This window comes from Photobacterium sp. S4TG1 (assembly GCF_036040035.1).
In the GTDB taxonomy this organism is placed as follows: Bacteria; Pseudomonadota; Gammaproteobacteria; order Enterobacterales; family Vibrionaceae; genus Photobacterium.
In genome coordinates, this window is the sequence record NZ_JAYXUH010000003.1 from 1 (window position 1) to 57671 (window position 57671).

Annotated in this window: 51 protein-coding genes and 1 tRNA gene; 30 read left to right on the plus strand and 22 right to left on the minus strand. The window is 40.3% G+C overall.

Going from position 1 to position 57671, the window contains the following annotated elements; genetic code table 11:
* Nucleotides 1–255: 255 nt before the first annotated feature.
* The 6 genes from truA (at nt 256) to purF (ending at nt 6507) form a co-directional block, all read left to right on the plus strand.
* Complete coding sequence (gene truA / locus VXS03_RS05665; RefSeq protein WP_327762491.1) at nt 256–1035, plus strand: tRNA pseudouridine(38-40) synthase TruA; 780 nt, start codon at nt 256–258, stop codon at nt 1033–1035.
* A gap of 225 nt (nt 1036–1260) precedes the next feature.
* On the plus strand, nt 1261–2184 hold the full coding sequence (accD, locus tag VXS03_RS05670) for an acetyl-CoA carboxylase, carboxyltransferase subunit beta (protein WP_327762493.1): 924 nt from the start codon (nt 1261–1263) through the stop codon (nt 2182–2184).
* 198 nt (nt 2185–2382) lie between these two features.
* Nucleotides 2383–3645 (plus strand): bifunctional tetrahydrofolate synthase/dihydrofolate synthase, encoded by a 1263-nt coding sequence (gene folC, locus VXS03_RS05675; RefSeq protein ID WP_327762494.1) that lies wholly within the window; start codon nt 2383–2385, stop codon nt 3643–3645.
* A gap of 63 nt (nt 3646–3708) precedes the next feature.
* The gene (gene dedD / locus VXS03_RS05680; RefSeq protein ID WP_327762495.1) at nt 3709–4347 is read left to right on the plus strand and encodes a cell division protein DedD; all 639 of its coding nucleotides are present in this window, start codon (nt 3709–3711) and stop codon (nt 4345–4347) included.
* Nucleotides 4348–4411: 64 nt separating this feature from the next.
* A complete protein-coding gene (gene cvpA, locus VXS03_RS05685) occupies nt 4412–4903 on the plus strand; it encodes a colicin V production protein (protein ID WP_327762496.1) in 492 nt (163 codons plus the stop codon).
* 86 nt (nt 4904–4989) lie between these two features.
* Entirely contained in the window at nt 4990–6507 is a 1518-nt protein-coding gene (gene purF, locus VXS03_RS05690; protein WP_327762497.1) for an amidophosphoribosyltransferase, read from the plus strand.
* Between the two features lie 300 nt (nt 6508–6807).
* Here purF and VXS03_RS05695 read toward each other — a convergent pair whose 3' ends face one another.
* Nucleotides 6808–7692 carry a LysR family transcriptional regulator gene (locus VXS03_RS05695; protein ID WP_045035700.1) on the minus strand — a complete coding sequence of 295 codons (885 nt, stop codon included), beginning with the start codon at nt 7690–7692 and terminating at the stop codon, nt 6808–6810.
* A 341-nt stretch (nt 7693–8033) separates the two neighbouring features.
* Here VXS03_RS05695 and VXS03_RS05700 point away from each other — a divergent pair, with 341 nt between their 5' ends.
* Nucleotides 8034–9101 carry a response regulator gene (locus VXS03_RS05700; protein WP_327762499.1) on the plus strand — a complete coding sequence of 356 codons (1068 nt, stop codon included), beginning with the start codon at nt 8034–8036 and terminating at the stop codon, nt 9099–9101.
* Nucleotides 9102–9174: 73 nt separating this feature from the next.
* Here the strand turns inward: VXS03_RS05700 and VXS03_RS05705 are convergent, their stop codons facing one another.
* Nucleotides 9175–10569, minus strand: coding sequence for a peptide MFS transporter (locus tag VXS03_RS05705; RefSeq protein ID WP_327762501.1), 1395 nt, complete (start codon nt 10567–10569; stop codon nt 9175–9177).
* Nucleotides 10570–11017: 448 nt separating this feature from the next.
* Between VXS03_RS05705 and rfaH the strand changes: the two genes are divergently transcribed.
* Entirely contained in the window at nt 11018–11521 is a 504-nt protein-coding gene (gene rfaH / locus VXS03_RS05710) for a transcription/translation regulatory transformer protein RfaH (protein ID WP_327762502.1), read from the plus strand.
* Between the two features lie 77 nt (nt 11522–11598).
* On the opposite strand, the gene folD is transcribed toward rfaH, so the two are convergent.
* Entirely contained in the window at nt 11599–12456 is an 858-nt protein-coding gene (gene folD / locus VXS03_RS05715; protein ID WP_327762503.1) for a bifunctional methylenetetrahydrofolate dehydrogenase/methenyltetrahydrofolate cyclohydrolase FolD, read from the minus strand.
* Between the two features lie 350 nt (nt 12457–12806).
* Here folD and VXS03_RS05720 point away from each other — a divergent pair.
* The 8 genes from VXS03_RS05720 (at nt 12807) to VXS03_RS05755 (ending at nt 22558) form a co-directional block, all read left to right on the plus strand.
* Nucleotides 12807–12883: transfer RNA gene (locus VXS03_RS05720), tRNA-Arg, on the plus strand.
* Nucleotides 12884–13324: 441 nt separating this feature from the next.
* On the plus strand, nt 13325–14623 hold the full coding sequence (gene tig, locus VXS03_RS05725) for a trigger factor (protein ID WP_327762504.1): 1299 nt from the start codon (nt 13325–13327) through the stop codon (nt 14621–14623).
* A 105-nt stretch (nt 14624–14728) separates the two neighbouring features.
* A complete protein-coding gene (clpP, locus tag VXS03_RS05730; RefSeq protein ID WP_080157990.1) occupies nt 14729–15352 on the plus strand; it encodes an ATP-dependent Clp endopeptidase proteolytic subunit ClpP in 624 nt (207 codons plus the stop codon).
* Nucleotides 15353–15462: 110 nt separating this feature from the next.
* Nucleotides 15463–16746 (plus strand): ATP-dependent protease ATP-binding subunit ClpX, encoded by a 1284-nt coding sequence (clpX, locus tag VXS03_RS05735; RefSeq protein ID WP_327762505.1) that lies wholly within the window; start codon nt 15463–15465, stop codon nt 16744–16746.
* 198 nt (nt 16747–16944) lie between these two features.
* Nucleotides 16945–19317: an endopeptidase La gene (gene lon / locus VXS03_RS05740; protein ID WP_327762506.1), complete on the plus strand. Its 2373-nt coding sequence runs from the start codon at nt 16945–16947 to the stop codon at nt 19315–19317.
* 216 nt (nt 19318–19533) lie between these two features.
* A complete protein-coding gene (hupB, locus tag VXS03_RS05745) occupies nt 19534–19806 on the plus strand; it encodes a nucleoid-associated protein HU-beta (RefSeq protein ID WP_297478300.1) in 273 nt (90 codons plus the stop codon).
* 427 nt (nt 19807–20233) lie between these two features.
* Nucleotides 20234–22126 carry a peptidylprolyl isomerase gene (ppiD, locus tag VXS03_RS05750; RefSeq protein WP_327762507.1) on the plus strand — a complete coding sequence of 631 codons (1893 nt, stop codon included), beginning with the start codon at nt 20234–20236 and terminating at the stop codon, nt 22124–22126.
* Nucleotides 22127–22255: 129 nt separating this feature from the next.
* Nucleotides 22256–22558: a ComEA family DNA-binding protein gene (locus VXS03_RS05755; protein ID WP_442957423.1), complete on the plus strand. Its 303-nt coding sequence runs from the start codon at nt 22256–22258 to the stop codon at nt 22556–22558.
* Nucleotides 22559–22622: 64 nt separating this feature from the next.
* Here the strand turns inward: VXS03_RS05755 and rrtA are convergent, their stop codons facing one another.
* Nucleotides 22623–23168, minus strand: a complete 546-nt coding sequence (gene rrtA / locus VXS03_RS05760; protein WP_327762510.1) for a rhombosortase — start codon at nt 23166–23168, stop codon at nt 22623–22625.
* Between the two features lie 10 nt (nt 23169–23178).
* On the opposite strand from rrtA, the gene VXS03_RS05765 reads away from it, so the two are divergent.
* On the plus strand, nt 23179–23787 hold the full coding sequence (locus tag VXS03_RS05765; RefSeq protein ID WP_327762511.1) for a tRNA-uridine aminocarboxypropyltransferase: 609 nt from the start codon (nt 23179–23181) through the stop codon (nt 23785–23787).
* A gap of 192 nt (nt 23788–23979) precedes the next feature.
* On the opposite strand, the gene VXS03_RS05770 is transcribed toward VXS03_RS05765, so the two are convergent.
* The 3 genes from VXS03_RS05770 to VXS03_RS05780 all read right to left on the minus strand — a co-directional run bounded on the left by VXS03_RS05770 (nt 23980) and on the right by VXS03_RS05780 (nt 27316).
* Nucleotides 23980–25347: an anti-phage deoxyguanosine triphosphatase gene (locus tag VXS03_RS05770; RefSeq protein WP_327762513.1), complete on the minus strand. Its 1368-nt coding sequence runs from the start codon at nt 25345–25347 to the stop codon at nt 23980–23982.
* Entirely contained in the window at nt 25347–25931 is a 585-nt protein-coding gene (gene yfbR / locus VXS03_RS05775; protein WP_327762514.1) for a 5'-deoxynucleotidase, read from the minus strand. The genes VXS03_RS05770 and yfbR overlap by 1 nt, the downstream gene beginning before the upstream one ends.
* A 170-nt stretch (nt 25932–26101) precedes the next feature.
* On the minus strand, nt 26102–27316 hold the full coding sequence (locus VXS03_RS05780; protein ID WP_327762515.1) for a pyridoxal phosphate-dependent aminotransferase: 1215 nt from the start codon (nt 27314–27316) through the stop codon (nt 26102–26104).
* 400 nt (nt 27317–27716) lie between these two features.
* On the opposite strand from VXS03_RS05780, the gene VXS03_RS05785 reads away from it, so the two are divergent.
* The 5 genes from VXS03_RS05785 (at nt 27717) to menE (ending at nt 34054) form a co-directional block, all read left to right on the plus strand.
* Entirely contained in the window at nt 27717–29051 is a 1335-nt protein-coding gene (locus VXS03_RS05785; protein ID WP_442957424.1) for an isochorismate synthase, read from the plus strand.
* The gene (gene menD, locus VXS03_RS05790) at nt 29048–30781 is read left to right on the plus strand and encodes a 2-succinyl-5-enolpyruvyl-6-hydroxy-3-cyclohexene-1-carboxylic-acid synthase (RefSeq protein ID WP_327762516.1); all 1734 of its coding nucleotides are present in this window, start codon (nt 29048–29050) and stop codon (nt 30779–30781) included. The genes VXS03_RS05785 and menD overlap by 4 nt, the downstream gene beginning before the upstream one ends.
* Complete coding sequence (menH, locus tag VXS03_RS05795; protein ID WP_327762517.1) at nt 30765–31577, plus strand: 2-succinyl-6-hydroxy-2,4-cyclohexadiene-1-carboxylate synthase; 813 nt, start codon at nt 30765–30767, stop codon at nt 31575–31577. The genes menD and menH overlap by 17 nt, the downstream gene beginning before the upstream one ends.
* A gap of 90 nt (nt 31578–31667) precedes the next feature.
* Nucleotides 31668–32642 carry an o-succinylbenzoate synthase gene (gene menC, locus VXS03_RS05800; RefSeq protein ID WP_327762518.1) on the plus strand — a complete coding sequence of 325 codons (975 nt, stop codon included), beginning with the start codon at nt 31668–31670 and terminating at the stop codon, nt 32640–32642.
* On the plus strand, nt 32630–34054 hold the full coding sequence (menE, locus tag VXS03_RS05805; protein WP_327762519.1) for an o-succinylbenzoate--CoA ligase: 1425 nt from the start codon (nt 32630–32632) through the stop codon (nt 34052–34054). Before menC ends, menE begins: the two co-directional genes overlap by 13 nt.
* A 52-nt stretch (nt 34055–34106) precedes the next feature.
* Here menE and VXS03_RS05810 read toward each other — a convergent pair whose 3' ends face one another.
* The 3 genes from VXS03_RS05810 to VXS03_RS05820 all read right to left on the minus strand — a co-directional run bounded on the left by VXS03_RS05810 (nt 34107) and on the right by VXS03_RS05820 (nt 37200).
* Nucleotides 34107–35981 carry an MFS transporter gene (locus VXS03_RS05810; protein ID WP_327762521.1) on the minus strand — a complete coding sequence of 625 codons (1875 nt, stop codon included), beginning with the start codon at nt 35979–35981 and terminating at the stop codon, nt 34107–34109.
* 18 nt (nt 35982–35999) lie between these two features.
* Nucleotides 36000–36596: a TetR/AcrR family transcriptional regulator gene (locus tag VXS03_RS05815; RefSeq protein ID WP_327762523.1), complete on the minus strand. Its 597-nt coding sequence runs from the start codon at nt 36594–36596 to the stop codon at nt 36000–36002.
* A 199-nt stretch (nt 36597–36795) separates the two neighbouring features.
* Complete coding sequence (locus VXS03_RS05820; RefSeq protein ID WP_327762525.1) at nt 36796–37200, minus strand: TM2 domain-containing protein; 405 nt, start codon at nt 37198–37200, stop codon at nt 36796–36798.
* Between the two features lie 409 nt (nt 37201–37609).
* Between VXS03_RS05820 and VXS03_RS05825 the strand changes: the two genes are divergently transcribed.
* Together VXS03_RS05825 and VXS03_RS05830 are read left to right on the plus strand one after the other, a co-directional pair.
* Entirely contained in the window at nt 37610–38485 is an 876-nt protein-coding gene (locus VXS03_RS05825; protein WP_327762527.1) for a Tim44 domain-containing protein, read from the plus strand.
* Between the two features lie 280 nt (nt 38486–38765).
* Nucleotides 38766–39011: a TIGR02647 family protein gene (locus tag VXS03_RS05830; RefSeq protein WP_327762528.1), complete on the plus strand. Its 246-nt coding sequence runs from the start codon at nt 38766–38768 to the stop codon at nt 39009–39011.
* Between the two features lie 30 nt (nt 39012–39041).
* On the opposite strand, the gene VXS03_RS05835 is transcribed toward VXS03_RS05830, so the two are convergent.
* Nucleotides 39042–39293, minus strand: a complete 252-nt coding sequence (locus VXS03_RS05835; RefSeq protein WP_327762794.1) for a YkgJ family cysteine cluster protein — start codon at nt 39291–39293, stop codon at nt 39042–39044.
* Nucleotides 39294–39584: 291 nt separating this feature from the next.
* Here VXS03_RS05835 and VXS03_RS05840 point away from each other — a divergent pair, with 291 nt between their 5' ends.
* Entirely contained in the window at nt 39585–40028 is a 444-nt protein-coding gene (locus VXS03_RS05840; protein WP_327762529.1) for a YcgN family cysteine cluster protein, read from the plus strand.
* A 124-nt stretch (nt 40029–40152) separates the two neighbouring features.
* On the opposite strand, the gene ypfJ is transcribed toward VXS03_RS05840, so the two are convergent.
* The 3 genes from ypfJ to VXS03_RS05855 form a co-directional block, all read right to left on the minus strand.
* The gene (gene ypfJ / locus VXS03_RS05845) at nt 40153–41013 is read right to left on the minus strand and encodes a KPN_02809 family neutral zinc metallopeptidase (protein WP_327762530.1); all 861 of its coding nucleotides are present in this window, start codon (nt 41011–41013) and stop codon (nt 40153–40155) included.
* Between the two features lie 47 nt (nt 41014–41060).
* Entirely contained in the window at nt 41061–42017 is a 957-nt protein-coding gene (dusC, locus tag VXS03_RS05850) for a tRNA dihydrouridine(16) synthase DusC (protein WP_327762532.1), read from the minus strand.
* Between the two features lie 78 nt (nt 42018–42095).
* Nucleotides 42096–42788, minus strand: coding sequence for an NAD(P)H-binding protein (locus tag VXS03_RS05855; protein WP_327762534.1), 693 nt, complete (start codon nt 42786–42788; stop codon nt 42096–42098).
* Between the two features lie 166 nt (nt 42789–42954).
* On the opposite strand from VXS03_RS05855, the gene VXS03_RS05860 reads away from it, so the two are divergent.
* Both VXS03_RS05860 and VXS03_RS05865 read left to right on the plus strand, forming a co-directional pair.
* The gene (locus VXS03_RS05860) at nt 42955–43608 is read left to right on the plus strand and encodes an SEC-C metal-binding domain-containing protein (protein WP_327762536.1); all 654 of its coding nucleotides are present in this window, start codon (nt 42955–42957) and stop codon (nt 43606–43608) included.
* Entirely contained in the window at nt 43608–44036 is a 429-nt protein-coding gene (locus tag VXS03_RS05865) for a (deoxy)nucleoside triphosphate pyrophosphohydrolase (protein WP_327762538.1), read from the plus strand. The genes VXS03_RS05860 and VXS03_RS05865 overlap by 1 nt, the downstream gene beginning before the upstream one ends.
* Before the next feature lie 75 nt (nt 44037–44111).
* Here VXS03_RS05865 and dsbB read toward each other — a convergent pair whose 3' ends face one another.
* Nucleotides 44112–44624 carry a disulfide bond formation protein DsbB gene (gene dsbB, locus VXS03_RS05870; protein WP_327762539.1) on the minus strand — a complete coding sequence of 171 codons (513 nt, stop codon included), beginning with the start codon at nt 44622–44624 and terminating at the stop codon, nt 44112–44114.
* A 141-nt stretch (nt 44625–44765) separates the two neighbouring features.
* Complete coding sequence (gene nhaB / locus VXS03_RS05875; RefSeq protein ID WP_327762540.1) at nt 44766–46355, minus strand: Na(+)/H(+) antiporter NhaB; 1590 nt, start codon at nt 46353–46355, stop codon at nt 44766–44768.
* A 520-nt stretch (nt 46356–46875) separates the two neighbouring features.
* Between nhaB and fadR the strand changes: the two genes are divergently transcribed.
* Nucleotides 46876–47727: a fatty acid metabolism transcriptional regulator FadR gene (fadR, locus tag VXS03_RS05880; protein WP_327762541.1), complete on the plus strand. Its 852-nt coding sequence runs from the start codon at nt 46876–46878 to the stop codon at nt 47725–47727.
* Between the two features lie 84 nt (nt 47728–47811).
* Here the strand turns inward: fadR and VXS03_RS05885 are convergent, their stop codons facing one another.
* The 3 genes from VXS03_RS05885 to VXS03_RS05895 all read right to left on the minus strand — a co-directional run bounded on the left by VXS03_RS05885 (nt 47812) and on the right by VXS03_RS05895 (nt 52680).
* Complete coding sequence (locus tag VXS03_RS05885) at nt 47812–49341, minus strand: SpoVR family protein (protein ID WP_327762542.1); 1530 nt, start codon at nt 49339–49341, stop codon at nt 47812–47814.
* Between the two features lie 107 nt (nt 49342–49448).
* Complete coding sequence (locus VXS03_RS05890) at nt 49449–50720, minus strand: YeaH/YhbH family protein (protein WP_327762544.1); 1272 nt, start codon at nt 50718–50720, stop codon at nt 49449–49451.
* A gap of 25 nt (nt 50721–50745) precedes the next feature.
* Entirely contained in the window at nt 50746–52680 is a 1935-nt protein-coding gene (locus VXS03_RS05895) for a PrkA family serine protein kinase (RefSeq protein WP_080173447.1), read from the minus strand.
* 553 nt (nt 52681–53233) lie between these two features.
* Between VXS03_RS05895 and VXS03_RS05900 the strand changes: the two genes are divergently transcribed.
* Entirely contained in the window at nt 53234–53614 is a 381-nt protein-coding gene (locus VXS03_RS05900; RefSeq protein WP_327762545.1) for a VOC family protein, read from the plus strand.
* Between the two features lie 48 nt (nt 53615–53662).
* On the opposite strand, the gene VXS03_RS05905 is transcribed toward VXS03_RS05900, so the two are convergent.
* On the minus strand, nt 53663–54538 hold the full coding sequence (locus VXS03_RS05905) for a D-hexose-6-phosphate mutarotase (RefSeq protein ID WP_327762547.1): 876 nt from the start codon (nt 54536–54538) through the stop codon (nt 53663–53665).
* A gap of 350 nt (nt 54539–54888) precedes the next feature.
* Nucleotides 54889–55884, minus strand: coding sequence for a type I glyceraldehyde-3-phosphate dehydrogenase (gap, locus tag VXS03_RS05910; RefSeq protein WP_327762549.1), 996 nt, complete (start codon nt 55882–55884; stop codon nt 54889–54891).
* A gap of 336 nt (nt 55885–56220) precedes the next feature.
* Here gap and msrB point away from each other — a divergent pair, with 336 nt between their 5' ends.
* Complete coding sequence (msrB, locus tag VXS03_RS05915; protein WP_327762551.1) at nt 56221–56610, plus strand: peptide-methionine (R)-S-oxide reductase MsrB; 390 nt, start codon at nt 56221–56223, stop codon at nt 56608–56610.
* Between the two features lie 62 nt (nt 56611–56672).
* Here the strand turns inward: msrB and VXS03_RS05920 are convergent, their stop codons facing one another.
* Complete coding sequence (locus VXS03_RS05920) at nt 56673–57527, minus strand: DUF2989 domain-containing protein (RefSeq protein WP_327762552.1); 855 nt, start codon at nt 57525–57527, stop codon at nt 56673–56675.
* Between the last annotated feature and the right edge of the window lie 144 nt (nt 57528–57671).

The window sequence follows — 57671 nt, forward strand, 5'->3', positions numbered from 1 at the left end:
GTTATTATTTTCACTGGTTTCTTTTAAGCTCAAGCACGTGGTGAGTAGATCCCGAATAGCTTCGCGCATCAACTTTCGGGATGACGTATATTGGGCTGTCTCGACACTAATAATCTCTAAACTCGATATCTTTAGCTCTTCCTCGTCCCTACTTTCCTCACCCTTCGAAATCCCCTATACTTCACCCTCTGTTTTGAACAGGCGCTTAAATAACATCGCCTGTGTGTTTATGTTGAATTAAGTCGAAGTGAGATTATGCGAATAGCGTTAGGTATAGAATACGATGGTGCTAAATATTGTGGTTGGCAGCGTCAAGTCGATGTGGATAGTGTTCAAGAGCGTTTAGAAAAAGCGTTGTCACACATTGCTAATCAGCCGATTGCTGTTTTTTGCGCTGGGCGTACCGATACTGGTGTTCATGGTACCGGACAAGTGGTTCACTTCGATGTTGATATTGAACGTAAAATGGCTGCCTGGACTATGGGCGTGAATGCATACCTTCCTAAAGATATTGCCGTGCGTTGGGCACATGAAGTTACTGAAGATTTCCATGCGCGTTTTTCAGCGACAGCGCGTCGTTATCGTTACGTTATCTATAATCATGCTGTGCGTCCGGCTATTTTTCAACATGGTGTTAGCCATTACCATGGCCATCTTGATGAAGCGAAAATGCATGAAGCTGCTCAATATTTAATTGGCGAACATGACTATACTTCATTTCGTGCAACCCAATGTCAATCACGCAGCCCGTGGCGTCGATTAGAGCATTTAACCGTGACGCGTCAAGGTGACTTTATCGTTATCGACATTAAAGCGAATGCGTTTGTGCATCATATGGTGCGTAACATTGCAGGTAGCTTAATTAAAGTGGGTAAAGGTGAGAAACAGCCTGATTGGATCAAGTGGGTACTTGAACAAAAAGATCGTCGAATTGCGGGACCAACAGCAAAATCTGCAGGTTTGTATTTAGTCGATGTTGATTATCCTGCAGAATATAATTTGCCGCGTTCGGCTCTGGGTCCATTATTTTTGTAAGTGATGGCGTTAATGCAGGCTAAATAGTTGATGTATAATTCACCATATTATGACTGTTTCTAACGCTTATTGATGTTTTTATTCCAAAATGTCATAGTGACTTATAAAGGTAATACCAGTTTTTTATCTACAGATTAATAAGATTATGTTTTAATCGTAGATAATATTTAATGAATTTGTCTCTTCGGTCACTCTAGGCGGAAGAATAAAAAAGAAAGGTCATTCATGAGCTGGCTTGAAAAGATTCTAACGAAAAGTAACATCGTATCTTCGCGTAAGGTATCAATCCCTGAAGGTGTCTGGACGAAATGTACGTCTTGTGATCAGGTACTGTATCACGCTGATCTCGAGCGCAATCTTGAAGTTTGCCCTAAATGTGACCATCACATGCGTATGAAAGCACGTCGTCGTCTTGAAACATTTCTTGATGCTGATACGCAAGTGGAAATCGCAGCAGAATTAGAGCCACAAGATAAGCTTAAATTCCGTGACTCTAAGAAATACAAAGATCGTTTATACGCTGCTCAAAAAGCAACTGGCGAGAAAGATGCTTTGGTTGCGATGAATGGTGAGTTACTTGGTTTACCTGTTGTTGCCTGTGCCTTTGAATTCTCTTTTATGGGCGGCTCAATGGGATCAGTTGTTGGTGCTAAATTTGTACGTGCAGTTGATTCAGCTATTGAAAAGAACTGTCCATTGGTGTGTTTCTCAGCCAGTGGCGGCGCACGTATGCAAGAAGCACTGATGTCATTAATGCAAATGGCAAAAACCAGTGCTGCTTTAGAGCGTTTATCTGCAAAAGGTTTACCGTTCTTCTCTGTATTAACGGATCCAACAATGGGCGGCGTTTCAGCTTCTCTTGCAATGCTTGGTGATATTAATATTGGTGAGCCAAAAGCACTGATTGGCTTTGCAGGCCAACGTGTTATTGAGCAAACGGTACGTGAAAAGCTACCTGAAGGTTTTCAACGTAGTGAATTTTTGCTTGAACATGGTGCGATCGACATGATTGTTGACCGCCGTGAAATGCGTCAACGTATCGCGGGCCTAATGGCTAAAATGACTAACCAAGCATCACCATTGGTTGTGTCTGTTGATAGTAAGCCTGAGCCACAACCTGTTGCCGATGATGCAGAAAAAGAAGACTAATATTCTCTTTAATCGAGTGTGGTTTACCATTGGTAACGACAACGATTAATGTTAATAAATGCCACTCTAATTGATTTTTATTAGTGTGGCATTTTTTTTCTAGGCTGAATCTGCAATTTATTACCCTTGATGATTAAGTTCTTTAGCGTTCGGTGGTAAATTAATGGTTCAGTTCGTTACTACAAGTGAATGATTTCAATGTCAGGATTGACTCCTCCTCAAGCGACAGCCGCGCTTTCAACATGGCTAAAATATCTTGAACAACTTCATACTAGCGCCATTGATTTGGGACTTGATCGTGTTCGCTTAGTCGCGCAACGTGCCGATCTTATCAAGCCTGCTCCGTGTGTTATCACCGTTGCTGGAACCAATGGTAAAGGCTCAACCTGCGCCATGCTTGAAGCCATTCTTTTAGCTGCGGGATACAAGGTTGGTGTTTATAGTTCGCCTCACTTAGTCCGTTATAACGAACGTGTACGAATCAACAACCAAGAACTTGATGATAGTGAGCATTGCCAAGCATTTGCCAGTGTGGAAGCGGCACGAGGTGAAACCAGTTTAAGCTTGTTTGAGTTTGGTACGTTATCTGCGCTGACATTATTTAAACAGCATCAAGTTGATGTTGTGGTATTAGAAGTCGGTTTAGGCGGCCGTTTAGACGCGACCAATATTGTGGATCATGACGTATGTGTGATCACCAGTTTAGCCATTGATCATGTTGATTGGCTCGGTGACAACATTGATGTTATTGGTTATGAAAAAGCGGGTATTTTCCGTAGTGGTAAACCTGCAATTTGTGGGCAGCCACATCCGCCAGCAACGGTGCCAGCACATGCTGATGATATTGGTGCTGAACTTTATCAGGTCGGTTATCAATTTGATTATCATGTTGAGGGTGATCGTTGGCAGTGGCAAGCTGGTGCTTTTTCTTTGACAGACTTACCCTTACCTCAACTACCTTTGCCTAATGCAGCGACTGCGTTAATGGCATTGTCAGTTACTGAACTTGATATTAGCGATCAGAATATTGTTGATGGGTTACATAATGCACGTTTACCTGGGCGAATGCAGCGGGTGAGTGAGCAGCCATTAATTATTATGGATGTGGCTCATAATCCACATTCTGCGCAATATTTTGCGACTCAGCTTGCCACTATCAAAGCGAAAGAAAGTAAAAACAAAGTCCATGCTGTGGTTGCAATGCTACATGATAAAGACATTGCCGCTACTGTTGCTGCGATGTGTGGCAGTGTTGATTATTGGTATCCTGCTTCATTGAAAGGGCCGCGTGCTGCTGTCGCGGATGAGATTTTGTTGCATTTACCAACAGGTTGTCGTGGATTTGAGTGCCCAGAATTAGCATTTGACCAAGCGCTAACACAAGCAGCACCTGACGATGTGGTAATCGTGTTTGGCTCGTTTTACACTGTCGGTCAAATAACTACTCATTTAAAGTTGTAGAACGTGAAGAGAGCGCATTGTGATTGTGCAGTGTTCTCGTTTTAGATACCAACAGGAGTCATTGTGGCGAGTCAATTTCAAAATCGACTAATTGGAACCATTATTTTAGTCGCGGTAGGCGTTATTTTTCTTCCCGATTTTTTCGATGGTAAGAAAGAACATTATAAAGAAGAATTTGCGAGTATTCCTTTACAACCCAAAATGGGAGGAGAAAGCGAAGCCAAAACTATTCCTGAGCCTGAAGATGCGAATGTGGTGTTGCCTCAAGAGCCTGTTGTTGCAACGACGGATACACAAACGTCAACCTCATCTGGTGATGAAACCTATACCATTGAATCTGATAATCAACCATCAGCAGAACCACAGCCTGTGGTTGAAAAAACAGTTACTGTTAAGCCTGTTGTAAAACCGGTAGAAAAGCCAAAACCTGTTGTAAAAAAACCGCCAACAACAAGTTCTGCATGGGTGATTAAAATGGGTACGTTTGGTAATTTTGATAATGCCAATGCCTTAATTGCAAAATTGCGTTTGAATGGTTATCAAGCACAATTAATTCCGCGTAATGCTAAACCTGGCCAATATGTAAAGGTCGTTGTTGGTCCTGATGTATCAAAAGCGAAGCTAGCTGGTCAAATTGCAGAATTGAAAAAAATTACGGGTCTAAATGGTAAATTGAACCGATTTGATGCAATAAATCCTTAGGTAAACGTTTGCGTAAGCGTTTTTTCTGTTAGAATACCCATCAACAAAACGAGCAATAACAAAAATGATCTGGATTGATTATGTAATACTGGGCGTGATCTGCTTCTCAGCAATGGTGAGCTTGGTCCGTGGTTTTGTTAAAGAAGCACTGTCATTAGTGATTTGGTTTACTGCGTTTTTTGTCGCAAGTAATTTTTATACTGAGTTGGCGGTTTATTTTACTAACTTTAGTGACAAGATGTTGCGTAATGGTAGTGCGATTGCCGTGCTGTTTGTTGCGACACTGATTGTCGGTGCGGTGGTGAACTATGTCATCGGTCAATTAGTACAAAAAACCGGTTTGTCTGGCACTGATCGTGTTTTAGGGGTTGTTTTTGGTGCGGTTCGTGGTGTGCTGATTGTCGCTGCGGTATTGTTCTTTATTGACACCTTTACCGGGTTATCTAGCTCAGAGTGGTGGAAGAAATCTGAGTTAATACCTCAATTTGGTGCAGTAATAGAATGGTTCTTTGAATACATCAAAGAAAGCTCTAGTTTTTTACATAGCATTAAATAGTGCAAGATTAACTGCAGTTGCTGACATTATTGTTATAAATAATAATGTTAGCAGCTGTTATTTTATGCAGAACGAGGATTAAGGGAATGTGTGGTATTGTTGGAATCGTGGGATCTACCCCGGTAAACCAGTCTATCTATGATGCACTTACAGTGTTACAGCATCGCGGCCAAGATGCTGCGGGTATTTGTACCTTAGAAAGCAATCGTTTCCGTCTGCGTAAAGCGAATGGTTTAGTTCGTGATGTCTTTGAAGCTAAACACATGCAGCGCTTACAAGGTAATGTGGGTATTGGACATGTACGTTACCCAACAGCAGGAAGTTCTAGTGTTTCAGAAGCACAGCCGTTTTATGTTAACTCTCCCTATGGTATTTCTTTAGCGCATAACGGTAATTTAACCAATGCTGCAGATATTCGAGAAACCTTATTTGAGCAAACAAAACGCCATGTTAATACAACCTCTGATTCGGAAATTTTACTGAATGTGCTAGCGAACCAATTAGCACAGAGCCAAAGTTATCCAATTAGTCCCAATGATGTCTTTAAAGCAGTCAGCGATGTTCATAACATTGTAAGAGGTGCTTATGCCGTTGTTGCTTTAGTGATTGGTCATGGCTTAATTGCTTTTCGTGATCCTAATGGTATTCGCCCATTGTGTTTAGGTAAGCGTGAAGAAAATGGCCAAATTGAATATATGGTTGCGTCAGAATCAGTAGCATTGGATGCGGTTGGCTTTGATTTTATGCGTGATGTTTCACCGGGTGAAGCGATCTATATTACCTTTAATGGTGAGCTTTACACACAGCAATGTGCACTTAACCCACAGCTTAATCCATGTGTGTTTGAGTTTGTCTATTTTGCTCGCCCCGATTCCTTTATCGATAAAGTGTCAGTGTATGGCGCACGTTTAGCTATGGGGACTAAACTGGGTGAAAAAATCAAGCGTGAGTGGGCTGACATTGATATTGATGTGGTGATCCCTATTCCTGAGACATCGTGTGATAGTGCGCTAGAAATCGCACGTACGTTGGATAAGCCTTATCGCCAAGGGTTTGTTAAAAATAGATATGTTGGTCGTACCTTTATCATGCCCGGCCAGCAGATGCGTCGTCAATCAGTGCGCCGTAAGTTAAATGCGATTCGTTCTGAATTTAAAGATAAAAACGTATTGCTGGTGGATGACTCGATTGTTCGTGGTACTACCTCTGAGCAGATCATTGAGATGGCTCGTGATGCGGGAGCGAATAAAGTCTATTTAGCATCAGCTGCGCCAGAAGTTCGCTTCCCTAATGTCTATGGTATTGATATGCCAAGTGCCAATGAGTTAATTGCCCATGGTCGTGAAGTCGATGAAATTGGTAAATTGATTGGTGCTGATGGTCTGATTTTTCAAGATTTAACTGATTTGGTTGCCGCTGTCGCTGAAGGAAATCCTGATATTACGCTGTTTGAAACATCAGTATTTAATGGTAGTTATGTCACTGGTGATGTTGATCAACAATACCTTGATTACCTTGATGCATTACGTAACGAAGACTCAAAATTACAGTCTGAATTACAACAAGATTTAGCGAACCTCGAACTGCATAACGAAGGAATGTAATGTTATTCACTCAATGACAGTAAGGTAGCACGATAAAGCGATGGATTAATACCCATCGCTTTTTTATTGGAGTGTTTGTCGTTAATGTATGTTTTGGTGATACAAGTTGTGCTGGTTAAATCTGTTGTGTGTTGGGAAAGTGAGACGAATACAATATGATGAAAACAACAGTAGTAGGGTGATGATAACGAAATGCAAAGCACAGCGATCATGGGTAGAGCAGTAATGAATAACAACAAATGAAAATGCCGCTCCTAATTATTTGGCGGCATTTTTCTCTGTTTTTTGTACTAATGCTATTTAGTGTTTTTCAAGGTCAAAGTAATGGCTTGCAAAATCAATAAATAGACGTAGTTTTTCTGGTTGGTAATCACGGTGGTTATAAATCAAATATACGTCACGTGGGTTCGCTGACCAGTTTTTAAGGACTTGTACCACATCACCAGCTGCAATGTATTTTTCTAACATTACGTTTGGCATAAGCGTAATACCAAGACCTGCACTACATGCTTTACGGATCACATTGAGTTCACTTGCTTCAAAGCGTGCGCGCTCGTTAATTGTAACCGTTTCGCCATTTTGGTTGGTTAAACGCCAGCGTAACAGCGGATTACCTTTTAATAGCGTATGTTCATGGAGATCCTGAGCATGCTTAGGTTCTGGGTTTTTCTTAAGATAATCAGGACTTGCGACTAGAATATCTTTTACTTCGTTAATGCGACGTGCAATAAGAGTTGAATCTCGTTGAGGGCCAACACGGAACATAACATCCCAATCTGTTGGATCAAGTTGATCGGGTTCATTGCTCATAAATAACTGAATGCTGATCGCCGGATGTTCTTGCATAAATGCAGTTAACAATGGCTGTAACATCACCTTAGTGATATTCGTTGGTGCAGCGATTCGTAATTTACCAGCAGCGCCTTTACACTCTTCACTGATATGTTCAGTCGTATCAAGTAGCTGTTGTAATAATGGAGCACAGTCTTGATAAAATTTCTGACCAGCTTCTGTTAGCGATAGCTTACGAGCATGACGGTTTAAAAGGCGAATGTTTAGCCCTTCTTCAAGCGCTTGAATACGGCGGGTTAGCGTCGCAACCGGTACCTGAGTTTTGCGTGATGCTGCTGTATAGCTACCATTCTCCACAACCATGCGGAATAGGTTTAGATCGTCAAGTTTCATATCAAAGTCATTTGTGAAAACTCATAGTGGATAATTGTATAACAAAACGAGTCAAAATCACCCCTTTTTGTTGTGTATTTTAAATAAAAATATGTTAAGCGCTGCCTTTATTGGTCTGCGATGAATTTTTGATAATTTTTTGACAGTGTTTAAATGCCTCTCTATTTATAAATTAAATATTTCAGATAGCAAATATTTTAGTGGTAAATATAAACTGCTATGGACTGTTAATTGCTTCTTATGCGGAGTAAGCGTAGGTTCTAGAATTATAACTGCATCATAAAATTTGGTGATCGCAGTTGGTGTTGCTAACTTTAGCTTATACACTCATAGACGTAGTCATGAAAAAGGAGATACTTTTGCTTAAAGGGAAAAACATACTTATCGTAGAAGACGATCCTGTGTTTCGCACCATGCTTGTTGGCTTTTTAAAGAGCCAAGAATGTCAGGTACGAGAAGCTGAAGATGGTCTGATTGGATTAAGAGCCCTAAAAGACGAGATCCCAGATTTATTATTATGTGATTTGTCGATGCCCGTTATGACAGGTATGGAGTTCGTAGAAGAAGTCGCACTACAATACCCAATGATACCCGTTATAGTGATCTCGGGGACTGGTAATATGACCGACGTCGCTCAAGCATTACGCTTAGGAGTTAAGGACTTTTTAATAAAACCCATTGATAATATTATGGTGCTGAAGTCATCGATTATCTCTGTATTAAAATTGCAAGATAGCGCACGACAAAAGCAACAGGATTTTTCTCAGCGCTGGATTATCGATGGTGATGATTCGGGGCTAGTTGAAGAAGAACTGCAATGGCATATTTCAGAATTAAAAAATAATCCTCAGGCTGCTCGTGAATTATTAATGGGGTTAATGCCTGATCTTCAATCTCGCTGCGGACGCTGGAAGCTAAGTTACAGGGCTTTACAAGCGGCAGAGATCTCACCTGTCATCTTTGATTATATCTGGTTAATTGACGGTCAATTGGCATTCTATATGGTAGATACCAGTTCTGGCGGTGAAAATAGTACGGCAACGGCATTATTAATTAGAGCATGTTTTAACGATTTTTTACGCCAGCAAGGCAATTATCTAAGTAGTGTGCAGCACTTAGTGACTCAAATTGAGTTAGGTTTACAGTACTCTGGTTATGCGACGCCAGTGAAAGGCTTATTTGGTGTGTTTAATTTAGCAGAGAAGCAATTACATCTTATTGCAGCGGGGCTTGGCGGAAAGTTACAAGTCGGTGAGCAATGCGCAATGATAACCGCAGGGCAGTGGTTAGGTGATAAAGCTTGTGATAATCCACTTATTATCTTACCTATGTCAGATGTTGGGGGACGATTATCTCTTTGTGATATTGAGCATGTTAATTTTAGTGTTAATTTCGAAACGGTAATATAACCCGATAATACTAAATGGCAGACAAAAAAAGGGGGGATGCATTGCATCCCCCTTTGTTTATTCTATATCACAATTAAGCATTTGCTGGTTGTGGTTTAATTTCGCTGTCATCATCATCTACAGCGCCTTCAGCACCGTGCATCCATGAGATTAGCTTGTTAGAGAATAACAATAGTAATACGCCTGCAACAACCGCAGTGATCGCAATACCAGAGAAGATCGCTAATGGACCTGCTTGACCGATACTTGCACCAACAACACCTGCGATGTAGTTTGCGATTGCGTTAGCACCAAACCATGCGCCCATCATTAATGATGCAAGACGTAGTGGCGCTAATTTAGTTACCATTGATAGACCAATGGGTGATAGGCATAACTCACCAATAGTATGGAAGAAGTACGCTCCGACTAACCACATCATTGATGTTTTAACCGTTACATCACCATTTTGTTCTAGCGCAGCACCGATCATACAAGCAAAACCCAGCGCAAGAGAGAACATCGCTAAAGCAAATTTAACCGGTGAATTTGGCTCGCTTTTGCCCATTTTTACCCATAGCGCAGCAAGTAATGGTGCACATAGAATAATGAAGAATGGGTTTAGTGATTGGAACCATGCTGCTGGTACTTCAAAATCACCAATCATACGGTTAGTGTATTCTTGAGAGTAAATATTCATCAGACCGCCGGCTTGTTCAAAGCCTGCCCAGAATACGATAACAAAAGTACACATAACTAAAATTACTTTTAAACGATCGCGTTCAATCTTAGTTAGTGGCTCTTTTTTACCACTCGCATTTTTTTCTGCATCACGTACTGCGGCTGGTACCGTACCGATATCACCAAGATAACGTTGAGCAAAGAAAACTTGAATTAATAAACTCATTAACATACCTACACCTGCGCATAGGAAGCCTGCTTTCCAGCCATAGACAGCTGATGCAGTACCGGCAATAACACCTGCTAGTAGTGAACCAATGTTAATACCCATGTAGAAAATAGTGAAGGCACCGTCACGACGGTTATCACCTGCAGGATATAAATCACCTACCATGGTTGAAATATTTGGTTTAAATAGACCGTTACCTACAATAAGGAAGGCTAAGCCGATATAGAAAGCAGTAACAGCATGAGGATCTACAACACTATGAGGTAATGCTAGTGTAAATTGACCTATGGCCATCAATACGCCACCAATAATAATGGAGCGACGTTGACCTAAAATGTTGTCGGCAATCCAACCACCAATAAGAGGTGTAAAGTAAACTAAGCCAGTGTAGATACCGTATAAGTTAAGCGCTTCTTCCGTGGTCCACCCAAGACCGCCATTAATGGTTTTATCTGTTAGATATAAAACCAGAATTGCTCGCATTGCGTAATAAGAAAAGCGTTCCCATAGCTCTGTTCCAAATAAAAGGAACAAGCCTTTTGGGTGGCCCAGAAGGGTACCACTACTATTATGACTCATAGGATTCTCTATTTTATTTTAATTAGTGTGTGTTTGCTCATTCATGTAGGTTTATAAAGCACAATATATTTAACTGCAAGTTTTTACATTTAATAAACAATCATAAAACATTATAAACATTTGATAAATAAGTGATTGTATATTTAACGATCAGTTATGAAAAATCAAATTTCATTCTTTAAAGCTGTATCTTACACTATTCTATAATTGAAAATTAGTTTTTTGTATTGTTTTCAAGGTTCATATTGGTTGCTTATATCACCAGTTGAGAATATTCACATATGTTACAATTGAAACGGTAAATATTAGCCAATAATATCGTAAAAGCATGCCATGGTAGAATATAAAGGCAGTGAGTTATCCTCTAAACAGAGTGAATAGTGAGAGATATAAATCAGTATTAATTTTGTATATACTAATAAAAGTTAAGATTTTATTGGGGTTGATAATGAAAGATTGGTATCTACTTTATTGTAAGCGTAGTGAACAAGAACGCGCAGTGATCAATCTTGATCGTCAAGGGGCAGAGTGTTATTACCCTCAAGTAGTGGTAGAAAAAATTGTTCGTGGTAAACGTTGTGAATGCTATGAACCGTTATTTCCAAGCTATGTTTTTGTTACCTTTGATCCCGAACAATTAAGTTTTACGACAGTACGCTCAACACGTGGGGTTGCAGACTTTATTCGTCAGGGGGCAATGCCGCAAATTGTTAGCGAAGAACTTGTTTATAATTTAATGCTCAATGAAGATAATGATTCATATAAAGATATGTTTGAGTCATTACCTCAGCAGGGTGATAAATTAATTTTAGAACAAGGTAAATTTAAAGGTCTTGATGCTATTTATCATGAACCGGATGGTGAAAAACGGTCATTTATGCTGATTAATTTGCTTGGTAAACAAGTAAAAGTCAGCGTGGAAAATACCGATTTAGTAAAAAACAAAGCATAACAGCAACAAAAAAGCGAGTATTTGGCTACTCGCTTTTTGTATATTCCATCATCAGTGACTGTTGTTCATCGGTGTGTTTATGCCGAATGGTATTGCTCACAGGCTAGCAGCGTATTTTCAATTAAAGTTGCGACTGTCATTGGCCCAACGCCTCCTGGGACCGGAGTAATATGCTTTGCGCGCTGACAAGCAACATCAAATTCAACATCACCACATAATTTGCCATTTTCAAGGCGATTAATACCTACATCAATGACTGTTGCTCCCTCTTTTATCCAATTACCCGGTATAAAATTAGGTTTGCCTACTGCAACCACTAAAATATCTGCTTGGCGAATATGACCTTCAAGATCTTGTGTAAAGCGATGGCAGGTTGTTGTTGTTGCGCCTGCGAGTAATAATTCTAATGTCATTGGGCGTCCAACAATGTTTGAAGCACCAACGATCACCGCATGCTTACCACGCACTTCTATATTGTAACGTTCTAATAGTGTAATGATGCCTTTAGGCGTGCATGAACGTAATTTTGGAATACGCTGGCTAAGACGGCCAACATTATAAGGGTGGAATCCATCAACATCTTTTTCTGGATCGATGCGTTCAAGAATTCGTGTGCTATCCATACCTGCAGGTAGTGGCAATTGCACCAGAATACCGTCCATTGTGGAATCTTGATTGAGCTCATCAATCAAATCGAGTAGTTGCTGCTCAGATGCCGTACTGGGTAAATCATAGGATTTTGAAATAAAGCCAACTTCTTCACATGCTTTGCGTTTACTACCAACGTAAATTTGCGAGGCTGGATCTTGACCTACGAGAACAACCGCTAATCCCGGTGCGCGTAATCCGGCATCGGTGCGTGCTTTTACTCTTGCTGCAACTTCTTGTCGCACAGTTTGGGAGATGATTTTCCCATCAATAATTTGAGCGCTCATGGTGATCCTTTGTTGTGTTGGTTAACGTATCAACGCTGATATTGTGGCAGATAACCAAGCTAATTACCATTAAGCAAACGATTGCTATTTGATAATATATTGAAATTGAATCAAGATTTAAGGCGAGAGTAGGCTGTAATGCATAAAAAGAAAATCATAAGAAGAAATAATCGTTGAGAGTCGAGGGGGAGGCTTTAGTGCTGTTTGCTTTAAATCACACTCTGGAAATGACGTTTTTGTTGTATCTTTAACCAGTTAGCCGCTTGAAATAGGAAAAATAGAGTAAAGGGATTGACCTTACCTTTTAGCTACGTATAATCCTGCTTCGTAGCTTCTTGCTACACCATGATGCGCCCTTAGCTCAGCTGGATAGAGCACGTCCCTTCTAAGGATGTGGTCGCAGGTTCGAATCCTGCAGGGCGTACCATCTCTTCTCTTATTTCTTGTGTCATTTCTCTGTTTCATCATCTCTCTTCTGTTTATTATTACTTCTATCTCTAAGTCTATTTTTCCGTTACATCATTGCTGAAATTTTTTCTAATTAGCTCGTTTTTCCGACATTTGAACCAAAAAAAATGGTTTTAAAGCGATTATTTTCATTTTTCCCCTTGAAATGATATTTCTAGCCCCTATCTTGTAAGGCAGTTAAAGAGATCGTTCGCGTTTAAAGGTATCTACCTCGACGTCACGCTTACGTGTCGTTATAATAGCGCGCTCTGTTAAGTAGGCTATCTACTCTCAGAATCTTGAAGAAAGAATTTAGGCGTTATGGTTTTCGAGCTGTAACATGAAAGGATGCCACCGTCAGTAAATGGCTGTTCGGCAACACCACTCAGAAAAAGCTGAGTAAGTTTTGAGGTTAAATATAATGCAAGTTACCGTTGAAACCACTGAAGGTCTAGAACGCCACCTAACTATTACAGTTCCTGCTGCAAACATCGAAGATGCTGTTGCTGCTGAACTACGTAAGATTGCTAAAACTCGTCGTTTCGACGGTTTCCGCCCAGGTAAAGCACCAATGAAGATGGTTGCTAAAATGTTTGGCGCTTCTGTTCGTCAAGACATCCTAGGTGAAGTAATGCACCGCCACTTTATCGAAGCTATCGTTAAAGAAAAGATCAATCCAGCAGGTGCGCCAACTTTTACTCCAGTAGAAATGGCTGAAGGCAAAGATCTAGTATTTAAAGCTTCTTTTGAAGTTTTCCCTGAAATCGAACTAGTTGGTCTAGACAAAGTTGTTGTTGAGAAGCCAGTTGTTACTGTAACTGACGCTGACGTTGACGGCATGCTAGATACACTACGTAAGCAACAAGCTACTTGGACTGACGTTGAAGCAGCTGCTGACGCAGATAGCCGTGTAACTATCGATTTCGTTGGTACTATCGATGGCGAAGAATTCGACGGCGGTAAAGCTGAAGGTTTCGCACTTGCTATGGGCCAAGGTCGTATGATCCCTGGTTTCGAAGAAGGTGTTGTTGGTCATAAAGCAGGCGAAGAGTTTACTGTAGAAGTAACTTTCCCTGAAGAATACCATGCAGAAAACCTAAAAGGTAAGTCAGCAGTGTTTGCTATCACTCTTCACAAAGTTGAAGCACAACAGCTACCTGAACTAACTGAAGAGTTTGTTGCTAAGTTTGGTGTTGAAGACGGTTCTGTTGAAGGTCTTAAGACTGAAGTTCGTAAGAACATGGAACGTGAGCTTAAGCAAGCTGTTAAAGGTCGCATTAAAGATCAAGTTCTTAACGGTCTTGTTGAGCAAAACGATATCACTGTTCCTGCAGCGCTTATCGATCAAGAAATCGAAGCACTACGTAAGCAAGCAGCACAACGTTTTGGCGGCGATGCTAAGAACATGCCTGAACTACCACGTGAATTGTTCGAAGAGCAAGCTAAGCGTCGTGTAGTTGTTGGTCTATTAGTTGGTGAAGTAATTAAAGCTGAAGAACTAACAGCAGACGAAGAGCGTGTTAACGCAATCATCGCTGAAATGGCTTCTGCATACGAAGATCCAACTGAAGTAGTTAAATACTACGCAAGCAACGAGCAGCTAATGAACAATATGCGCAACGTTGCTCTAGAAGAGCAAGCAATTGACGCTCTTCTAGCTAAAGCTCAGGTTTCAGATAAAGAAGTTAGCTTCAACGATCTAATGAATCCTGCTGCTTAATTTACTGAAATTGCTGTAGAGATTTGACATTCTCTCAAGTCTTCTGCTAACAATGGTCCGTGTGAATATTTTCATTCGGGCCATTTATTTTAGGGAAATAAGATTATGAGCTACCAAGCACAAAACGGCATGTCACCGATTATGGATGCGCTGGTACCGATGGTGGTCGAGCAGACTTCTCGTGGTGAGCGTTCTTACGATATTTATTCCCGTCTCCTAAAAGAGCGTGTGATTTTCTTAACCGGTCAGGTTGAAGATCATATGGCTAACTTAGTTGTAGCCCAGCTGCTATTTTTGGAGTCAGAGAACCCAGACAAAGACATTTTCCTTTACATTAACTCTCCAGGCGGTTCAGTCACTGCGGGTATGTCAATCTATGACACCATGCAGTTTATTAAACCAAATGTAAGTACTGTATGTATGGGCCAAGCATGTTCAATGGGTGCATTCCTATTGGCTGGTGGTGCTCAAGGTAAGCGTTATTGTCTACCTAACTCTCGCGTCATGATCCACCAACCACTTGGTGGCTTCCAAGGTCAAGCATCGGACATTCAAATCCATGCACAAGAAATTCTAACGATTAAACAACGTTTGAATGGACTATTGGCTGAACATACTGGTCAACCATTAGAAATTATTGAGCGTGATACAGATCGTGATAACTTTATGTCTGCAGATCAGGCAGTAGAGTACGGTCTTGTTGATGCTGTATTGAGTAAGCGTGACTAAACTGTTTTATTTTGCAATTCGCGATGCGGGTTTAGTAAAGCAAAATAAGTCGACTTGTTATACACTCAAGACAAGACAATGATGGGATACCCCAATAAAGAGGTTAGCGAATGACAGATAAGCGAAAAGAGGGGAGTAGTAGCAAACTACTTTACTGCTCTTTCTGTGGCAAAAGTCAGCATGAAGTTCGCAAGCTAATTGCCGGTCCTTCTGTTTATATTTGTGATGAGTGCGTTGATTTATGCAACGACATTATTCGCGAAGAAATCAAAGAAGTGATGACGAAAAGCGATAGCGACGAGCTGCCGACACCACAACAAATTCGTAACAACTTAGATGATTATGTCATCGGTCAATCACACGCTAAAAAAGTGTTGGCTGTTGCTGTATACAATCACTATAAGCGTCTACGTAATGGCGATAAGAATAGTGATGGCGTTGAATTAGGTAAGAGTAACATCCTACTTATTGGTCCAACTGGTAGTGGTAAAACATTATTAGCTGAGACACTAGCGCGTATGCTTGATGTTCCATTTACAATGGCTGACGCAACAACATTAACTGAAGCTGGTTATGTTGGTGAAGACGTTGAAAACATCATTCAAAAGTTGCTACAAAAATGTGATTACGACGTAGCCAAGGCTGAACGCGGCATTGTATACATCGATGAAATCGATAAGATTTCACGTAAGTCAGATAATCCATCAATTACACGTGACGTATCGGGTGAAGGCGTTCAGCAAGCATTGTTGAAGCTAATCGAAGGTACTGTTGCTTCTGTTCCGCCGCAAGGTGGTCGTAAGCATCCTCAACAAGAGTTCTTACAAGTTGATACTTCTAAGATCCTATTTATCTGTGGTGGTGCATTTGCAGGCCTTGATAAAGTTGTTGAGCAACGTGTAGCAACAGGTACAGGCATCGGTTTTGCTGCTGATGTTCGTTCAAAAGATCAAACAGATACACTAAGTGATTTGTTTAAGAAAGTTGAACCACAAGATTTGGTGAAGTATGGTTTGATTCCTGAATTCATCGGTCGTCTACCTGTTACTGCAACACTTGGTGAACTTGACCAAAATGCATTAGTTCAAATTCTACGTGAGCCTAAGAATGCCCTTACTAAGCAGTATGCAGCATTACTAGCGCTTGAAAACGTTGAATTAGAATTCCGTGATGATGCGTTGATTGCTATTGCTAAAAAAGCGATGGATCGTAAAACAGGTGCTCGTGGCCTACGTTCTATTGTTGAAGCAGTATTACTTGATACTATGTATGAGCTTCCGTCTCTAGAAAGTGTGAGTAAAGTTGTGATTGATGAGTCTGTAATTAACGGTGAGTCAGAACCATTACTGATTTTCGAAAATACAGAACCACAAGAAGCGGCAAGTGCTGAGTAAGTGCTCAATATCTGCACATAAAAGCTAAAAAAAAGGAGGCTTTTGCCTCCTTTTTTATTTTCTGACATTTCATACATTGAAACTTGATGCTTCACCCCCATATACTCAATATAAGCTAACTCTAATCGTATTAAGTAACTATGCTGTATCCAGTCGAGTTATTTAATACGATTAGTATGGACAGGAAGAGAGAAGAATATGAACCTGGAGCGTTCTGAGCGCCTTGAGATCCCGGTTCTACCTCTACGTGATGTAGTGGTATACCCTCATATGGTTATTCCATTGTTTGTGGGCCGGGAAAAATCAATTCGTTGCCTTGAGTCGGCAATGGAAAACAATAAACAGATTCTGTTGGTCGCTCAAAAAGAAGCAGCCACAGACGAACCGTCGATCACTGATCTTTATGATGTTGGTACCGTTGCAACGATTCTGCAGTTATTGAAACTACCTGATGGTACGGTCAAAGTGTTGGTTGAAGGCCAACAACGTGCCAAAGTTGAAGATCTGGCTGATGATGAGTTTTTTACGGCTAATGCTGAGTTTTTGGTTACGCCAGAAATGGATGAGCGTGAGCAAGAAGTACTTGTTCGAACCGCGATAAGCCAGTTTGAAGGCTTCATCAAGCTTAATAAAAAAATCCCACCTGAAGTTCTAACATCATTAAATGGCATTGATGATGCTGCGCGTTTGGCTGATACCATCGCAGCGCACATGCCATTAAAATTAGCTGATAAGCAAAAAGTGCTTGAAATTGTTGAGATCACAGAACGTTTAGAGTTCTTGATGGCAATGATGGAGTCTGAAATCGATCTGCTGCAAGTTGAAAAACGTATCCGTGGACGCGTTAAAAAGCAGATGGAGAAAAGTCAGCGCGAGTACTATCTTAACGAACAGATGAAAGCTATCCAGAAAGAACTGGGTGAGCTAGATGATGCGCCGGATGAATTTGAAGCATTAAAGCTAAAAATTGAAGCTTCAAAGATGCCAGCAGAAGCGCGAGAGAAAACTGAGCAAGAACTACAAAAGCTGAAAATGATGTCACCGATGTCAGCAGAAGCAACGGTTGTTCGTAGCTACATCGATTGGATGTTAAGCGTACCTTGGCATAAGCGCTCTAAAGTGAAGAAGAATTTAGCTAAAGCTGAAGAGATTCTTAATGCTGACCATTATGGTTTAGATCGTGTTAAAGAACGTATTCTTGAATACCTCGCCGTTCAAAGCCGTGTAAACAAGCTTAAAGGTCCAATCCTTTGCCTTGTTGGTCCTCCTGGTGTGGGTAAAACTTCGCTAGGTCAATCTATTGCTGCCGCAACGGGACGTAAGTACGTGCGTATGGCATTAGGTGGTGTACGTGATGAAGCAGAAATCCGTGGTCATCGCCGCACTTACATTGGTTCAATGCCGGGTAAGTTGATTCAGAAGATGGCGAAAGTGGAAGTGAAAAACCCACTATTCCTATTAGATGAAATTGACAAAATGTCATCTGATATGCGTGGCGATCCTGCTTCTGCATTACTAGAAGTTTTAGATCCTGAGCAAAATAGTTCATTTAACGATCATTACTTAGAAGTTGATTACGACTTATCTGATGTCATGTTTGTTGCTACTTCGAACTCAATGAATATTCCAGGGCCACTACTTGATCGTATGGAAGTGATTCGTCTTTCTGGTTATACCGAAGATGAAAAACTGAACATTGCGAAAAATCACTTACTTGAGAAGCAGATTGAGCGTAACGGACTAAAACCTAGCGAGTTAACGATTGAAGACTCAGCATTAATGGGGATTATTCGTTACTACACTCGTGAAGCGGGTGTACGTAGTCTTGAGCGTGAAATTTCTAAACTATGCCGCAAGGCAGTGAAAGAAATTTTATTAAACAAAGACATTAAGCACGTATCGATTAGCCAAGATAACCTTAAAGATTACTTAGGTGTACAGCGTTGTGATTATGGCAAAGCTGACGAAAGTAACCGAGTCGGTCAAGTGACAGGTCTTGCATGGACAGAAGTTGGTGGTGATTTATTAACTATCGAAACTGAATCTATGCCGGGCAAAGGTAAGCTTACATACACAGGTTCTTTAGGTGATGTAATGCAAGAGTCTATTCAAGCGGCAATGACAGTGGTACGTAGTCGTGCTGAACGTTTAGGCATTGCGAGTGATTTCTACGAAAAACGTGATATTCATGTTCACGTGCCTGAAGGTGCTACACCAAAAGATGGCCCAAGTGCGGGTATCGCTATGTGTACAGCCTTGGTATCAAGCTTAACAGGTAACCCTGTGCGTGCTGACGTTGCGATGACAGGTGAAATCACGTTACGTGGTGAAGTATTACCGATTGGTGGCTTGAAAGAGAAACTGCTTGCAGCACACCGTGGTGGCATTAAGACGGTATTAATTCCAAAAGAAAATGAGCGTGATCTAGAAGAGATTCCAGAGAATGTGATTGCTGATTTGGAAGTGCGTCCAGTTCGTTGGATTGATGAAGTGCTAATGTTGGCATTACAAAATAATCCAACAGGCATTGAGCTAGTCAATGTACAAAATAGTGACCTAGAGCTAAATTAGTTAAAGAAAAAACGCTTTCAAGATTAAAAAACTTGTCAGCGTTTTTTTGTGTGGCTATAAGGTACATCTAATCCGCAATATGCGAACTAATTTTAAGCCTTGATAGTTATTTAAAATGAATTATCAAAGTAATAATGTTTTTTACTTGATTACCTTTGACGCGAATACTGACTTAACTATCGCGTGGTAATCAAGGTTCATTCAGAGGATCTAATTGTGAACAAAACTCAACTAGTTGATAAAATCGCAGAAAGTGCTGATATTTCTAAAGCATCTGCTGGCCGTGCTCTTGACGCATTAATTGAAACTGTAACTGAAACCCTAAAAAGCGGTGATCAAGTTGCATTAGTTGGTTTTGGTACTTTTTCTGTTCGTGAGCGCGCAGCCCGTACTGGTCGTAACCCACAAACTGGTGCAGAAATTCAAATCGCAGCTGCAAAAGTTCCTGGTTTCAAACCAGGTAAAGCGCTTAAAGATTCTGTAAACTAAACAATTATGGCTGTTGAGCCATTATATTGTCATGTTTTCATGGCTTAAAAATTGCTACCGGAAAGGGTATACTGACTCGGTACAATCAAAGCGCATCGGTTGATGCGTTTTTTTTACTTATAAATAGCCTCATAGCAACAGACTACGACAAATATCCAGTGAGATATTCATCATAGCGTTGTTTAATTGCGTTTATGTAACAATTCTCAGTGCTGTATGTGGCTTATCGGTCACAGGTTATCTATATTGATAAAGCTAAGTTAATTAAAACAAGGGTATCGATATAGCAGTAGCTATTCAGTTGGTGTTATATAACATGTAGTAAATAGTATGGTGCGGTCATCATGGTGATGTCAGTAGCAGTGTGCATTAATTTGATAGTAGTTCGAAACCGAGCCAGATCGAACAGTAGGAGAGACGGCAGATTATGATGGAGCGATTGCGCGAAGGCGCTAACAGCATCTGGGTTAAGATTATTCTAAGCCTAATTATTTTATCTTTTGTATTTGCTGGCGTCGGCAGTTATCTGGCGAGTGGAAATGAGCAAGTTGCAGCAAAGATTAATGGTAAAGATATTAGCCAACGTCAGTTTGAGCAAGTTTATCAAAATGAACGTAACCGTATGCAGCAGCGTATGGGCGATTATTTTTCAACCTTGATGAGTGATCCTGCTTATGTGAAGCAGTTCCGTCAAAGTGTTTTAGATCGTATGGTTAATGATGAACTTATTCAACAACGTGCGAATAAACTTGGTCTTAGTGTTAGCGATGCACAAGTAAAACAAGAAATTCTAGCGATGCCCGCATTTGCCGTTGATGGTGTATTCAATAACGAGCAATATAACATGGCATTACGTCGTGCTGGCTTTACACCTGATCAGTTTGCAGAAACGATCCGTAAAGATATGCTACGTCAGCAATTCCTTTCAGCACTTCAAGGCAGTGACTTTGTGTTAGCTGATGAAGCTGATGAGCTACGTAAGCTTGAATCACAACAACGTGTTGTTCGTACATTAACGCTAAACCTTGCTGACTTTACTCAAAAAGTAAAAGTAACAGAGAAAGAAGCGCAAGATTTTTACGATCAAAACCCGAATTTGTTTACGCGACCAGCACAGATCAAAGTATCTTACGTTGAGCTATCAGATAAGGGTTTAACTAAAGATATTAAAATATCAGAGCAAGCTGCTGAAACGTACTACAAAGATAACCAAGCTAAGTTTAGTTCTGCTGAAGAGCGTGAAGTTAGCCACATCTTAATTAATGGTGATACAACCGCTGCAAAAGCGAAAGCTGAAGCATTACTTGCGAAGCTACAGAGTGGCGCTAACTTTGCTGAAGTTGCTAAGCAATCATCTGATGATACTTTCAGTGCTAAAAACGGTGGTAAATTAGAGTGGTTCACTAAAGGCACAATGGATCCTGCATTTGAGCAAGAAGCTTTTGCCCTTGCTAAGCCTGGTGATATGTCTGGCCTTGTGAAGTCATCATTTGGCTACCACATTATTTTACTTGATGGGATTAAACCTGGAAAAGTAAAACCGTTTGCTGATGTTAAAGCAAAAATTGTTGCTGAATTACAACAACAGCAATCAGCTGACGAGTTCTATAAGCTGAAAAGTAAGCTAGCAGAAGTTGCGTTTGAATCACCAGATTCATTAGATGCAGCGGCTGAAGCTGTTAACGCTAAGATTGTTAACACCGGTTACATCACCCCAGCGGCTGAAAAAGGCGTGTTGGCTAATAAACAAGTTCAAGAAACACTACAGAGCCCTGAAGTTCATGATGATGGTATGAACTCTGACGTGATTGAAGTGGGTCCTGAGCATGTGGTTGTTGTACGTGTTGATGATGCGCGTGCTGAAGCAGTATTACCGTTTAAAGAGGTTGCTGCTAAAGTAAATGCATTGGTTGCGAACCAAAAAGGTGAACAACAAGCACAAGCTAAAGCTGATGAGATCATTGCTGACTTACGTAAAGGTAAGAATGATATTGTTGCTAAAGACGGTCTAAGCTTCTCTGGCGAACAAACAATTAACCGTTCAGGTCCAAATGCAAATATTTCAAATGTCGCATTTGGTTTACCTAAACCAACCGCTGGTAAAGCAACTTATGGTATGGCTCGTGATAACAACGGTAACGTTGAAATCATTGCACTTGATAAAGTTGTGAACATGAAGTTAGCTGGCGAAAAAGTAAATGGTCAGTTTGCAGAGCAAATTGGGCAGATGTTTGCTCAAGAAGATCTTGCTGCGACGCTAAAAACATTGCGTGAATCAGCTGAGATTAGCTACCCAATGCAAGACGCATCGAAAGATTAATTGAAACTGTAATGTAAACAGACGGGTCGTCTTGTGCGACCCGTCTTTTTTTTAACTATAAAATAGCCATTATTATTACAATGAGAATTTTATTGCATATTATTCGTATTCACTTTCAAAAGGAATAGAATGAACATGACAATAAAATATCAGTTGTTTAAAGCTATCGTTGTAGCGGGAACATTAGTATTAGCCCCTGTAAGTTATGCCAATCCTGATCAGCATAAAGGCCTTGATATTATTGTGAATATTAATGATGCCAATGCAGAACAGCTTGATAAATTATTAGTGGGAATAGGGCCGGATAAAGCTGAAAATATCATTCAATATCGTATTAAGTATGGCAAGTTTGCTTCTGCTGATGATCTTGCAAAAGTTAAAGGTATTGGTGTGTCAACCGTCGATAAAAACCGTAATCGAATTAAATTGTAGTGATCAATTATGTAGGTTTTATCTATCGCGACAGGCCACCAGCGCCTGTCGTTTTTATTGAATATTATTTAGCTTTAGGTGTTGTGATAAGCGCGATAATTGCACCTGATATCGCACCAATTAAATGGGCTTGGGTTGCGACTTGTACCCCAATGAGTTCGGCTGAACTTGCTGAGCCGCCAAAACATTGTTCCCAACCTATCTTTGCAATGAGCCCAACGAATAACAACCAACCACCTTTGGTTTTGGTTTGAATGTCACGCATCGCTCCCCATGCAAATAAACCATGTAATACACCTGAAAATCCTGCATACCAGGTAATCTGTGTGGCAAAGAGCCCTAAACCTATAATGGTACTGAGGCTTAAAATTAATAAGCTATAATATCGCGCTGTAAAATGGGCGCGGAAAATAAAGCTGATAATAATAAATGCACCCGCATTCATAGCGAGGTGAATCCAATTGGTATGGGTAATATTTCCTGTTAGGATCCGCCATATCTCGCCATTAAGTATCGCTTGGCGATCCCATACTAACAGTGGCTGTAGTTGGGGGATTTGAGCAATAATCCCTATAATTAATGCGATAATAATGTAATTGCGAATAGACAAGGCAACCTCAATGAGTCGGTATTGTGAATACTGTGGTAAGGCAAAAAAAGCCTGTATTTGCCACTGGATTGAAAACATCACAGCAACAACGGAAATCTGGATCCTACAGCATCCATCTGAAATCAAACGTGCGATAGGTACAGCAAGAATATTATCACTTTCTCTACCAAATAGCCGACTTTGGGTTGGAGAAGATTTTTCGAATAATGATGAACTTAATAGCTTACTGGCTGATCCTGAACGTGATGTGTATGTCGTCTATCCTGGTGAAGGTTCGGTACCGGTATCGAGTGTTGCTGCGGCAGCAAAGAAGCAACGTTTACAGACGGTTATTTTATTAGATGGCACGTGGAAAAAAGCGTATAAAATGTGGCTATTGGCAACCAATTTACACCATTTGCCGTTAGTTAATTTAGATAATGCTGACAATGGCAATTATCGCATTCGCAAATCACCCAAAGAGCAGGGCGTATCAACGGTAGAGGCTGGCTATTTAGCCCTATCTGCGTTTGAAGCTGATACTGATAAGTTTGCGCCGTTGCTAACCACTTTTAATCACATGATAGATTTTCAGATTAAGCAAATGCCTCAAGGGGTGTTTGAGAAGAATTATTTGTGAGAAGAAGGGACGAGTGGCGAGGAAGAGCAGAATATAGGGAGAGCAGGGACGAGAAAAAGCAGAAGCAAGTAACGAGAATTTCGGACACACACTCTCTTTTTGGTACTTGACTATGAGTTAAGGGTATTGAGAATACCAACCCTCGACCCTCGACCCTCGACCCTCGACCCTCGACCCTCGACCCTCGACCCTCTAAACCCCATGTCCTTCGTTACCTATCTCCAAGGTAATCGATGGTTGAAAGAGAGTATTGTACAGCCGCTGCGAAAAGCCATCAGTCATACCTGAAATATAATCAGCGATGATTCGCATCTCATTGTCGCCTTTATCTACCGCATGTTGCCAATGCTTACGCGTCGCTTCTGGCAATAAACGTTCGGGATCTGACGCAAACGCATCAAATAATTCCATGATTAATTGCTGGCCTTTATATTCTAATAGCTGAATTTCAGGCTTTTTAACCACATAATCACTAACAAACTGCTTCAGTACATTTAATGCATTTTCCATTGGATGTGATAAAAAAGCATTCCACTTTAATAATGGCTCTTCAAAACTGTGCAAACCATCTTGAATCGTTGGCGCGATACTGATAGAAGTTAGTAGGGCATTAACGAGTGCGCCAATCGCATCTTTACGTTGATGATGACTCGCAAACATATGTTCACTGATCTCACCAATTCGTTGCTCTAGCCATGGATCACCACATTCTGCAATTTTAGAGGCGACAGCTTCTTGCCATTGATCGCGATTAACAATCCCCATCACGATGGCATCTTCAAGATCATGTACACCATAAGCAATATCATCGGCTAATTCCATGATTGAACAATCAAGTGACTTAAAACGGGTTTTATTATGTTGCTGTGGCAATGGTGTATGGTTGCGCATTTGCTGAAATAATTGCTTATCATTGACTGACAGTGGCGCTAATACCCAATCAAAGACGGTTTCGTCATCATCATAAATCCCTTTTGCTGGGTGCCATTGTTTGGCTTTTAAATGACGAAAGTTCATCACATCCGCAGCGCGTTCTGCTGCTGTTGTTTGGCTCAGTAATGCTGGGTATTTAAGTAGCCCTAATAGTGTACGGCGAGAGAGGTTCATGCCGTAATGTTCAGTGTAGGGTTCCAGTAAAGTAACGATACGGAAGGTTTGTGCGTTGCCTTCAAAGCCACCGTGATTGCGCATCATATAATTTAATGCAACTTCACCACCATGACCAAAGGGAGGATGACCAATATCATGCGCCAGACAAAGGCTCTCCATCAAACTGGTTGATGAGAGTAATGAATGGAATTGGGGCTGTTTTAATTTTAGCTGCGCCACAATGCCAGTGCCGATTTGTGAGGCTTCAAGAGAGTGAGTTAAACGGGTGCGGTAGAAATCGTGATTACCCGCACCGTGAACTTGAGTTTTTGCTTGCAGGCGACGAAATGCGGCTGAGTGTAAAATTCGAGCACGATCACGTTGGTAAGCCGAGCGATGATCATCACGACGCATTTTTTGTTCATCGCTATGACGTTGTTGCCAGCAAGGATCAATAATAAAGGCTGTCATTAGCTGATCTCATCTAACGTTAAATTAAAGCTATCGGCAAAGGTGCTAAGAAAATAGTCCATTTCTGGAGTGCGGCGTTCAGCTAAGGTTTCTTCAAGGCGTTTTTTTGCTTTAGTGAATTCATGATTACCCGCACTTAATTCTTCTAAACACTTGAGGTAAGCACATAAAGTATCGGCTTGTTTTACGATAGCGGCATTTTCAGGATCTAATTTGTGGCTATCAACTAACGGTGCATAATCATCATGAAATTCTTCAGGTAGCATCGACAGTAATTTTTGTTCAGCAGTGAGTTCGATCTTTTTGTATTCTTCAGCAATGGTAGGGTTAAAGTATTTTATCGGGGTTGGCATATCCCCCGTGATCACCTCACTGACATCATGAAACATACCTAATAATGCGATACGTTCCGGATTAACATTGCCGCCAAATTTACGGTTTTTAATCAGTGCCAGAGCATGAGCGACAAAAGCAACTTGAAGACTGTGCTCTGAGATATTTTCAGTTTCAACACAACGCATGAGTGGCCAGCGTTGAATTAAACGCATTCGAGCAAGATGCGCAAAAAAATGGCTTTTTTCCATGGGAGAGTTCCCTTATAGCTAAAATACTGATGTATTGAGTATATCAAGTGTCTGCAGGCGATGGGGGAATTACTTGGTCTGTAATGAGAGTAATGAGTGCCTGATAAACAAAAGCCTCGACAACATCGAGGCTAATAATATGAGATTACAAATCGTATGAATGACTGTTGTTATTGACGATAGGTATGCAAGAAACGTTCAAGACGGGTCATTGCCTGCTCCAAGTCATCAACTCGCGGTAGTGTTACAATGCGGAAGTGATCAGGCTGTTTCCAGTTAAAACCTGTGCCATGAACCACCAATACTTTTTCTTGGAGTAAGAAATCCATGGCAAAGCGTTGGTCATCGACAATATTGAATTTTTTCTGATCTAATTTAGGAAATAAGTACAGTGCGCCCTTGGGTTTAACACATGAAACCCCCGGGATTTGAGTCAATAGATCATAGGCTTTATCACGCTGCTCGAGTAAGCGACCACCGGGTAAGATCAATTCGTTGATACTTTGATAACCACCCAATGCTGTTTGAATCGCATGTTGCATAGGTACGTTGGCACATAAACGCATTGAAGACAGCATTTCTAAGCCTTCAATATAGCCTTTTGCTTTATGCTTGGCGCCTGATAACACCATCCAACCTGCACGGAAACCACACACTCGGTATGATTTAGATAGGCCGTTAAAAGTAATACAGAATACATCAGGTGCTAATGGCGCAATCGAGGTGTGTTTTGCACCGTCGTACAAAATTTTATCATAGATTTCATCAGCAAAAATAATCAGATTATGCTGACGGGCAATTTCAACGATTTCTAATAAAAATTCACGGCTATAAACTGCGCCGGTTGGGTTATTAGGGTTGATCAGTACGATACCACGAGTATGAGGTCCAATTTTCTTTTTGATATCATCAAGATCTGGATACCAATCCGATTGCTCATCACAGGTGTAATGTACCGCGGTGCCACCAGAAAGTGATACAGCGGCCGTCCATAATGGGTAATCAGGGGACGGTACTAAAATTTCATCTTTATGATTTAGTAATGCTTGCATTGCCATTACAATCAATTCAGAGACACCATTACCAATAAAAACATCTTCAACATCGATGTCTAATAGACCACTTTTTTGATAATGCTGTACTACGGCTTTACGTGCCGAGTAAATGCCTTTTGAATCACAGTAACCTTGTGATGTTGGTAAGTTACGGATCACATCAACCAGAATTTCATCAGGGGCATCAAACCCAAATGGCGCCGGATTGCCAATATTAAGCTTAAGTATTTTTTGGCCTTCTTCTTCCATGCGTTTTGCATGCTTAAGAACGGGACCACGTATGTCATAACAAACATTATTGAGCTTGGATGACATCCCGAAATTTTGCATATAATACTTTCCTGATGATAATTTTTGGTATCTCCACAAATTACACTATAAAACCAGTTTAAAGGAACACCTTTCAGCATAAAATTTGGAAAAATAGTTTTTTGTGTTATTTCGAACCCATACTAGCTATGGTATTAACTACAGTTATTGTTAAGGTTCAGCTATTTATGCTGAAATATAGCCAAAAGGAATGACGTTACTTCATTAGTCAGATGCTATTGAGTGAGGTAGAATACTCAGATCATTCGTCTTTGCTGATAATTCATGGTTTTCTAGCTAAAGTAACCATTGAAATAAGAACGATTATTAGCAAAGAACCAAGTATGTCCATGATTGGCATATTTTTATCTTTCAGCCAGGGATGAGCCGTATTGGTGATATTTAGCTGAGCGAGGTTATCTTGACTGCGTTACAACAAGCCGTTGCATTATTGATTGCTAACATTAAACAAGCATCAGTAACAACTCAACGATTACTAGTAAAACTAGAACTGCCTGCAAATACTGATCTCATTGATTGGATGGATGCACAATCTTTATTTCCTAAATTCTATTGGCAATCTCGAGATTGTCGTGAAGAAGTGGTTGCTTTAGGGCAGATAAAAACGTTTACCGATCCGTTAATCGCTGAACAAGTGATTAATGACGATCAGCGTGTTTGGGGTGGACGTTCTTTTGATGGGCATACCGATCGTAATCGACGCTGCCTGTCGTCTTTCTTCTTTTTGCCATTACTTGAAATCATTCGTTTTGATGGTGAGTGGCATCTTGCTGCAAATATGAGTGACGATAAGCCGCGTATGTTAGCGATGTTAGAAAAAATCGTTATCAGCCCTGATATTGTCACCGATATTGATAGCCGTATTTTAAGTCGTAGCTATAGCCCTGACTTTGCAGGTTGGTCAACCATGATTGATCAAGCTCTGACGGGAATAGCTAATGATGAATTTGAAAAAGTGGTGTTGGCTCGACGCACAACATTGCAACTTGATCATCCGGTATTGCCAGCACAATTGCTTAAAGCAAGTCGCGCTAGTAATAGTAATAGTTTCCATTTTTTAATGGCGCTAGATGCAGGGCATTGTTTTGTCGGTTCGACTCCTGAACGCTTATTTCAGCGTCATGAACGAGCATTACAAACAGAAGCTCTGGCGGGTACGATTGGACGTGGAGCCGATACTCAAGAAGATCAACAACTGGCACAATGGTTATTGGCTGATACCAAAAATCGCTATGAAAACCGTTTAGTGGTTGATGATATTGTTGAACGTTTGGTTCCTCAATGCGAATCGATGAATGTTGCACCTGTGCCTGAATTGGTTCAGTTGCGTAAAGTGCAGCATTTAAAACGCAGTATTGATGGTCAGCTTAATGATGCTGTTTTCAGTGCCAATTTACTTGATAGCCTACAGCCAACGGCAGCTATTGCCGGTTTACCTCGTGATGCAGCGTTAAATTTTATTGCAGATCACGAACCGTTTGCTCGTGGTTGGTATAGCGGTGCGGTGGGGTACATTGGGCAAAAGCACAGTGAATTTTGTGTGGCGATTCGTAGCGCAATGATCAGTGGTGATGATTTACATTTGTTTGCAGGCGCTGGCATTGTGCCGGGCTCTGTTGCAGATAGTGAATGGAAAGAGCTCGATCGAAAAACCTCCACTTTATGCAGTTTGTTTGAACAACCATGTTCTGATGATGTGAATACTATGGATAAGATGGGATATAAAAGCGCATGATACAGCCACCATTAACAACGAGCCAATTATACCGAGCTGCATTAAATGGTTGTTGGGCAAGCTTAATGCTTGAAGAGTTAATGAGACTGGGTGTGCAACATGTCTGTATTGCGCCAGGTTCTCGTTCAACACCCTTAACGTTGGCCGCAGCGAAACTCACACAATTGACGATTCATACCCATTTTGATGAGCGAGGTTTGGGTTTTTTAGCTTTAGGTTTAGCTAAAGCATCTCAATCTCCGGTGGCGGTTATTGTGACATCGGGTACTGCGGTCGCGAATTTATTACCTGCGGTGGCTGAAACAGGGCTTACTGGTGAAAAACTGGTACTGTTAACCTCTGATCGCCCCGCTGAATTACTTCAATGTGGTGCCAACCAAGCGATTCGTCAGCATGGGATCTTTTCTGATCATGTAAGTCACTTTTTAGATATACCAAGCCCAAGTTTGGATATTAGCCCTAATTGGTTGTTATGCGCTATTGATGATGCGATGCAGCAGCAACAATTACGTGGTGGTTCGGTACATTTTAATTGTCATTATCCAGAGCCTCTGTATGGCGATGATGTTGATTTTAGTGATTACCTTACCCCTGTTGCACAATGGCAGCAGGATGATATCCCTTATTGTCAGCATCAAGCGCTATTGTCATCGGCAATGGCACCTATTGATGCAACACAATGGCAAGCATTGTGTGCTCAGAAAGGGGTGATTGTTGCAGGACGATTAGCAGCGAATGAGCTTAAAACTGTTCAACAATTAGCGTCGATATTAGGTTGGCCATTGCTGGTGGATCCGCAAGCGGGTGGCAGTAGTGATTATGCTGGCTTTGATGGCTGGTTACAAAATGGTGCCTGTCAGCATCATCTTCAACAAGCGCCGGTGCTATTGCAATTTGGTGGCCGTATCGTTTCAAAACGGTTATTACAGTTTATTGGTCAGCATCAATGGCAGGCGTTTTTACTGATTGATCCGCTGGCTGGACGATTAGACTCTCATCATCGCCGTAGTCAACGTATTCAAGCGAATATTAATGCATGGGCGCAAGCAGCAATAGCGTTAACAACCGAGTCATTACATTCACAATGGGCACTGCCGTTAGTTGAAGCATCACAACGTTATTTTGATATTGTTACAGCTCACAGTGACCGTTTTTCTGAATTAGGTTTAGCCGCACAAGTGATGCAGTGGATTGCTCCTCAAACAGAGTTGTTTTTGGGTAATAGCATGATTGTTCGATTATTGGATATGTGCGCTAAATTACCATTAACTGCGACATTTGCTAATCGTGGGGCTTCTGGCATTGATGGTCTTATTGCGACGACAGCTGGTGTGCAGCGTGCTCGTAAAGCGCCGTTAGTGTGTCTGATCGGTGATACTTCGTTACTTTATGATCTCAATTCATTGGCGTTATTGAATCAACAGCAATATCCGATTGTGGTTATTGTTACCAATAATGATGGCGGTGGTATTTTTGATATGTTGCCGGTGCCTGATCAGCAAAAAGATGATTTTTATCGCATGCCACATGGGTTTGAATTTAGTCATGCCGCAGCGATGTTTGGCTTACAGTATTGCGCACCAACGTCATTAACTGCCGCTGAAGCAGCTATTCGAGATGGTCAATCACATATAGGAACAACCCTGGTTGAAATTAAAACGCCAGCGGGTGAAGCTGGAGCTATGCTTAAGGCGTTATTTGCTGAGGTTGAGCATGCTACTTTATTCTGAGACTTTTGGCTCTAAAGCGGATTCCAATCAACCGACGTTAGTCTTTCTGCATGGTTTATTGGGTAATGGGCATGATTGGCGTTATGTGATTGGTCAGCTTGCTGCGACTCAACAATGTATAACGATTGATTTACCTGGTCATGGGTTAAGTGCATTTGTTGATGCTGATATGGCAACCACAGCTTTAGATGGGGGATTTGATGCTATTCATCACGCCCTGAACGCAACTTTAGCTCATCGTGGTGTTACTGATTACGTGTTGATTGGATATTCGTTGGGGGCTCGTTTAGCTCTGTATCATGCGTGTGCATTAGCGAAAGACGTCCCTTTATCTTCGTGTTCACCACGATTAATGAAAGTGCTGCTTGAAGGCGGGCATTTTGGATTACCTGCTGCAGAGCAGGAGCCACGTTATCAACACGATCAACGTTGGGCGGCACGATTTGCTCAACAGCCATTAGTTGATGTATTACAAGATTGGTACCAACAGCCTGTTTTTGCGTCGTTGACACTAGAACAGCGACAGGCTTTAGTCGCGAAACGAAGTGATAATTTAGGCTCAAGTATTGCCAAAATGATGTTAGCGACTTCACTTGCTAAACAGCCTCAATTATTACCTCAATTACAACAGCTTTCTGTGCCTATTCATTATCTTTGCGGCGAGCATGATACTAAGTTTCGAGATTTAGCATCGGCGGGTGGTTTAGATATGACGGTTATTGATAATGCTGGTCATAATATTCATATTGAACAACCTGTTGCTTTTACAACGGCATTGTTAGCCTTTATCAGCTAGTGGTGGCGTGATAAGTAATCAGAGACTCTGTTTTCTGGCTAGAGTGTTTGTTAAATAAATACAGCTTTAGCACCATATAAAGGAAATGTAATGCGCAGTGCTAAGTTATTTCAATACCAACTTCCAATGGATTCTGGCGTTATCTTACGAGACCAACGTTTGATTACACGTGAAGGTTGGGTGGTTGAGTTATGCCAAGATCAACAATTAGCTTATGGTGAAATTGCGCCATTACCCGAGTTTAGCGTTGAGACGGCCACTGAAGCGGGTGAGCAAGCACAACAGTTGCTTTCACAATGGGTTGCGGGTGAAACACTTGATTTAGACGCGGCTTTTCCATCAGTCGCTTTTGGTATTAGCTGTGCCATGGCTGAGTTAGCCGCTGAACTTCCGATGCCCGGTAATTATTTAGTTGCGCCATTATGTTGCGGCGATCCTGATGATCTAGTGGAACATTTTAATCAGATCTCTGGTGACAAAGTGGCTAAGATTAAAGTTGGCATGTATGAAGCCGTGCGTGATGGCATTGTGGCAAATATGCTGTTGGAAGCGATTCCTGATATGCAATTGCGACTGGATGCAAATCGCCAATGGACGCCACTAAAGGCACAGCAGTTTGCTAAGTATGTTAAGCCTGAACACCGCAGTGGCATTGCTTTTTTAGAAGAACCTTGCCGCTTACCCAGTGACAGTTTGGCGTTTGCACAACAAACTGGAATCAATATTGCTTGGGATGAAACAGTACGCGATGCTGGATTTGAAGTAAAAGCTGAACCCGGTGTTGCTGCGATTATTATTAAGCCAACGCTAATTGGCTCTCTTGCGCGATGCATCACATTGATTGAACAAGCACATGCTGTCGGGTTGACCGCAGTGATCAGTTCTAGTATTGAATCAAGCTTAGGGTTAAATCAGCTGGCTCGTTTAGCGCAATGGCAAACGCCAAATGTGATCCCTGGGTTAGACACGATGCAATTATTTCAAGCTCAATTAATGCAATCATGGCCTGGTTGTGAATTACCAGTGATTTCTTTATCTGAATTAGACATGGTATGGCACAAATAACAGCAGAATTTCAAAAATGGCCTTGGCAACATTGGGCCGAACAACGACCAACTGAAATTGCGATTGCGTTAGGTGATGCAAACGCTGGCGCGGTGACGTGGAATTGGATTGAAGTTACCGCCAATATTGAAACCTATGCTCAACGACTTGTGGCTCAAGGGGTTAAGCGTGATCAATTGGTTGCGGTCGTCGCGCCCAATAGTATCGATGTATTATGGCTGCTATTGGCCATTATTCGTGTGGGCGCGCGTTATGTTGGACTCAATCCTAAATTGCCTTCTAAGGCGTTAATTGAGCAATTAACCGCGTTGGAAAATGATCATATTTGGGCTTCAGATAACAATGTCGCTGAACAACTGCCAGGGCATACTCTATCTTTGACGCCAGCGATGACGTCAGAACGTATTATTCCTGTGATGTGGCAAGAACATCGTCCAGTTTCACTAACATTAACATCTGGCTCTACAGGGTTACCTAAAGCTGTTGTGCATCATTCACAATCACACTTAGCTAGTGCGAGCGGGTTATTAAAGCAAATGACTTTTACCGCTAACGATAGTTGGTTATTGTCATTGCCGCTATTTCATATCTCAGGATTAGCGATTATATGGCGATGGTTATACCGTGGGGCTCGAATAGTTTTAGTTGAACCTGCATTGCAACAACAAGCATTACAATGGGTTAGCCATGCTTCATTGGTGCCAACCCAACTACAACGTTTTCTTGATTCTCAATATGCCCATCAGCATCAACTGCAACAAGTGTTATTAGGTGGGGCGACCATTCCTGTTAGCTTAACGACGGCAGCCGAACAAGCCGGCATTGAATGTTGGAGTGGTTATGGAATGACAGAAATGGCATCAACTATAACGGCTAAACGTGCCAATAGTAGTGCGGGGGTAGGAACGGTGTTACCTAATCGTGAGCTTATTTTACGCGATGGTGAGATCTGGGTACGAGGTAAAGTGTTATGCCTTGGCTATTACCGCAATAATACGATTTTTTCTTTGGTTGGTTATAATGACGATGATGATTGGTTTGCAACTAAAGATTTAGGCGAGTGGCATGATGATGAATTATTTATTCGAGGTCGTGCGGATAATATGTTTATTTCAGGGGGAGAAAATGTACAACCTGAAGATATCGAACAAGTATTATTACAACACGCCGCGGTTAAGCAAGTTATCGTTCTGCCAATAGACGATCATGACTTTGGTGCAAGGCCGATAGCGATATTAACTACGGCGCCCTCTCTTGACAGTTATTTAGTTGATCAGTTAGTCACTTATATGTCGCAAAATGTTGCGCCACATAAGCGACCGATTCGCTATCTTTCATTGCCTGAATATTTTACACAAAATGTGAAGATTTCTCGTTCAGATTTAGCGAAATGGTTGGCTACTCAGGTCTAAATGTAGAGGATATAAACACAAAGGCGAAGCATCATAGCTTCGCCTTTTTATTTTAGCGCTTATCACCACGTAGCTCGATGACTTGTTGATGCAGCAATTGGCTGTTGGTTGTTTCTGAATGTACACAATCTCCAGCAACAATGGTGACCTTTGACCAAAATCGCTTGGGCCATTTCAGCAAGGCATGCCCACCTTCACGACTAAAATAACTGCCCCATAATCCTTGTAAAGCAACAGGGATCACTTTAACACTTGAGCGCTTAATGATTAAGTCGATGCCTCGCATAAAAGGAGCTATTTCACCATCTTGCGTTAAGTGTCCTTCTGGAAATACACACACAATATCGCCATTCTCTAAATAAGACGCAACGAGAGCAAATGCAGTACGGACAGATTTTCTGTCATTTGAATCAACGGGAATAGCTTTGCAAGCACGACAAAATGTATTTACTAGTGGCAAGTTATAAATGCTTTCATCCATTAGAAAGCGAATGGGGCGAGGACAAGCGCCTGCCAATAATAACGCATCCATATAGCTAACATGGTTACAAACGAGCAAAGTACCGCCCTGTTGAGGAAGGTTATTTAGGTTGTGGTGTTGGACTCGGTACATCGTGTGAGTGACGACCCAGACCACAAAGCGCCAGAAAAAATCGGGTGCTTGAAAATAGATATACACTAAAACTAAGCCATTCAATCCTGACAATAATAAGAAAAATTGAGGAATAGACAGGTGTAATAGTGATAAACAAATAATAGCGGCAATGGCACTGATAACCATAAAGACCGCATTCCAAATATTATTGGCTGCAATAATTTGGGCGCGTTGATCTTCTTGGGCACGTTGTTGCATTAAGGTATATAACGGCACAATAAAAATACCGCCAGCGACCCCAAGCAATAATAGCGAGATAAAAACAGGCCATAAGGAGGGTTGTGCAACAAACGTTAAGATAGAGTCACTAACCGGCATAACACTAGGGGTCATAGCATAGAGCCCGAAACCAAACAAACTGATACCAAAGCAACCAATAGGAACGATGCCAGGATCAACACGGTGGTGTGATAAACGGTCACATAACATCGAACCAATGGCTATGCCGATAGAAAATAAGGTCAGTAAGAAAGAAACAGATGATGCTTGGCCGCCTAAATTGGATTTGGCAAAATTAGGAAACTGGGTTAAGTAACAAGCACCAAGGAACCAAAACCAACTAATACCGATAATACACTGAAAAATAACTTTATCTTGTTGGGCTATCTTCATGGTATGGCGTGTTTGTTGCCATGGACGCCAGTGAAATTTGATGTGGGATTGACTTGGTGGTGCTGGTGGAATTGCGAGTGAAGTAACATAGCCTAAAATAGCAAATATAATCACACTAATAGCAGCGATGTAGCGACTATTGTCACTGTTCGCGATAACACCAGCAATGATGGTACCTAGTAAAATCGCTAAAAACGTGCCTGTTTCAACCAGCGCATTACCTGACACTAATTCATTTTTTTTGAGGTGCTGAGGCAATAGTGCGTATTTAGCTGGACCAAAAAATGCAGACTGGGTGCCCATCAGAAACAGTAAAAATAATAGCGATAAGTAACTTTGGTAGATAAAGGCAATCGCAGCACAACACATAATAATCACTTCAGCGAGTTTGACTATTCGCATTATTTTCGCTTTATCATAAATATCAGCGAGAATACCTGCAGAGGCTGAAAATAAGAAAAAAGGTAGGATGAATAATCCAGCAGCTAAATTAATTAATAGATCTGCATTAAGTGGAAGTGTGTGTATTGAAGCATAAGCAATAAAGATCAGCAGAATATTTTTATAAACATTATCATTAAATGCCCCTAAAGCTTGTGTCAGAAAATAAGGTAAAAACCGACGTTTAGTTAATAGGCTTGACTGAGGCTTAGGGGACATTCTGCTGTTCTCGTTAAATTATTTATGCCATGAATTAAGGTAGGTATCTAATAAGTTATTGATTAATGCTTTGCCATCAACGGGGGTTGAGGTGAATAACTTATCATCCACAGTTAATAAAGTAATACCGTGCACACCAGCCCAAATAACACGGCTTGCTTCAAGTACTTCATTGTCTGTCATTTCATCATTAATTTGGCCAATTAACGCTTCAAGCATACCGGTCATATTATCAATACGATCCGTTTGCCATTCAGGTAAATCTTCGCCATTCATTGTATGTTGGAAAATTAACTGCCAACGGTAAGGATGTGCGGTTGCAAAATCAAGATAACAGAAAGCAAGGTTACGAAGTGCTTCTTGAGAAGAGGTTGACTCACGGACACACAACTCAGCTTGTTGGAATAATTCGTCAAGTGTTTGAGCAACGGCATGAAGGAGTAGTAAATTATAGTTACCAAATACATTAACTAAAGTACTTGGAACATAGCCAATCATCGCCGCGACTTTACGTAAACTTAGTTCATGATGTGGATGCTCATCGAGAAAGTTTTTGACTTGCTCTAAAGTCATATTTACCAATTCTTCGCGGGTGTGGTCATTTCTTCTTGCCATGGAATTATACTCTTTAAATATGTTTGCAGTTGTCGTAATTAGCCTAGTGATAGACTGCTTTTTTAATTATTTTAATAGTTGTCATCCCTGAACCATTATGGGCAATATATCTTTCCCATAATGTAAATATTGCAGCATTAATACTGCGTCCTTGAGACGGAGCATATAATGCCACAAGATGTGTCATAAAATATAAATACTATGCGTGTTGTTTTTTGGTGTTTTCAAGAGACACTTGATCATTAAGCGTCCAAAAATCGACTAAAATACCGATTAAGAAAAATCCAAAAGTACATAGATAAAGGATACCTGTTAACCATTTTCCCATGTACATGCGATGAACGCCAAATACACCAAGGAAGGTCAATAGTAACCACGCGATATTATAATCGATTTCACCACTTGCGAAGCGTAAATCAGACTCTCGATTCATTGATGGGATTAAAAATAAATCGATTAACCAACCAATACCACACAAACCAAGTGTTAAAAACCAAATGGTGCCTGTTACGGGTTTGCCATAATAAAAACGGTGAGCACCGGTAAAGCCAAAAATCCACAATAGATAACCCACAAATTTACTATGTGTATTGTTCTCTTGCATAGCTATCTCCATTGAGAAATGATCATAATAATAAATGAAAGTAACATTGTTGAACGGATATTGTTAACTTTCATTGATGACATAAAAAACAGTATATAATAATAAACCTTTGCTGCGGATAATATATGGAATGATATTGGAATTTTCACCTTTTAGGTTGTATTAGTTCGATTTATTACGCATATCTATGCACATTAAATAGCTTTATGTTTAATTATATAAAAAATTGCGTAAAATGATGCCTGTATTATTGGTGTTAGATGTCTGATTATTATGTGTTTAATTTGTTATTTTAAATAAGCATGACGGATGTTAAACGTTAGTAACAATTTTAATGGGTGATTAAATTGACATTTTGTAGCGAATAGCTACGATGCTTAGAGTTAATGACGAAGGTATATCGATTATTATGAAACGCTTTTTTACCGTATTTGCTCTTATTGTGGCTGTATCGTTTACAGCACCGCATGCAGAAGCAAAAAAATTCGGTGGTGGTAAGTCGTTTGGTAAAAGCTTTAAAACCGCTCCGGTTCGTAAGCAACAACCACAACAGACCGATACTATCCGTAAACAAAACCCAACCGCAGCGTCATCAGCGAAAAAGGGCCTAATGGGTGGTTTGTTAGGTGGTCTTCTTGCTGGTGGTCTGTTAGCTGCTTTCTTTGGTGGTGCATTTGATGGTATCCAGTTTATGGATATTCTTATTATCGGTGTGATTGCCTTTGTATTGTTTAAACTATTTAAAGCAATGCGTGCTAATAAAGGAACGCCGATGGGGCACCGTGAGTCTTATGCGGGAAATTCTCCTCGTCAGCCTCAACAGCAACGTCAGCAGCAACAACAGCAGTTCCGTCAAGGCGCAGCACAGCAGCAATCATCTGGTTTTGAATCAACAGATAGTGATGTGCCATTTAACTTGCCGCCAAATTTTAATATGAATGCATTCTTAAATGGTTCTCGTGATCATTATCGTGTTATTCAAGGGGCATGGAACCATAACGAATTAGAAAAAATTCGTGAGTATGTGTCACCAGCTCTAATGGCTGATTTAACAGCGGAGCGTGCAAAACTGACGGGTGATCAACACACTGAAGTTATGTATGTTGATGCAGAGCTTGTGCGAGCAGATCATGATGCGAACATGGCACAGCTAAGTATTAAATTCAGTGGTCGTTATAAAGACAGTGCTGAAGGCGTAGAAGAAGACATTAATGATGTATGGCATTTAGAACGTGATTTACGTAAGCCAAATGCACCATGGTTAATTGTTGGTATTCAAGCTTAATAGCTAAAAACAGCCGTCAAAAAGCCGCTATTTGCAAAATGTTTCATATATTATGATGATTTTGTAAGGCGGCTTTTTTATATCCCTCAATAAGTTAGGTTGTTTTTCATACAACACTGAAACTTAATGACTGATAGATGTTCAATTTTTTGACATGGATCTCATCTTGGTAGAGAAAGATCTTCAGATATTGATCTCTGCACCTAGTTTTCTTACCAACAAACGCTAATATTAATAATAGATTATTTATCCCACTGGGATTTTCCATAAAGAGGTGACTATGCTGTACACTCCCGATATCGTTGATGAAATGAATCTACTGGTAAAATTCCCTATGCATAGCAATATGGAAGGCATTAAGGTTCATAGCGATGCAAGTCCTGCTGTTATCTCTGCAGCGCAACGTTTGTATGCGAAAGGATTAGTGACTGAAGAGGATGGGGGATATTTGACATATTCTGGCCATCAAGTTGTAGAAAATGCTAAAAGTGCATTACGTATTCTGACTGGCACAGTTAAAGAATAGCATTATTCTTCAGTGAGCGAGCAGTAATAATCATTCGGTTATGTGTTCAAGCTCGGTAATAATAGTTAAGGCTTGCTCGTTGGTATTACCACAAATATCAGAGCAAGCTTTAAAATTATGACACACCGCAGGGCGTTCTGGTTGACCAAAGAGTTTGCATAAATTGTTTTCATTTAATTGCACGCAACGAACACCTGCAGGTTTACCATTCAGCATTCCTGGAATCGAAGATGATATACTCGGAGCAATACAGCATGCTCCACAACCTAAACGACACTCCATCATATTTTTCCCTTCTGCTTTGTAAATTGGTTGCGCAAATTACCATTGTTAGTCTTAAAAGCCAAATGACTTGGTGATTTTATCGATCTTGATTATTTACAGATCGGTAATTTATTCCTACGCTAAATGATAATAGCTATTATTTCTGTCAGTATAGGGGATTAATAGGTATTTTTAATTTGCAGTTTACCGTATTGATCGCTATAAAAACCGCCTGCTTTATTTTTTGATAAGCTCATTCATTATTGTGGCGTATTGAACGACACAAATAACAATACTGGTGTAAGTATCATGACCCATTTTTGGCAACAGAAAGACTTAGCGACAATGACAGATCAAGAGTGGGAATCACTTTGTGATGGCTGCGGTAAATGTTGCCTACATAAGTTAATTGATGATGATACCGATGATATTTATTACACCAATGTCGCGTGTAGTCTGCTCGATAATCAAACATGCTCATGTAAAGATTACGCAAACCGATTTGAGTCAGGCGAAGAGTGTCTTAAATTAACTCGTGAGCGTATTGATGAGTTTGTATGGCTACCTGAAACATGTGCTTATCGCTTGCTAGCTGAAGGTAAACCGCTACCTGAATGGCATCCATTGATCACAGGTTCTAAAGATGCAATGCATGCTGCAGATGAATCTGTACGCAATAAAATCGTGTATGAAATTGATGTGATTGATTGGGAAGATCACATTTTAAACCATCCTGATCGTATCAGTGAATAAGACGCTAGCGGTTAGTTAATTTCATACAAAAGCCCCTGTCACTTCAGTCTGTGACGGGGGCTTTTTTGTCTCTGATAGATTATATTAATATTGTTTAAATCATTGCTTGTATATCGTTTTACTCTTATTGAGCAAAGGTATTACAAACTTTTGGATTACCAGACTTAAATCCTTTTTGGAACCATGAAATACGCTGTTGTGAACTGCCGTGTGTAAATGCATCTGGTTGTACCGCTTGTCCGGCTAATTCTTGTAAACGATCATCGCCAACGGCACTGGCTGCATTGATCCCTTCTTCTATATCACCCGCATCAAGCATACCTTGTTGATTGACGTAGTGACCCCAAACACCAGCATAGCAGTCTGCTTGAAGTTCTAATTTTACGCTGAGTTTATTGGCTGTGACTTTACCGCTTTGCTGCTGGAGTTGGTGCACTTTATCACTCGTCCCAAGTAATTTTTGAACATGGTGACCCACTTCATGAGCGATAACATAGGCAAAGGCAAAATCACCTGGTGCGCCTAATTTCTTAAGCTCTTTAATAAAGCCAAGATCAAGGTAGATTTTTTGATCTGCAGGGCAATAAAATGGGCCCGTTTGGGCTGAGCCAGTACCACAACCAGTACGAGTAACATTGTTATATAGCACTAATGTTGGTGGCTGATAATGCCCTGAAAGTTGTTTGTCCCACACACTTTCTGTCGTGCCAAGAATAGCCGCAACAAATTGCTTATTTTCATCATTTAATGGTGCTGCTGTTTTCGGGGGGTGAGATTGTTGCAAACCAAGAGAGGAGCCACCACCAGTGAAATATTGAAAAGCCAAGAATAAGCCGCCGATGACTAAGATGATTCGACCAATTTTACTGCGCATTAGTAAAGGAACTAAACGTAATAAACCAGCAGTAGGTACACTTGCTTGAGCTGGGCTATCGCCACGTCGATCTTCAATGTTTGAGCTTTGGCGAGAATTCTTCCAACGCATTTTTAGTCCTTCACTATTATGGGGAGTCGCTGATTAAATATGGCTTTTTAAGCAGTTAACGACAATTGTTGTTGAGCAAGTTCTAATCGTTCAATAATTGGCGCTGCTTTATTGAGACAACGAATATCGGCAAATAATAATTTTGCTTGTGGATATTGATGACGTAAATAAGCAAACCATTGTTTAACACGGTTAGGGTAATATAAGCCTTTATCACCTTTGATTTCAAATTGAGAGTAGGTTAATAATAGTGCTAATACTTGTTCCCATGTCATCGGAGCTTGATTAAATTTAACCACGTTACCTAAGTTGGGTAAGTTTAATGCACCACGGCAAACCATTAAAGCATCAGTATTGGTTGCGGCTAAACACGCTTGACCATCAGCATGATTCCAGACTTCACCATTGGCGATAATCGGTAATGTAACATGTTGGCGAAGTTGGCGAATATAATCCCATTTGATGGTATCTGCTTTATAGCCATCATCTTTAGTTCGTGCATGGATCACCATTTCATCAGCGCCAGCTTGTGCAATAGCATCAGCAATCTCAAAGCATTGTTGCGGATCATCCCAACCTAAACGTACTTTAGCCGTCACAGGTTTGGTTGGATTAACTGCGGCACGGGTTGCTTTTACGATTTGATAGATGAGTTCGGGTTCTTTTAGTAATACCGCGCCACCACGGCTCTTATTTACTGCTTTGGCTGGACAACCAAAGTTAATATCAATTCCGGCAGACCCAAGGTTACAGGCTCGATGGGCATTTTCAGCCATCCAGTGCGGATCTTGGCCTAATAGTTGAACGCGAACGGGTGTGCCTGAGCGTGTTTTACCGCCTTGATGTAATTCAGGACATAAACGATAGAAAACACTATTGGGTTGTAGGCTATCAATGATACGTACAAATTCAGTTACGCAAAGATCATAGTCATTAATCTCGGTTAGCATCTCACGCATTAGATGATCTAATACGCCTTCCATCGGGCCTAAAATAACTCGCATAGGGGTGTTTGCTCTACTCGGTAAATACGCTAAGGGGCAAGAGTCTAGTGCGAGTTGGCTAATTTGTCATCTTTGTTTTTACTTTGATCGCAGATGATGACCGGAAATAATTGTGGTCGGCCGTAATTGGTGCTTATCACATGTGATGGCAAGTTTTAGCATACTGGCTGCGACATCTTCGGCTGGAATGGGAAGATAGTGTTTCAGTGGGCCTATCATTAAGGGATGCAGAACATCAAAAATACGTTGAACGACTAATTCATCTTGGCGAGGCTGATTACGTTCACCTTTAAGTGGCCCTGGACGAACAAAGACACAATGCTCAAATGCTAAGGTGGTTAACGCTTGTTCCATCTTACCTTTACAACGTAAATAATGAGCTGGTGAGTATCTAGAAGCCCCTAAGCTAGAGACGACGAACAGATGTTTTACACCTAAGTTTTTCATGGTAATGGCAACATTTTTAACTAAATCAACGTCAACCGCTTCAAGCTCTTGTTTGGTGCCCGCCTTTTTTTTGGTTGTTCCTAAACAGATAAAACCATATTCCGGAACCGGTTGTTCATTTTCCCAAGCAATAATGCGTAATTGGCTGTCTATAATTTGGTGTAATTTCTTACTGCGGAAAGGTAATGGGCGACGGGCCAAGGCATAGATATAATTAAAGCGTGGGTGATCAAGTAATTGGTGTAGTAGCTCACTACCGACTAAACCGCTAGCCCCAGCGATAATTGCATTCAGTGGATAGGGTGACATAAGTGTATCCGTCATAATAAATCAAAGGTTATAAATAGCGTATTTTGTTCACCTTTGCTTTTAACTTTATCAAATTTTAGTTATTTACGATGATTAATAGGCCCGTTATGGCTGTTATCACGCATATTCGACGTATAATAGCGTTAAAGTGAACTAAAAGAATTAACCAGTAGGACATCAAATGAATACATTAATGGCGTTACCTGCACATTGGCAAGGTATGTCTGCGACTTTTATTGAAGGCGCTTTATTTGCAGCGAATGCGAATCCAAAGCCAATGGAACCTGAAGTGTGGTTACCTGTTCTAATCAATGGCGGTGGTGATGATACTACGGTTGTTATGGTTGATGATGCTGACAAAATGCCGATTCTTAACCATTTTGAAATGCAATATCGAATGGTGAAGGCGGGTGAATATCAATTACCAGAGTGTTTGATTTGGCAGCAAGATGGCGTTAATCAAGTTGCATTACGTGAGTTTGCCGAAGGCTTCTTAGCTGTATGGGTATTTATTGAGCCGAATTGGGAACAGCAAACTGTATCAGATGGCACTATGCGTATGTTATCAGCATTATTAACCACCTTAATGTTATTAGTGGATGAAACTGAAACATTAGCATTAATGGAACAAGCTGGTGTAACGGGTGTTCCTGCGCCAACGGAGTTGTATGCGCAATTACCGTTAATGTTAACAGAAGTGATGATGGCGGCGGATCAATTGCAAATTGGTTCTGGCGCACAGGCGATTAATCCTTTTAAAGGGATTGGACGTAACGATCTATGCCCATGTGAAAGCGGTAAGAAGTTTAAAAAATGTTGTGGTAAAACGCTGTAATGGTAATAACGAAGCCGTATGTAGTCGTAGTTGCTGGTGTGATTGAAAAACAGGGTTATTATCTGATTGCGCAGCGGTTTGATGATGCGAGTCAAGGTGGTTTGTGGGAATTTCCTGGTGGTAAAGTTGAGCTGGGTGAAACACCAATACAAGCCCTTGAGCGAGAACTGTCTGAAGAGCTGTCGATAACAACGACAACAGAAATATGGCTTGCTGATAGCGTGTTTGATTATGGTGATAAAGTCGTTGAGCTAAAAGGTTATCTATCCCATTGGCAGCAAGGGAATATTACGCTCAATAGCCATCAAAAAATGACATGGGTATCATTGCTACAATTAGCAGATTATCAGTTTTGTGCTGCTGATTATCCTATTATTGCCGCGTTACAACAGTATGTAGCATCAGAAGATACTGATATCGCTAAGTAGATGTTGTTATTATAGTGGTCCACAAAAAAGCGAAGCATGGAGCTTCGCTTTTTTTATATTTGGTTTTTGTGTTGTTTAGCGCTTGTTACCCAAAAATTGTGCAAGAACCATGACGGCCCAAACAATAAGGTTAGCAGCAAAAATGATCACTAGCCATTGTGGCATTGAGAGATCAAGGAAGGTCCATACCACTTTGGCACAATCACCATAGGCTTCAAACATCCATGGAACCCAATGGTTAAGCGGTGCCCATGAAGGAAACTGGACAAATAAATCACAAGTAGCAAAGGGTGATGGGTTAAATTGAAATCCTACATGCTGATAGGCTAATTCAAGACCACGGTAAGCACTAAATCCCCAGCCAGCTAATCCTAACCAGCGTAACAGGCCATTTTTAGGCGCCAATAAACCAATTAAAGCGGCAATACCAATCCCCATCATTGCAACACGTTCATAAACACACATTACGCAAGGTGCGAGTTTCATGACATGTTCAAAAAAGAGTGCAGAACTTTCAAAGAAAATAATGGACAGTAGCAATAGCAACCAAGCTAAACGTGTTTTTGAAAAAGAATTAAGCACTTTCATTCTGGATACTCTAATGACTAACTGGATAAAACAAAGCCCTGAACATCAGGGCCTTGAAATGATAAATGGCACTTATTACTGAGCGTTATTCAATCATAGCTCTGAAGATAAGTAAATCGTCATTAAGTTGATTGTGTTCTTTTAATGACCTACCGCAGGAATTAATGCCGCAGCATCTACTGTACCTTGCGTTAGCCAATTCATGCTATAGAACCAATCTGTCATAGGAACCAATAGTAATTCAATCCCCGCTAAACCAACAAAGGTTAATACGATTGTATAAGGTAAAGCCATATACACCATACGTCCGTAAGAGAGACGAATTAGTGGTGCTAACGCAGAGGTTAGAACAAATAAGAAGGCTGCTTGACCATTAGGCGTCGCCACTGACGGTAAATTAGTACCTGTATTAATAGCAACGGCTAACATATCAAATTGATTACGATCGATAACCCCATGAAGAAGTGCTGTTTTAACTTCATTAATGTATACCGTACCGACAAACACATTATCTGAAACCATCGACAAGACACCATTAGCAATATAGAACATGGTTAATTGCGAGCTACCTTCAAGGCTTAACACCCAGCCGATAATTGGCGTAAATAGTTGTTGATCAATGATAACGGCAACGACCGAGAAAAAGACTGCAAGTAATGCGGTAAAAGGTAAAGCTTCTTCAAACGCCTTTCCTAATGCATGCTCTTCAGTTATGCCTGTAAATGCAGTTGCAAAAATAATGACCGTTAAACCGATTAATCCTACCGCGGCTAAGTGCATTGCAAGGCCGACAATTAACCATACCGCAATAATACCTTGGACAATAAATTTAGCGTAATCAAGGTTAGTACGACGTTTACGTTCTTCGTTGTCTAAATCAACCAAAATCGTGCGAACATTTTCAGGTAATTTCGCACCGTAGCCACAAATTTTGAATTTCTCAATCAACACACAGGTAAAGAGACCACAAATCAGCACTGGAATAGAAACCGGTGACATACGAATAATGAACTCACCAAATTGCCAACCTGCTTGATCGGCAATAATTAAGTTTTGTGGTTCACCTACCATGGTCATTACACCGCCAAGCGCTGTACCTACACCAGCGTGCATCAGTAAACTACGTAAAAATGCACGGTAGTTTTCTAAATCGTCACGGCTCAGTTCTTGAACATGATCATCATCGGTATGATCGTGGTTAGCATTAGGATCTTGGCCTGAAGCGACTTTATGATAAATACTGTAGAAGCCAACAGTTACACTAATAACGACAGCAATAACAGTTAAAGCATCAAGGAAGGCTGAGAGGAATGCCGCCATGATACAAAATGCAAGAGAAAGCAATATCTTTGATTTAATGCTGATTAATATCTTGGTGAAAATAAACAGCAATAGTTGCTTCATGAAGTAGATGCCAGCAACCATAAAGACAAGCAATAACAATACTTCGATATTTGCAACAAGCTCATGCTTTACTTGTTCGGCGCTGGTCATACCGATAGCGACAGCTTCAATAGCAAGTAAACCACCAGGTTGGAGCGGGTAACATTTTAGCGCCATTGCTAAAGTGAAAATAAATTCCACCACCAATAACCAACCAGCAACAAAAGGATCAACGAGAAAGAAAACTAGTGGGTTAATGATAAGAAAAGAAATAATTGCAATCTTGTACCAGTCAGGCGCCTTACCTAAAAAGTTTTTTATGAAGGCATTCCCTAGCGATATAGCCATGTTTGAATCTCTTATTATTAGTGCAAATTTGAAGGTACGAAATGGTACAAAAGCCGCCCGCGAGCACTAATCAGCAGAGAATTGATGGCGTCATGCCAAAAATTTTTAGCAGTGATAAGTTCTTTAAGATAAACACCATAAATAACCGATGATGATATTTAACTTAAAGCAGGCAGCAGCGTCCATTTGCTCCCAGTTTGTTAATGATAACTTTACCGATTGAAATTGATTAGTCAATCGCAGACATAAGTATGTAAAATTATTATGACATTTTCATCACAAACTGAGGGTGATACCTAAGACATTAGGGGTACAATATACAGAATATTAAAGGCAAAATATCGCTAGCTGATAAAATAATGCAACCAAGACAACCTTTAAGGGTATAGATGGTTTATTTTTGTACATATCTATCTGCTCTATGTCAGAGTTATGTACTAGATTTCAGCTATTGAAGAACTAGTGGTATGATGAGTGTTAATAAATAATATAAGCAAGAAGCGAATTGGATTGAACTTAGATGGTTATTAAGGCAGATAGCCCAGCGACGTTTGCTGAGAAATACATTATTGAAAGTATCTGGAATAATCACTTTCCTCAGGGCTCTATTCTTCCTGCTGAACGTGAACTTTCGGAACTGATTGGCGTAACTCGTACAACGTTGCGTGAAGTATTACAACGTTTGGCGCGAGATGGTTGGTTAACTATTCAACATGGTAAACCGACCCGTGTAAATAATTACATGGATACCTCTGGTTTAAGCATTTTAGATACGTTAATTACATTAGACGGACAGGATGTCCAACGAGTACTCGCTGATTTATTAGCGGCTCGTACGGATATCAGTAGTGTTTTTATGCGTTATGCTGTCAAAGGTAATCCAGAAAACTCCAGTGAATTAATTCAACATGTGATTGAATCATGTCAACGATTACTCGCTGCTGAAAGTTTTGCTGAGTTTATTGAAAATAGCGATGATCGATTAGATTTACTGCAAGAAGTAAAGAAAATCGTTGATAAATACGGTAAAAATGATCCTCAGTTATGTGAGGAAGTTTGTCGAGCTCGTGCTTTTAATTACTATGATTACCGTTTATTTCAAGGAATGGCGGGGAAATCGGGTAATACGCTCTATGTGCTAACAATTAATGGCTTACGTAAAATTTATACTCGCGTTGGCGGTTATTACTTTATGAATCCAGAAGCATGTCAATTAGCGCTTAATTTCTACAGTGATTTACAATCATACTGTGATGGTCATCAACCAGAGTTGGTTGCTGATCGTATTAAAAAATATGGCCGAGAAAGTGGAGCGATTTGGTATACCCATCGCGTCAAGATCTCTAAATATTTATATGAAGAAGAGCAGTAATAGTTACCGTTCTTGAAGAATTAAAACGGGGGAATCAACGTTATGTTGGTTCCCCCTTTTTTTATATTGTAGCTGAGCTAATAGTTATATATCAGTATTGTATTGAGTATTAGCCGGGCAGGTTGCAATGATTTTACCGCGGCCATCAGGTAATTCTTCTTCGAGAGTTACTTTAAATCCCCATAGTCGATGCAGGTGTTTTATCACTTCAGCATGGCTGTTTGCTAACGGAATACGATTGTGCGGAATATAACGTAATGTTAATGAACGATCGCCGCGTAATGCGACATTCCAGATTTGTAAGTTAGGCTCATTATTGCTTAGGTTATATTGAGACGATAACTTTTCTCGAATGGCACGGTAGCCTTCTTCGTTATGGATAGCACTGACTTCGACATAGTTATGACGGTCGTCATCGTTAACGGCAAACAGTTTAAAATCTCGCATTAATTTAGGTGATAAAAACTGGCTTATAAAGCTTTCATCTTTGAAGTTCTCCATTGCAAAATGGAGAGTATCAAGCCAATTTGATCCTGCAATATCTGGAAACCAATATTTATCTTCATCGGTTGGATGTTCACAGATTCGGCGAATATCTTGGAACATCGCAAACCCTAATGCATAAGGGTTTATTCCATTGTAATAAGGGCTGTTGTATTCAGGTTGTGCGACTACATTGGTATGGCTGTGTAGGAACTCCATGATGAATCGATCTGTTACTAATCCCTCATCATAAAGGTGGTTTAAAATAGAATAATGCCAAAATGTTGCCCAGCCCTCGTTCATGACTTGGGTTTGTTTTTGAGGGTAAAAATACTGGCTAACTTTACGCACTATACGCACTAATTCCCGCTGCCATGGCTCAAGTAATGGTGCGTGCTTTTCAAAGAAGTACAGAATGTTTTCTTGTGGCTCTGATGGAAAACGTTCTTCTTCTAAGATGGTTTCTTGGGTTTGGTTTTGAGGAATGGTTCGCCATAAAGAATTGACTTGAGATTGCAGGTAATCTTCACGGGCTTTCTGGCGCGCTGTTTCTTCAACTAACGATATTTTTTGAGGCCGCTTGTAGCGATCAACACCATAATTCATCAAGGCATGGCATGAATCAAGCAGCTTTTCTACATCATCAACGCCATATTTTTCTTCGCATTCTGTAATATATTTACGAGCAAATAAAAGATAATCGATAATGGAACTGGCGTCAGTCCATGTTTTAAAGAGGTAATTACCTTTAAAGAACGAGTTATGACCATAACATGCATGTGCCATTACAAGCGCTTGCATCGTAATGGTATTTTCTTCCATTAGATAAGCAATACAAGGGTCTGAATTAATGACTATTTCATAGGCTAAGCCCATTTGACCATGCTTATAGCCACGTTCGGTTTCAATGAAACGTTTACCAAACGACCAATGGTGGTAGTTGATAGGCATACCTATACTAGAGTAGGCATCCATCATTTGTTCAGCAGTGATAACCTCAATTTGATTTGGGTAAGTATCAAGGCGATAGTGTGCAGCTACACGTTTAATTTCAACGTGATATTGTTCAAGTAAATCAAAAGTCCAATCTGGTCCATCACTGAGTGTTTTTGTTGTTGTCATTATTGCCATCACTCAATCTCCCCATGTTTGTCCACTCTGTCATTGATTAGTTAGCATAAATCGGCACAAGGTTTGTGGTTGTGCCGATCATGTTTATTTCTGTGAGTGGTGTGAATTTAACTGACTTGTTTTTTAAATAATTCCCTAAACACGGGGAAAATATCTTCAACAGTTTTAATATTTTGCATTGCAAAATTCTCATGACTGCCGTGTAACGCTTCATACTCTCGCCACAATGTTTGATGTGCTCGACGAGTGATTTCTATGTATGAGTAATAGCGTGTAACTGGAAGTATATGTTTATCAAGCAATTCACGACAGCCTGGGGAATCATCCGCCCAATTATCACCATCTGATGCTTGCGCCGCATAAATATTCCATTCCTCGGGACGATAGCGTTGTTTAACAATGTCATGCATCATTTTTAATGCACTTGATACTATCGTGCCACCTGTTTCTTGAGAGTAGAAAAATTCATGCTCATCGACTTCTTTTGCTTGAGTGTGGTGGCGAATAAACACTACCTCAACATTTTTGTAAGTACGATTTAAAAATAAATACAATAAGATATAAAACCGTTTAGCAATATCTTTTGTCGCTTGATCCATTGAGCCGGATACATCCATTAAGCAAAACATTACCGCTTGGCTCGATGGTTGTGGGCGACGTTCATAGTTTTTATACCGTAAATCAAAGGTATCAATAAATGGCGTACTGTTAATTTTTTTCCGCAGTAGTGCAATTTCTTGTTTGATACGCTCTTCTTCAAACGGTTGAGCCGGTTCGGTTGTAAATAATAACGTCAGTGCTTGCTCAAGTTCTCGTAGTTTACGTCGTTTACCTGCGGTCATTGCTGTTCGTCTTGCTAATGAATTTTGCAATGATTTTACAATCGCGATATTTGATGGCACGCCTTGTGATTTGTATCCAGCACGAAACGTTTTCCATTCTACTAGCTGATTAATTGCGTTCTTTTGTAAGTTAGGTAATTCTAAATCTTCAAACAATAGATCAAGGTATTCGTCTTTTGAAATTTGGAAAACGAAATCATCTTGACCATCGCCATCAGGACTTGCTTGACCTTCACCCGCACCACCTTGACCGCCACCTCCTTGTGGTCGTTCAATGCGATCACCAGGGCTAAATTGGTCATTACCTGGGTGGACGACTTCACGTTGTCCACCTTTGCCTTGGTGAAATATTGGTTCGCTGATGTCGCGAGAGGGGATGGTAATATCCTCGCCACTATCGACATCAGTAATCGAACGTTTGTTAACCGCATCAGCAATTGATTCTTTGATTCGCTGTTTATGACGACGTAAAAAACGTTGGCGATTGACGGTGCTCTTATTTTTACCGTTGAGCCTTCGATCAATAAAGTGTGCCATAGTTCCCCCCTTTGTTGTCAGTTGGTTACGACGACTTACGCACGCGTAAGTACCATTCAGACAATAAGCGAACTTGTTTGCGGGTATAGCCTTTCTCCATCATTCGAGCGACAAAATCGTCATGTTTTTTCTGCTCGTCTGTTGAGGTTTTCGCATTAAAGGAAATAACCGGTAACAGCTCTTCTGTATTAGAGAACATCTTTTTCTCAATAACAGTGCGTAGTTTTTCATAGCTAGTCCAATTTGGATTTTTACCTGCATTATTGGCACGAGCACGAAGAACAAAATTAACAATTTCATTTCGAAAATCTTTTGGATTACTGATACCTGCTGGTTTCTCAATTTTTTCAAGTTCATTATTGAGCGCAGAACGGTCAAACAATTGGCCGGTATCAGGATCACGATACTCTTGATCTTGAATCCAAAAATCAGCATAACTAACATAACGGTCAAAGATGTTTTGGCCATATTCTGAATACGATTCCAGATAAGCGGTTTGAATTTCTTTACCAATAAATTCAACATACTTCGGCGTTAAGAAACCTTTGAGGTGTTCAAGATATTTTTCTGCAACATCCTGTGGGAATTGTTCACGCTCAATCTGTTGCTCAAGCACATAGAACAGGTGAACAGGGTTTGCTGCCACTTCAGCATGATCAAAGTTAAATACACGTGAAAGAATCTTAAAGGCGAAACGGGTTGATAATCCATTCATACCTTCGTCAACGCCCGCATAGTCACGGTACTCTTGGTATGATTTTGCTTTTGGATCGGTATCTTTAAGGGTTTCACCATCATAGACACGCATTTTTGAATATACACTTGAGTTTTCAGGCTCTTTCAGACGCGATAGCACAGTGAAACGCGCTAGAATTTCAAGGGTACTTGGTGAGCATGGTGCCGATGATAGCTCACTGTTTTGTAATAATTTTTCGTAAATACGCATTTCTTCAGAAACCCGTAAACAATAAGGAACTTTAACGATGTAAACACGATCGAGGAAGGCCTCATTAGTCTTATTATTACGGAATGTTTGCCACTCGGATTCGTTTGAGTGAGCTAAAATCATGCCATCAAAAGGCAATGCTGATAGTCCTTCAGTACCGTTATAGTTACCTTCTTGAGTCGCTGTTAATAATGGATGTAGCACTTTTAATGGTGCTTTAAACATCTCAACAAACTCCATTAAGCCTTGGTTTGCTTTACATAAGGCGCCTGAATAACTGTAGGCATCGGGATCATCTTGCGAGAAATGCTCAAGTTGGCGAATATCAACTTTACCGACCAATGATGAAATATCTTGGTTGTTTTCATCACCCGGTTCCGTTTTAGCAATACCGACCTGATCAAGAATCGAAGGGCGTACTTTTATCACTTTAAATTGAGTGATATCACCACCGAATTCATGTAATCGTTTGGCTGCCCATGGCGACATAATGCTATTAAGGTAGCGACCAGGAATGCCATATTCATCTTTTAGTAATCCACCATCTTCTTGTTTATCAAACAAACAGAAAGGATGATCATTGACTGGGCTACGCTCGCCATTAGCCGTAAGAATATAAATCGGCACTTTTTGCATTAAACTTTTAAGTTTTTCAGCTAATGATGATTTACCACCACCAACAGGGCCTAATAAATAGAGGATTTGTTTACGTTCTTCAAGTCCTTGAGCCGCATGTTTTAGGTAAGACACGATTTGTTCAATGGCTTCTTCCATGCCATAAAAATCTTTAAATGTGTCATAACGTGATATTACGCGGTTGGAAAATAAACGGCTAAGATGTGGATCTTGTGCGGTGTCTATCATTTCTGGCTCGCCAATAGCCATTAGAAGACGCTCTGCTGCGTTGACGTAAGAACTACGATCGTCTTTACAGATATCAAGGAATTCTTGTAATGAAAGCTCTTCGTCTTTAGCTTCTTCATAGCGCTGACGATAGTGGTCAAAAATACTCATAGTATGCCCCCTGAATCGTTCTTATATTTGAGAGTAATTAATGAAAAACATAGTGTTTTTGCATTGCTTACTTATTTAAGCCTAGTCTGAACTTGCTACTTTGTATTGCAGAATTACTGATTGGTGAATAAATTTTTTCACAGTTGATAGGATAAAATTGACGATTAAATAACCGATATCAATCACTATCCTTTAATTTAAAGGGTTTCGCAAGATAAATTGTTGCAAAGTTATTGTATCTATGTTGTTTTTGTGTTTACGGGTGATGAGTTTATCAGTTGGATGTAAATGCTATGACTTATATGCTTATTAGTTTTTATTACTGATTAAGTATTTAGTTATGAAGTAAATGTTTTGATTATGTATTAAAGACAGTTTTATTGTGTTTTTTTGTCATAGCGTGATTTTTTTGCTCTGTCTTAACATTAAGAGCGAATGATAAATTGTAAGAATCTAAGGGGGCATACTCATTTTTTAACACAAAAGGAAAATGACTGATTTAATCTCAATATGGGCGGTCATGTTAGTGTTTAAGAGTATGGAGCGAGATGTTATGTCTATTTGTCGAGTTGATACGGTATCAATTCCAGTCACAGATCAAAATCAAGCACTGCAATTTTATCGTGATGTATTAGGGTTTGAATTAATTAGAGATCATGCTGAAAATCAACAAACTCGATGGGTTCAATTAGTACCTAGAGGCGCTGAAACAACGATCAGTTTAGTGAAACCTTTTGCAGGAATGGAAGCGGGAGGTGTACAAGGTTTAGTGGTTCAGACTCATGATATTCAATCTACACATCAGGAACTGAGTAGTAGAGGAGTCGCATTATCTGAAATTATTACCATGATGGAAGGGCGATTTGCTACCTTTAATGATCCCGATGGCAATGGCTGGGTGTTAATTGAATCTAGCGGCACAATGCTAGCTTAATATCACTAGCCAGATCGTAATCTAGCTAGTGATAACAAGTATTGTTAATTAGTGCTGGACGGCAATTCGTGTTGATAATGTATGTGTTTGTCCTGGCTGTAATTCAAGGGTTGGAGTATGAATAGTTGATTCAACACATACCATAGTTTCAAAGCTGTTGTTTGCCATATCGGCCATGCTTATTGATAATTGTTGCCAAGGGTTCCAAATAACTGCGGCATTATCACCCTCGTTAGTCACTGCAATAGTACGTTGGTTATTTTTATCGGCAATTAGAATTGTTGGTTGAGGCTGAGTATAAACGCGATCTGTTTCTGTGTTGAATGTTAATACATCGTTACCTTGACACGCTTTACCTGCCTGAGTGCTATCTAAATATTCGTGACCCATACCTGTTATCGAAACATTGTTGATATCTGCAATATTAAAATAAGTGTGTAGTGCACCGCCAAATGACCAAGGCTGAGTATCTGTATTGGTTGATGATAAACTCACTTTCAGTTCAGCATTCATTTCAAATGTGATTTGGTTATGGAATTTATGTGGCCAAACCTCACGAGTTTGTTGGTTATCTTCAAGAGTCAAAGAAACAATAACGCCATGCTCATTTTCACGGTGTTGTGATAATGTCCACTCACTTGTACGAGCAAAACCATGAGAAGGAGTACCTGCTTTACCAAACCATGGCCAACAAACAGGAATACCACCACGAACTGCTTTTGTTAGATCAAATTCAGCATTTTCACTTAGCCAAATAACATCTTTTTCACCCGCAGGTTTGAACCAAAGCAGATGGCCACCATGGAGAGAAATTCCCGCTTCTACCATTGGGTGAATAATGCGAATAATTTTCACTCCTTGATATTCGCATACAGTAACAGCATCAGATAATGCATTAATTGTCGAAAGTTGACGTAAATCCATCTTCTTTTCCTTAATGTTGAGTGGCGAAAGCGCCCATTGTTGATGATTTTGGGTATATTTAGCGTAAAACCATAAACAATGAAAACTTATTTTTCGTTTTAAAATATCAAAGAATATTAAGATTTATTTGTTATTTTTGTAACATATTTGATCTGAATATTTCATGTGCTATAACTTAAATAACAGCCGCCGTGGTTGTTTTATAATATATCAAGCATGACTGATCACTGTGATGCGATGAGATTGTTGATAGAAATCAGAATTGACATATTTTAGGTATAAAAAAGGCGACACCCTTAAGCGTCGCCTCTTACTATCTGCTTTCAAAGAAAGTCAGCTAATTGCTTACATTACTTAGAGATGTGAGCGATTAGGTCTAGAACTTTGTTTGAGTAACCGATTTCGTTGTCGTACCAAGATACAACTTTAACGAAGTTATCGTTAAGTGCGATACCAGCTGCAGCATCAAAGATTGAAGTGCGAGTGTCGCCATTGAAGTCAGTTGAAACAACTGCATCTTCAGTGTAACCAAGAACGCCTTTTAGAGAACCTTCAGAAGCTTCTTTCATTGCAGCACAGATAGCTGCGTAAGATGCGCCTTTTTCTAGGTTAACTGTTAGGTCAACTACAGAAACGTTAGCAGTTGGTACGCGGAAAGCCATACCAGTTAGTTTGCCGTTGATTTCTGGAAGAACAACGCCTACTGCTTTAGCAGCACCAGTTGATGATGGGATGATGTTCTGAGAAGCACCACGACCGCCACGCCAGTCTTTAGCTGAAGGACCATCTACAGTTTTTTGAGTTGCTGTAGTAGCGTGAACTGTTGTCATAAGACCTGAAACGATACCGAAGTTGTCGTTTAGAACTTTAGCGATAGGCGCTAGACAGTTAGTAGTACAAGAAGCGTTAGAAACGATGTCTTGACCAGCGTAAGTTGTATCGTTAACACCCATAACGAACATAGGTGTAGCATCTTTAGATGGGCCAGTTAGAACAACTTTCTTAGCGCCAGCTGTGATGTGCTTACGTGCAGTCTCGTCTGTTAGGAACAGGCCAGTTGCTTCAGCTACTACGTCAACGTTGATTGCATCCCACTTAAGATCTTCAGGGTTACGCTCAGCAGTTACACGTACAGTTTTACCATTAACGATTAAGTTACCGCCTTCAACTTCAACAGTACCGTTGAAACGGCCGTGAGTTGAGTCGTACTTAAGCATGTATGCCATGTAGTCAACGTCGATTAGGTCGTTGATACCAACAACTTCGATGTCAGTGCGCTCTTGCGCTGCACGGAAAACAAAACGACCGATACGGCCAAAACCGTTAATACCTACTTTAATTGTCATTACAGTTTGCTCCACAACTTAATTTCTAATGAAATATAACTGGTAGTAAAATTACAGAATCCTTTGCAAGCCTGCAAGCAAAAAAATCGTTTAAATTGCTTGAGGTCAAAAAAAAGTTCGGATTTATTTACATTTTAACTACACCGACGTTAATTTATACAACTATTGTTCAAATTAGCGTCGCAGTAATTATTCGCTTTTGATCATTTATTGCAATAATCAAAAATTATTTTTGAGTCTATGTGACTTTTTGCGCAAGAAGTATGTGGTACAGTGACCCCTAATTGCAAATATATTTATTCAATTTACTTAAAATACAATGAAAGGCAATGAAGAATGAACTCAAAAGATAATGCATATTGGCGAGATAAGTTATCTACTGATGCTTATCGTGTGTGTCGTGAGCAAGCAACTGAAGCCCCTTTTAGCGGTACACTGCTACATAACCGCGAGACTGGTGTTTATAGTTGTACTTGCTGTGATCAACCTTTATTTGCTTCGACTAATAAATATGATTCCGGTTGCGGATGGCCAAGCTTTGATGCACCTATCACTAAAACGTGTATTCGTTATCTTGATGATAATAGCCATGGCATGGTACGGACAGAGATTCGTTGCTCACAGTGTGACAGTCATTTAGGGCATATTTTCCCAGATGGTCCGCCATCAACTGGGGAACGATTTTGTGTTAATTCAATCTCACTGCTTTTCTCTGCTGATAACTAATCTTCTAGTGTGATCTCTGGCTATTTAAGAAAATAGTGCTGATATTATCATTCTGTAAAGCGTTATTGAGTCATGATGTCAGTACGTTGATATTGACCGCTATTCAATGTTGCAATGATATTGAGAGTGGTACGATCCAACTTTTCCCGTTCGGTGTTGGTTAGCTTAAACGAATTATGAATCGCTATCTTTTGTGGCGCATTATTGGGATGGTAATGGGTTGTTATATTGGTCCATACATAAGCTGCTGCCATATTTTGTTGCTGATAATATAAGGTTGATAGTGTTCTTAAGATACTGATATTAATATTATCTTTTGCTTTATAAAGACTGAGGCTATGGTGCAGTAAATCTAATGTTTTATGTTTATTTTTATTAACATAATAACGAGCAAGTGCTAATTGTAACTCTGGATGTTCAAGTTTTTTATCACCTTCAAGTGCCATAAATTGCTGTTTAGCGATTTGATCGCCCTGACTCCAACGATAATAAATAATATGCGGGTTTTGAGAGGGCAGTAGCTCTTGATTGAGTCGTTCAATGCTTTCATAACTATGATACAACGCTTGTATACGTTTAGTTTTACGTTGTTTTAATTCTGTTGGTTCAATACGCGCGGCATACTCAAGGCAGAATTGATATTCCTTAGTTGCTTTTAACTCTTTAAATTTATGTTCATCGGTGGGAGTTTGTAAGGTGTCATAACGTTGCCATATAAGCTTTGTACGTTGAATACGACACTGACCATCATTAAGATTTAGCGGTTGGCATAAGTCGGGATTGTCATCGCATAAGTTCTCTGTGGTACGGTAATGATCAAAGCAACCACTGAGTAAAAGCGGCAAAAAAAGAATGGCTTTTACACGACGAAGATTGTGCAATGGCATGGTATGAGAGAAGAATAAAACCTTTATCAAAGGATAAACTCATAAAAAATCGATAGTTAAATTTAACAGTATTATTTTTTTTGTAAATGAAACTGTTACAGCAAAGTAATTTAACGTGATAAGTCTACAATGAATAAATATGTTTTTTGATACTGACTCAAAATATGCCATGTA

What these genes read in the sequence shown, in the direction of transcription:
- rfaH (WP_327762502.1), top strand. Translation starts at nt 11,018, where the DNA reads ATGAAAGATTGGTATCTACTTTATTGTAAGCGTAGTGAACAAGAACGC.
- VXS03_RS05885 (WP_327762542.1), bottom strand. Translation starts at nt 49,341, where the DNA reads ATGGCAATAATGACAACAACAAAAACACTCAGTGATGGACCAGATTGG.
- dusC (WP_327762532.1), bottom strand. Translation starts at nt 42,017, where the DNA reads ATGCGAGTTATTTTAGGCCCGATGGAAGGCGTATTAGATCATCTAATG.
- VXS03_RS05855 (WP_327762534.1), bottom strand. Translation starts at nt 42,788, where the DNA reads ATGACGGATACACTTATGTCACCCTATCCACTGAATGCAATTATCGCT.
- gap (WP_327762549.1), bottom strand. Translation starts at nt 55,884, where the DNA reads ATGACAATTAAAGTAGGTATTAACGGTTTTGGCCGTATCGGTCGTTTT.
- menD (WP_327762516.1), top strand. Translation starts at nt 29,048, where the DNA reads ATGATACAGCCACCATTAACAACGAGCCAATTATACCGAGCTGCATTA.
- folC (WP_327762494.1), top strand. Translation starts at nt 2,383, where the DNA reads ATGTCAGGATTGACTCCTCCTCAAGCGACAGCCGCGCTTTCAACATGG.
- VXS03_RS05890 (WP_327762544.1), bottom strand. Translation starts at nt 50,720, where the DNA reads ATGGCACACTTTATTGATCGAAGGCTCAACGGTAAAAATAAGAGCACC.
- clpX (WP_327762505.1), top strand. Translation starts at nt 15,463, where the DNA reads ATGACAGATAAGCGAAAAGAGGGGAGTAGTAGCAAACTACTTTACTGC.
- yfbR (WP_327762514.1), bottom strand. Translation starts at nt 25,931, where the DNA reads ATGGAAAAAAGCCATTTTTTTGCGCATCTTGCTCGAATGCGTTTAATT.
- dsbB (WP_327762539.1), bottom strand. Translation starts at nt 44,624, where the DNA reads ATGAAAGTGCTTAATTCTTTTTCAAAAACACGTTTAGCTTGGTTGCTA.
- VXS03_RS05820 (WP_327762525.1), bottom strand. Translation starts at nt 37,200, where the DNA reads ATGCAAGAGAACAATACACATAGTAAATTTGTGGGTTATCTATTGTGG.
- nhaB (WP_327762540.1), bottom strand. Translation starts at nt 46,355, where the DNA reads ATGGCTATATCGCTAGGGAATGCCTTCATAAAAAACTTTTTAGGTAAG.
- VXS03_RS05700 (WP_327762499.1), top strand. Translation starts at nt 8,034, where the DNA reads ATGAAAAAGGAGATACTTTTGCTTAAAGGGAAAAACATACTTATCGTA.
- VXS03_RS05765 (WP_327762511.1), top strand. Translation starts at nt 23,179, where the DNA reads ATGAGTCGGTATTGTGAATACTGTGGTAAGGCAAAAAAAGCCTGTATT.
- menH (WP_327762517.1), top strand. Translation starts at nt 30,765, where the DNA reads ATGCTACTTTATTCTGAGACTTTTGGCTCTAAAGCGGATTCCAATCAA.
- VXS03_RS05860 (WP_327762536.1), top strand. Translation starts at nt 42,955, where the DNA reads ATGAATACATTAATGGCGTTACCTGCACATTGGCAAGGTATGTCTGCG.
- ypfJ (WP_327762530.1), bottom strand. Translation starts at nt 41,013, where the DNA reads ATGCGTTGGAAGAATTCTCGCCAAAGCTCAAACATTGAAGATCGACGT.
- VXS03_RS05900 (WP_327762545.1), top strand. Translation starts at nt 53,234, where the DNA reads ATGTCTATTTGTCGAGTTGATACGGTATCAATTCCAGTCACAGATCAA.
- fadR (WP_327762541.1), top strand. Translation starts at nt 46,876, where the DNA reads ATGGTTATTAAGGCAGATAGCCCAGCGACGTTTGCTGAGAAATACATT.
- ppiD (WP_327762507.1), top strand. Translation starts at nt 20,234, where the DNA reads ATGATGGAGCGATTGCGCGAAGGCGCTAACAGCATCTGGGTTAAGATT.
- VXS03_RS05810 (WP_327762521.1), bottom strand. Translation starts at nt 35,981, where the DNA reads ATGTCCCCTAAGCCTCAGTCAAGCCTATTAACTAAACGTCGGTTTTTA.
- VXS03_RS05770 (WP_327762513.1), bottom strand. Translation starts at nt 25,347, where the DNA reads ATGACAGCCTTTATTATTGATCCTTGCTGGCAACAACGTCATAGCGAT.
- VXS03_RS05865 (WP_327762538.1), top strand. Translation starts at nt 43,608, where the DNA reads ATGGTAATAACGAAGCCGTATGTAGTCGTAGTTGCTGGTGTGATTGAA.
- clpP (WP_080157990.1), top strand. Translation starts at nt 14,729, where the DNA reads ATGAGCTACCAAGCACAAAACGGCATGTCACCGATTATGGATGCGCTG.
- VXS03_RS05705 (WP_327762501.1), bottom strand. Translation starts at nt 10,569, where the DNA reads ATGAGTCATAATAGTAGTGGTACCCTTCTGGGCCACCCAAAAGGCTTG.
- VXS03_RS05840 (WP_327762529.1), top strand. Translation starts at nt 39,585, where the DNA reads ATGACCCATTTTTGGCAACAGAAAGACTTAGCGACAATGACAGATCAA.
- VXS03_RS05835 (WP_327762794.1), bottom strand. Translation starts at nt 39,293, where the DNA reads ATGGAGTGTCGTTTAGGTTGTGGAGCATGCTGTATTGCTCCGAGTATA.
- VXS03_RS05825 (WP_327762527.1), top strand. Translation starts at nt 37,610, where the DNA reads ATGAAACGCTTTTTTACCGTATTTGCTCTTATTGTGGCTGTATCGTTT.
- VXS03_RS05780 (WP_327762515.1), bottom strand. Translation starts at nt 27,316, where the DNA reads ATGCAAAATTTCGGGATGTCATCCAAGCTCAATAATGTTTGTTATGAC.
- menC (WP_327762518.1), top strand. Translation starts at nt 31,668, where the DNA reads ATGCGCAGTGCTAAGTTATTTCAATACCAACTTCCAATGGATTCTGGC.
- msrB (WP_327762551.1), top strand. Translation starts at nt 56,221, where the DNA reads ATGAACTCAAAAGATAATGCATATTGGCGAGATAAGTTATCTACTGAT.
- VXS03_RS05815 (WP_327762523.1), bottom strand. Translation starts at nt 36,596, where the DNA reads ATGGCAAGAAGAAATGACCACACCCGCGAAGAATTGGTAAATATGACT.
- VXS03_RS05830 (WP_327762528.1), top strand. Translation starts at nt 38,766, where the DNA reads ATGCTGTACACTCCCGATATCGTTGATGAAATGAATCTACTGGTAAAA.
- folD (WP_327762503.1), bottom strand. Translation starts at nt 12,456, where the DNA reads ATGAGCGCTCAAATTATTGATGGGAAAATCATCTCCCAAACTGTGCGA.
- lon (WP_327762506.1), top strand. Translation starts at nt 16,945, where the DNA reads ATGAACCTGGAGCGTTCTGAGCGCCTTGAGATCCCGGTTCTACCTCTA.
- menE (WP_327762519.1), top strand. Translation starts at nt 32,630, where the DNA reads ATGGCACAAATAACAGCAGAATTTCAAAAATGGCCTTGGCAACATTGG.
- tig (WP_327762504.1), top strand. Translation starts at nt 13,325, where the DNA reads ATGCAAGTTACCGTTGAAACCACTGAAGGTCTAGAACGCCACCTAACT.
- purF (WP_327762497.1), top strand. Translation starts at nt 4,990, where the DNA reads ATGTGTGGTATTGTTGGAATCGTGGGATCTACCCCGGTAAACCAGTCT.
- VXS03_RS05905 (WP_327762547.1), bottom strand. Translation starts at nt 54,538, where the DNA reads ATGGATTTACGTCAACTTTCGACAATTAATGCATTATCTGATGCTGTT.
- cvpA (WP_327762496.1), top strand. Translation starts at nt 4,412, where the DNA reads ATGATCTGGATTGATTATGTAATACTGGGCGTGATCTGCTTCTCAGCA.
- VXS03_RS05755 (WP_442957423.1), top strand. Translation starts at nt 22,256, where the DNA reads ATGAACATGACAATAAAATATCAGTTGTTTAAAGCTATCGTTGTAGCG.
- VXS03_RS05895 (WP_080173447.1), bottom strand. Translation starts at nt 52,680, where the DNA reads ATGAGTATTTTTGACCACTATCGTCAGCGCTATGAAGAAGCTAAAGAC.
- VXS03_RS05695 (WP_045035700.1), bottom strand. Translation starts at nt 7,692, where the DNA reads ATGAAACTTGACGATCTAAACCTATTCCGCATGGTTGTGGAGAATGGT.
- truA (WP_327762491.1), top strand. Translation starts at nt 256, where the DNA reads ATGCGAATAGCGTTAGGTATAGAATACGATGGTGCTAAATATTGTGGT.
- accD (WP_327762493.1), top strand. Translation starts at nt 1,261, where the DNA reads ATGAGCTGGCTTGAAAAGATTCTAACGAAAAGTAACATCGTATCTTCG.